Raw genomic sequence first — 57,671 nt, 5'->3', positions numbered from 1 at the left:
ACCGTGTATAATGCAGTGTATTCAGATGATTTACTAATGAAAATTCCAATGCTGGTAGAATCATTAGATGAAGGAGAAATGGGTATAAAAATCGAAAGTAAATCGGGTGTAGTAACAGAAGAAAGACTTCCAATAGGAGTAGCAGCAACTAAAGGGAATATTATAACAAATGACGATATGCAAGTTTTTATTGGTGAAGTTACTTTAGATGAGATTGAGATTAGAGAAATTTTACCAGGATCACTCCCTACTACATCAAATGGAAAAATAAGTATGAAGCTTCCGCAGGGGTTTGAATGGATAAAACGTGGGATTCTAGAAATTAGTGAAGAGCTAGAAGGTGCTACAGAGATTATTAATATAGATGGAGATACACTTGAAATAACTATAGATTATAGTAAAGCAAAATCTAGAGACTTGGCTGGTGACATTATTCTAAGAGAAGCAGCTATAAAGGCAACTCCTAAAGCAAGTCCGGGAGAGGTAATCATCACAGTCAGTGGTGATAATTTAATAGAAACAAAATTATTTGCTGCTTTTTATAATGAAGTTATAAATTTTCCTGATAAAAATTTAGAATCTGCAATTAGAAATATTATAGATAAACTAGAAGGAGAAATTTATAGTTGGGATGTAAGAAATGTAAAGAGGTTATATGCTATAGAATCTAATATTTCAAATTTAAAAGGAATTGAATATCTTGTTAATTTAAAATACTTAAACTTATCTAATAACAAAATTACAGATATAACTCATTTATCAGCATTAAAAGAATTGGAATATTTGGGCTTAGAGGACAACAAAATAAAAAATATAGAGCCACTTAATAAACTTGATAATTTACGTAGTTTGTACTTAGGGAATAATCCAATTGAAGATTACAGCCCTGTGGCAGGATATTATGAAAAACTTGCGAATAAGGATTTTTCTTTAAAGAACAAAGAAGAAACGACTATTGTTACAATAGTGGATACTATTACATTCGCTGATCCTACAAAGATTGAAGAAATCGAAATTACAGAGAAATCTAAAGGAGCTATAAATGTATCCAATTTAGAGTACATTGAATTAGAATTAACAAAAGACTTTGGATTTTATATAAAAGATGGAGTATATGGAAATATTACTGGAGATTTTGTTAAAAATATAGATGGGAAATCAAATGGCACAATTAAAGCAGCTCATATTGTACCAACTTCAAAACCAAATGTAATAAAAATTAGAGTTTCTCATGATCCTACTAAGGTAGATGAGGCCCTTATCGTTGAAAACAACATATATGGAATTGGGAACTTAGAATTAAACAACTTCCATGTAAGTCCAACAAGTCATGCTAAAGAAGGAAAAGTAGAACTTAAGATTAACTCTAACATGGATGAAATCAAAGACATTACATTAGAAGTAGGAGAATATGCAGAGTATAAAGTAACAGTAAAAGCCGATGGAGATGTGGCTCAGGTCCATAATAATGGTGAAACTTATAAATTAACTAAGTTAGTTATTGAAGAAGGAGTAAACAGATCTTGGGAGGATAATAGAAGCGTAATTGTAGAATTGCCTGAATGGGTAAAAATCATTAGATATGATTTTGATGGAGACCCTGTAGACAAAGGTAGTGTCTCTGTAGATGAAAATGAAATTGAATTTTCGGTAAATAAAGATGAAGGACTTAAGAAAGTAGAGTTAACTCTATATGTATCTGTTCAAACTGTAAAAGAAGGTCTTATCGAAGCAGTAGTTTCTGGTAGAGCATTGGACGCAGAAAAATTTAAAGCAGTAATAGGAAAAGTTTTAAACACAGATAAAGAACCAGAAACAGCTATTGTTACAATAGAGGATACTATTACGTTCTCTGAGCCTACAAAGATTGAAGAAATCGAAATTACAGAGAAATCTGAAGGATCTATAAATGTATCAAATTTAGAGTACATTGAATTAGAATTAACAAAAGACTTTAAATTTTATACAAAAGATGGAGTATACGGAAATATTACTGGAAATTTTGTGAAAAATATAGATGGGAAATCAAATGGCACAATTAAAGAAGCTCATATTGTACCAACTTCAAAACCAAATGTAATAAAAATTAGAGTTTCTCATGATCCTCCTAAGGTAGATGAGGCCCTTATAGTTGAAAACAATATATCGGGAATTGGAAACTTTGAATTAAACAATTTCTATGTGAATGCAACACGTTATGCTAAAGAAGGAAAAGTAGAACTTAAGATTAACTCTAACATGGATGAAATCAAAGATATTACATTAGAAGTAGGAGAATATGCAGATTATAAAGTAACAGTAAAAGCCGATGGAGATGTGGCTCAGGTCTATAATAATGGAGAAACTTATAAATTAGCTAAATTAGTTATTGAAGAAGGCGTAGACAGATCTTGGGATAATGTTAAAGAAGTAATTGTAAAATTGCCTGAATGGGTAAAAATCATTAGATATGATTTTACTGGAGACCCTGTAGACGAAGGTAGTGTTTCTATAGATGAAAATGAAATTGAATTCTCGGTAAATAAAGATGAAGGACTTAAGAAAGTAGAGTTAACTCTATACGTATCTGTTCAAACTGTAAAAGAAGGCCTCATCGAAGCAGTAGTTTCTGGTAGAGCATTGGGCAGAGAAGAATTTAAAGCAGTAATAGGAAAAGTTTTAAACACAGTTGAAAGCAAGCCTTCCAATACCGCAAGTTCCAGCGGTGGTGGAGGTGGCGGAGGCGGTGGTCCACAACCCCCTAAAGTTGACGACAAAGCTCATGATAAAGCTATTGAAAAAGCATTAAACGAAGAAAAAGAAATAAAATTATCACTTAAAGATACAAAAGAACCTAAGGCAAAAATATCTTTATCTGTTTTAAAGAAAGTAATAGATGCACATAAACCTTTAAAAATAGAGAATAAGGGTATTACTATAGGATTCTCCAAATCATTTCTACCTATTGAAAAATTAAAAGAATCAGGAAAAGATGCATCTCTACAGATTGCAGCAATAGCAGTAGAGAAAACTAAAAAATATAAGATTTTATCTAAAGTTTTAAAAAATACTGATTTTTCCCAAGTAGGTTCAGAGGTGTTTGAATTATCTTGTGATATAGTAAGTGAAAAAGGTACGACTAAAGTATCTAGTTTTAATGAACCTGTTGCAATAACTATTGATCTATCGAATGAAAAACTTTCAAAAGAAGAAATAGATAATTTAACAGGCATTAGGTATGAAAAGGATGAAAAAGGAGATGTAACGCCTATAAAACTTGGTGGGACTTATGATTCCAATACAAAAACTTTTACGTTCTATACAGATCAATTAAGTTTACATGGTGCATTAGAAGTAGAAGATTTAAGAAAAATCAATCTAACCATTGACGACACATATGTAAATGTAAATAATAAACCTAATGTATTAGATTTACCTCCAACTATTATGAATAACAGAACAATGGTACCATTAAGGTTTGTAGCAGAAGCATTAGGTACAAATGTAGAATGGATAGATGAAACTAAGACAGTAAAATTAGAACTTGACAATAAGGAATTAAGTTTAGTAATTGGAGAAAAACAGCCAGGAATGGATGTACCTGCTGTAATCAAAAATGGTAGAACATTAGTGCCAATTAGATATGTATCTGAAAATTTAGGTGCAAATGTTTTATGGTTCCAATCTAGTCAAAGAATAGAAATTGTAAAATAAAAATGTACAAAGTTCCTAATATTTTTATGCACAACATTGACAAGACAAAAGCACCTGAATATATATATTCAGGTGCTTTTGTATACACTTTATTTCCAATAATAATATTTTTTCCATTCATTTTTATTTTTCCAGTCCTTTTTAGTTTCCATATTCCATGGACAATAGGATATAAAATCATTTATATCCCAGGATTCAAAAAGTTTCTTGTAACTAGAACCCTTGGGAATAATTTTTTCATATCTTCTAACTGCTTTTGACCAGAGTCTTTTACTATTGGACTTTTTTTATGAGATCTACTCATATATTCCCCTTACCCACACCTCAACTAAATTAACAAACTAGTACACGGTAGTTACATTTACAATCTATTTGTACACTTGTGACAATGCTGAGCATAAATTGTACTAGGTGGAATCGAACCACAAACATGCTCCATGTTTACCATCAATTGTCCAAACTTGCCCTGTTGGCGGGTTTATACTCACTTTTGTTAATTAAAGTCTACCAACTTAATTTTTTATCTCAGCTCAGTGGTCCAATTTTGACCTTGTATTTTTGTGTCTATTTCCCTAAAGGTTTTAGACAATCTATCTATTTCCTTTTGGATTTTTCCAATATCTATTGTACTAAAATATTTTACCTCAGAACGGCTATATCGATCTTGTTTTACAACGGCTGAATGGATTAAGTGGCTTAATATCTGTCTTTTGTCCCATATCCTATCCCGCTGTGCTAAAATATCAGCTAATGATCTTTCGTCATCAAATTTTGTTAAACTATTTGTTCTATTTATTCTTTGAATAAGTATAGTTAATTCATTCATAATTGTGTCTAATTCCTTTAAAAGCTCATGTGGATTTTCAGGAGGGTTTTCTCCTTCTTGTACTTTGGCACTATTTTGTAATCTATTTTTCAATTGCTCAATTCTCTTTTGGTAGTCTGCTCTTAAAATCAATGCCTCTGCTAATTTCATACTTGTCATCTCCTTTTTTTTCCAACCACCTATATGATAACATAATATTGAATCTTTGGTTTTACAGCATTGTTACAATTTGGTAACTGTTTCATGTCCTTTTAGGCATATGAAAAAAATAAACTAGTAAATTTCCTGAAGAATTTGGATTATTTTCAAGGCATGGTAAGCGAGCATATTAAACATATGTAAGCGAGTCCATAACGAAGAAAATAATTTAAATAACTAGTGAAATGACCAATTTATTTCTTGAATATGCCTTACTTTATATGTAATTTTAATGTGGTCATATCTAGGGCTAGATTAGAGAATTTGGTAAAAAATAAAAAAATATGTTTTAAATATGTTTTAGGTGGTATATATACTATGGGCAAGAAATTAAGGTGATAAAAAAGAAATCTTTAACACCATAGATAATAAAAAAATCGTATAGATTAAAAGTGAATTAATAGGAGGAAATTAAAAATGGAAAAATTTATTTGTAAAGTATGTGGATATGCACATGAAGGATCAGAAGCACCAGAGGTCTGTCCTCAGTGTAAGGCGCCAAAGGCACAATTTATAGCACAATCTGAGACGGATTTAAGCTGGGCAGATGAACATTTTGTAGGAGTGGCTAAGGATGTAGATCCTGAAATTATAGAAGGATTAAGACAAAACTTCATGGGAGAATGTACAGAAGTAGGAATGTACTTAGCAATGAGCCGTCAAGCAGATAGAGAGGGATACCCAGAGGTGGCAGAAGCCTATAAGAGAATAGCATGGGAAGAAGCAGAGCATGCTGCTAAATTTGCAGAGTTATTAGGAGAGGTAGTAACAGACTCGACTAAGAAAAACCTACAAATGAGAGTAGATGCAGAGCATGGAGCCTGTATGGGTAAAAAGGAATTAGCAACTAAGGCTAAGAAATTAAACTTAGATGCAATCCATGATACAGTACATGAAATGTGTAAAGATGAAGCTAGACACGGTTCAGCTTTCAACGGTTTATTAAAGAGATATTTCGGAAAATAAATAAATTAAAGGCAGATACCAATTTGGTATCTGCCTTTTTAGCTTTTAGAATCTCTTACCATTAGTTTCAAATATTTAATTAATAGGTTAAAGGAACCTTGTGATAATCTTATGACCCTTCCAATACCAAATTTTTTTATCATATAAAAAACATTGTTAGTAAATAAGTTTATACAAAGGAAGATTTGGGAAAGGAGTCAAGGGCTATGGCTTGTTTTATTTTATTTAAAAGAACTCTCATGGAGCACCTCCTAAAAAATATTAGGTGTTATTTTTTTCTTTATTTGGTATCTGTAAAAGACATTTACCATGAAATAAAATAGGTATTTATCCATCCTCTTAAAAAAGTCACTTCTAAATATGGTTCTGTTAAATATTGACTTGTAGGAAAATACTTTATTATACAATTGCCAGTAAGCATCAGTTAACTCTTCAGGGCTCATATGTTTAGGGATATGGACAGCTTGAGAGCCATCATAGGAATAAATATCATCTATATAAATTCGATTTTCATTTTTCATTTCATCATAATATTTAGTTCCAGGTATGGGAGTTAATATATAAAATCTAGGTACTACTATTTTATTATCTTCAATAAATTTTGCCGTATCATATATAGATTCTAATGTATCTCCATCGGCTCCCACAACCATTTCTGTAGATACGTCTATACCTGCATTTTGAATATTTTTAATTAGGCTAGAATAGTCCCAGGGCTTAGCCCAGGATTTATCCATAAACTTTAAACTTTCGTAGTTTATACTTTCAAGGCCAAAGCTTAAGGCTATACATCCACTATCATAAAGTAGTTTTAGAAGGTCCTTGTCTTCTCCCACCTTTATGGAACATTGGGAGAGCCATTTCATATCTAGTTTTTTTATTTCTTTACAAAGTTCTTCTAAATATGATCTATCAGATATGATGTTGTCATCTAGTAATAGGAATTTTTTAAAGCCTAAATCCTTTATTTGTCTTATATCCCTAATAACTTCACCTAAGGGTCTTTTTAAATAGGAATTTTTATAAAGACAATATACAGAACAAAAACTACAAGAATTGGGGCAACCTCGTCCAGCTTGAACAGGTAAAAAATCTCCTATATTTTTATTTATTATTAAATCAAATCGAGGAGGTGGAGTAGATAGATTAGTTAAATTTTTTTGATAGAACTTTTTAAGTTGTCCTTTTTCAAAATCCCTTAGTGCTTGGCTCCAAACTAATTCTCCATCTCCAATGATTACACTATCACAGTATTTGATGGCTTCTTTATTCATTAAGCTTGCCATATATCCACCAAGGATTACGGTCTTACCCCTTTTCCTAAATTCCTTTGCAATATCTATGGACCTTATTATGGCATGTCCCATACTTCCTATGGCTATTAAAGACGCATCCGTATGAAAGGGAATATCTTCTATGGTCTCAAGGCAAATTTCCACATGCCAATCATAAGGAGTTAGGCTGGCTAGAAGGGGCATGGCTAAGCCCACAAAATATAATCTAGACTTTTTAATGGGCTTCCTATTAGAATCATAAGGAGTTGATTGTATTAAAAGGATTTTTTTCTTCATATTTAAACACCCCTTATAACTTTCTTTATATATTGGATCATTACTAGGGAACTTCCAATAAACATTTTAAAATTCTCTTTTAAACCATATTTTTTTAATAGTCTAATAGTATTTTTAGGCCTCATGGTAACCCTATAATAGGTCTTTATTGTTTCCATATAAAATTTCCTTATGGAAAGATGCTTAGGTCTTAATACTAAATGGGCTAGATCCCATTTTTCAAATTCATTTTCATCTATAATAAAGTCCTTTTTGTAGTCATTATAAATGGCTGTACCCTTTAAGGGGGTTAAAGGCTGTAAATTTATGAATGTAATATTAAGTCCTATGAGCCAATTGGCTAAATCCCTAAAGTCGGATTTCGTATAATCTAGGGGCAAAATCAAGGTGGCGTAAGTTTCCACATCATATTTTTGTAGTATTTTTATTGCCTTTTCATTTATATGAATATTAGTTTTCTTATTGTATTTTTCTAGATCCTTTTCCCTAAAGGATTCAATTCCCACAATGACAGCCCTAAGACCTAGAGATGAAAATCTTTTTATTAAATCTTCATTTGAACTTATGAAGTCTGCCCTACCATAGACTAGATAATTCTTTTTTATATTTTCCGACTCTAATCTATTACAAAATTCTTCTATACGTTTTTTATCTGCTAAAAAATCATCATCAACTATATATATTTCATCCTCTGGTATGCCTTTTAATTCCTCTATGACAGAAGAAAGGGGCCTCTTAAAATAGGCACCATCTGTTATTTCTTTGCAAAAACAAAAGCTACAATTGAAGGGACAACCAAAGGAGGTCTTTACTAGGGAACAGGGATTGTGAAACATATAATAATAATGTTTTCTATATTTAGAAACACTTTTTCTGTTTGGAAAGTTGTAGTTAAATTCCGTTTTTTTAACTACGCCTTTGTTAGGACCATAGATTCCATCTATGTGATTAAAACTATTATTATTAACTATGCTTTCAACTATTTCATTGAATGTATCTATTCCATTAGCCCTAATAATAAAATCTATATTATCATCTAAAAAATCCTCTGGTACCACCTCTGCGTGGACTCCACCTACGGCTATATGGATGTCTTTTCTTATTGATTTTATTTCCTTAGCGTGATCTTTTATTATATTCACATGACTAATATAGCCTGTGAAGGCCACTAGGGTAGGATTATACTTTTTTATAAAATAATCTATACTTTTTTTCTCTACTATCATATCTATAATATGAACCTTTACCTTGTCTATTAAATGGGATGGAATATTGGAATATAAATACTCTAACTCTAAGGGTTCACATATCATAACATGTTGTAGTCCTATAGTTTCCTTATGAGGTTTTGGCCTTATGAGTAATATGTTCATAGTGAACCTCCCTAAATTTTTCTTAATACAAATAGCACTATGGATGGCATGAAAGGTTTTTCTCTTATGATTTCTAGTTTTTCTAGTTTAAATAAATCCTTTGATAAATCCCTTATATTATTAATGCTCAAATATTGGGCCCTACCCGTAGTGAATTTTACGAAAAAAAGAGCTATTTTATCGTATAAACTATTTTCACTGGCTTGAGCTAATAATAAAGTTCCATCGTCCTTTAGTACCCTATGAAATTTCTTTAATATTTCCCTTTTATCCCTATAATAGGGAAAGGAATGGCTGCACAATATATAATCCATATTAGAATAATATTCATCCACATGGCATACATCCATATGTTCATAATTAATGGTAGAATCTATCTTTTTTCCTCTTTTTATCATGGAAGAAGAATAGTCTATCCCGTATAGGTTTAAGGTATTAGAATTAAATTTATTTTTCATATCCCTTAAAAGCTCTCCTATACCACATCCAGCATCTAATATATTAAAATTTTCGTCTATTTTTATATTATTAACTATTCTATTCCTAGTGGGAGTCAATGAATATTTTTGAACCCACAACTTATCATAGTAATTGGCCCAAAAATCCCACATGAATTTTAAACTCATATTAATTACCTCTCAATCGATTAAATAAAAACTTTATATATTTACTACTATAAAAGAGTTGAAGTACATAGGTTTTATAAAACTCCCATAAAAACCTAAACTTACATAAATGGGTAGGTTTTATTAATAAATTTAAAAAATCAAATTTCTTAAAGGACACCTTATCCATTAAATCCTTGTACTCTTTATAAATTTCAGTACCCTTCATGGGAGTGAAGATTGATAGGGTATAGGTCTTTAGATTATATTTCCTAATGAAATTTCGTAAAGTTTTAAAATCCTTTATAGTATAATTGTGATTAACTATGAAAAGGGCCGTAAGGTTTATATTATAATTATTTAATATTTCTATAGTACGTATATTTTCATTAATAGTTAGACTTTTATTGTAAGAATCTAGTTCACTAGTACTTACAGCTTCCATTCCCACTATAAAATCTACAAATCCTAGAGAGGATAATCTTTTGATTGTATTAGGATTAGAACTTATGAAATCTGCCCTAGAGTAGGCTATAAACTTCTTGTTAATATTAGATTTTTCCAATCTATCACAAAAGTCCATGACCTTATTTTTATCTACTAAAAAGGTATCATCAACTATCCAGACATAATCACTATGGATACTTTTTATCTCATCTATTATACTATCATTACTACGGGTTACGTAATGGCCCCCATTTAATAATTTACAATAACAAAAATTACAACTAAAGGGGCAGGAATGGGAGGCCTTTAAAAGGGCCATGTTTTCATAATTCAAATATTTTGTTCTATTTTTATATCTATAAAAAAATTCCCTATTAGGCATATAGTCTTCCCAAGACCCTATCTTAAGGGATTTATTTATTATCCACTCATTATTCTTTTTAAAGATTACACCATCCATATTATTAAGCCTTTTATTTTCCCCTATATTTAAAATTAGGCTTTTGAAGGATAATAGACTAGATGAATTAACTATATAATCTATAGGATCACATAAAAAATCTTCATAGTTTATTTGGGCATAAACCCCTCCAACTATTATCTTTATATGGGGAAAGTTTCTTTTTATCCATTTTGCCCTATTAATGATAATTTCAGTAGCCGTAACATATCCTGTTAGATATACTATATGGGGATTAAATTCTTTTATATAATCCTTGTATGACTTTTTAATAAATAGGGAGTCATGGATTAAACTAGGAATGTTTATATCATCTAATACACCTTGTAAATATTCTAATTCTAGGGGTTCTGTTACCACTGGTTCAAAATAAGAAAAAATAGTTTTTTTATGACACTTTAAAAGAATCACTTTCATAGGCTACTCCTTAAATACTTTATGACTTATACTATAGGGTTTGTATGAAAAATAGGGCATAATCTTATATAAAACTTTATTTATAAGTTTATTATGGTGATGAAAATACATGTATTTTTCCTTATAAACACATCCTACCTTAAGCTTAGACTCTTCAGCCGTTTGTCCAAAATCTATACTTTTAAAATTATTTTCTATTCCATGCTTAATCATAAATAAGAGCATATTCAAATAGATATCATATTCTAAATTCATTTTCTTATTAAACCCACCAAATAAAAATATTAATTCATCTTTGTTAGAAACTAATTGAACGAATGCTACTTTTTTTTCCATTAATTTAAATACAAAAATCTTTGAAGGATAGGTTTTAAAAAAATCCATAGAGAGTTTTTCTAATTTTTCCTTAGAATCCATATAAACTTGTAAATAGAGATTATATAGTTCTTGGTTAAAGGCATAGTTTTCAATTTCTTCTATCTGAATGGGAGTACCCTTACATAGGGCCTTTTTTAATCTATATCTATAGGAACTTCTCATGGAATTTAAATAATCATTAAAGGATTTAAAATTAATATCTAATACACAGGAGGGAAGGGTATGTCCCCTTGGTAGATCTAAATTATCATTACTATTTAAAATCAACTTAAATCCCTTTGTGCTTTTAATATATTTCTCCATATTACTAAAACTATAGCCCTTTTTACTAATGGAAAAGGGCATACCTATTATATTTAAAGGAAACTTTAAATTAAATGGCCCTTTAAATGTGAAAACATTAATATTTAATTTATAATCTATAATAAAGGTATTAGTATTAAAATCCACATGATACCTTTGAAAACAGGGATTGTTTTTTTCTAAATTTTTAAGACTTTCAAAGGAACTGATAGAATCTATCTTAAATTTTTCATCCCATACATGTTCTAATTCGTCTATTGTGTCATATGTTTTCATATTAAACCTCTAACAAGTAGGCCTTATATTTTTTATATTCCTCATGAGCCCACTTAATACCAAAGTTTCTAGAGTCCATGTTATCCTTTAAAATCCAACCAGATTCACATACCTCATATCTGTCCTTAGTTAAATCATTACAATAATCAAATAAAGCTAAAATTGCTCCAGTCTTTTGAAATTCAGGCAATATGCCCATTTCTACTATTTTAAATTTCTTTATTTTATTTGAAAATAATTTGTTTTTAAGGACCGTCTTAATGCCTAGATTTTCATTAACATTCATAAGTTCGTGATAATCTGGATACCAAAGCATAAAGCCTACAGGCTTTTTATCATATTCTACAAATAATAGATTTTCTTCCTTTAAAAGATGTTTAAAATCATTAAAAAGTTCCATATCCTCTTCTATTCTACGCTCGTAATAAAAAAGGTGATTCACAAAGGCTTTGTTGTTTATATGGGTATATATATTAGCTTCCCTTTCTAAATCCTTAAAGGATGCCTTCCTAACATTAAAGCGATTTCTAATTCTGCTAAGGATTTTATCATTTAATGGTAAGGTAAAATCCTTCATGTTAGTAGAATAACTAACAAGGTCAATGGTGTTAAATCCAAAGTTTGAAAATAGGTCATTATAATGGGGGGGATTATAGGCCATACCAAAACTTTGATTTTTATCATAGTCACTGGCTAAAAAGCCTAGACCATAATTAACATGTAGATTAAGGCCAGCAGAAATCTTATGGATACCTTTTTCTTGTGCCCGTTTTAAAACATGGTCCATAAAAAAGTTAAAGGAATCCACATTATTATCTACATTTTCAAAATAAGTGATTTGAAGAATGTTATCCATCCTATCTACCACTCCTAAAGTGGCACATAAAACAGGTTTATTTTCTCTGTAAATCATAATAGGTTGGATCCAAGAAGATTTACATATTTCACTTTTTTCCTTTAAAATACTATCCATTACACTCAACATGGAATTCCTATATAGGATATTATCCTTGTAAATGCTTTTTACAAAACTTATATATTCATTTACATTATTTTTCTTTAGAATTTTTAATTCCATAATATCTATTCACCTACAATTTATACGAATTTATTTAATTATATCATATACAAGAAATTTCAATATTTTACAAAAAAATTAGATACATATGGGTATATATACAGGAAAAAGCACTATAAATTACAAATAGTTAAGGTGTTTACATATTATGGTGTTACTTGAAAAAACCGATAATAATTATTTTTCCCAAATGCCACAAAAATGTTTAAATCCCCAATATAATAGATAGTAGCAGAAGAAAAGATCATTTATATGGCCTTAAGTGGAGGTGGAATTTTAAATGGCTGAAGAAAGGGTTTATCTTAAGTTAAAATCTTCTAATGATTATTCTCCCTATCATTATGACATTATATTCCAGATAATGCATGGTAAGAAAACCATTGGTTTTATAAAGGGAGTAGTTTTTAATTGTTTAAAGATGAAACAAGAAAAAAACAAGATATCAATAGAAGACATATTTAGTAGTGCAGGGTATACGGAAAAGGATTTATGGAGGGCCCTGGTAAAAAATGATAAGGAATATGAAAAGAACAAATATACTAGTAAGCAATATGAGGACACTTTTAAACTTTCATTCTTCAATTCTAATCATTTTTTCATAAAGGAATTTTATATGGATAAGTATTATAGGGACAGAGGGTGTTTTTCATTTGCCTTAGAATTATTACCCTATTATCTATGTAAGGATAAGAAAAACTTCATAGAAATAATGATAGTTCATAATCCCGATCATGAGAGTTGGAGAAAAAAGGTTGAAAAATACTTTTCTAATTGTAAAAACTTTGATCCTATGGGAGAAACGGAATTTTTATTTCATAATATTTTATATGATATTAGTGAAGAAGTAGTGACAACTACATAAAAGTGAACTTATTTTTTTATTAATAATATGCTCTTACATGTAAACCTAAAAATTATTAGTTACACTTTTATCTCATTTTGTACCCTAGGGAAATGGAAAAAGGAAAATGAGGAAAAATGTAGAATAATATCTAAAATAAGGAAATACAACAAAGGACCTTTAAGAAGTTTGTTGTATTTATCCTATTGAATATACTTTTAGATCATGGGGGCATATTATATGAGAAAAAAAAGAAAAGATTTTTTGATTCACACCAAAATAACTATTATATTTACTATTTTAATTTTAATTATTGGAATTACGTCTAGTTATTCTATATATTATCATGTGAATTCCCTTGGAGAGAGATTATTAGGAGAAAAGGCACTTTCAATTGTACAATCTGTAGCCCTTACTATAGATTCTAAAGAATTTGAGAGTCTATCAAAAACTAATGATCTATCTAATCCTTATTATGAAGACACAAGAAAGAAGATGTTATCTATAAAGAAGATTACAGGGCTTACATATCTATATTCAATGGTTGAAGAAGATAGTAAAAATTATAAATATATTATTGATGGAAGTGGAGAAACGGGAATTGATAGAAGTGACCAAGGGGGAGAAGATGTATTCTATGAATTAGGGACCCTTGATAGTAAAGAGTATTATCCTAAAGAGATTGAAAATGTTTTAAAGACAGGGGAAAGTATTTATACAAAAATATATGATGCTGGTGGAGTATATGGTCGTGTAATATCTGCTTATACACCTATTAAGAGTTCAAATGGTAATGTTATAGGTATAGTTGGGTGTGATATTAATGTTGAAACATTCAAAAGTTATATTTCATGGTCTTTAATTAAGTTGGTTTTAATTATTGGTATGCTTATGTTATTAAGTTGTACAATAATAGTATTTTTATTGAAAAAAACATTTAAACCTTTAAGTAAAGTTGTTGAAAATATTAAGAAGATCTCAAAGGGCGACTTTACAGTAGAGCTTGATTCTAACTCTAATGATGAAATTGGACAACTATCTAAGGCAATGAATTCTATGATAAGTAATTTGAAAAATATGATTAATGAAGTTTATGGAGCAGCTGGTGAATTAAATAATCAAAGTAAAAGATTTGATAAAGTTGCCAAAGAAGTAACACTTTCTAGTGAACAAATTGCTATAACAATGGAAGAAATGGCTAAGGCATCTGAAGAACAAGCTATTTCTGCTGGCAAAGTTGATAATTCTGGTAAAAACTTGAATAATTTAATTGATAATTTGAATCAAAATGGAATTGAGCTTGAAAAATCTTCAAATGACATATTGAATATGGCAAGGGAAGGTAATGAGCAAATGAAAAATTCAGTTGAACAGATGAATGTTATTTATGATTTAGTTAAAAATTCAGTCCAAAAGGCAAAGGGGCTGAATGAAAAATCTAAAGAGATTTCAATGCTTGTTGAGGTTGTTAAGCAAATATCTGAGCAGACTAATCTTTTAGCACTTAATGCTGCTATTGAAGCTGCAAGGGCTGGAGAGGCTGGAAGAGGTTTTGCTGTAGTAGCAGAAGAAATTAAAAATCTAGCCGAACAGGTGGCATCATCCTTGGCTGAAATAATTAAAATTGTAAGTGGTATTCAGGGTGAAACTAATATTATGACCCAATCACTTGAAGAAGGGTATAAAGAAGTAGAAGATGGAACTAATAAAATTCAAGATACGGGAGTGAATTTTAAGAATATAACTGATAGCGTTGCTAAAACAGTGGATAAGGTTGAAAACATGTCGAGTAACTTAGAGAAATTGTCATCTAATAGTAACGAAATTAGTGGATCAATTGAACTAATAGCAGTTGCAGCAGAAGAAAATTCTGCTAGTATTGAACAGACTGCCGCTTCAGCACAGCAGCAAAACAGTTCTATGGAAGAAGTGAGAAATGATGCTACCTTATTAGTGGATTTATCTGAACAACTAAATAATATAGTTAAAAATTTTAAAATAAAATAAGGCATATTGAAAAAATAAATTAGTCATTTGCCTAAGAAAACCTAAAGCTCCTTAGTATTATTTCAAGGAGCTTTATTGTTTGGAAGTATTAGTTTTTAAGAGAACTTGAGAACTAGATAGTAGGGGTGTAGATATAGTAAGAAAAATATAGATATATTTAGAAATTTAAAATAAATATAAGCTAAAATTCTATAGAAGTGAAATATGAGTAAGATTGACTAATATTCATAGTCTATAGGCCTTTACTATAGAAAAAATCATGGTATTATTATAAGGTAAAATATGCCTTAATAGGTAAACAGGAGGAAAGATAAATGCTTCAAGATAATTATATACCAATGAATAAAAAGTATTGGCAAGGAAGGATAGATAGTGAGACTAACTATGATGCCTTTAGGTGGCACCAATGGGTTAAACCATTAGATTTAAGTAGAGATGATTTAAAACCTTTTGATGGAAAAGTAGGATTTGCATTCATAGGTTTTCCATCTGATGAAGGTGTTAAAAGAAATAAAGGAAGAACAGGTACTGCTAAGGGGCCAGATAGTATTAGAAAAGAGTTATCCCATTTACCATGTGCCTTTAGTGCTGAAGTTAAGTTATTTGATGTGGGAGATATAGTATGTAAAGATAGGACATTAGAAGAAAATCAAAAACATTTAAGTGAAGCTGTGGAAAAAGTACTTAGCCTAAATTTATTTCCAATCGTACTAGGTGGAGGTCATGCAGTGGCCTTTGGTCATTATAATGGCATACTTAGTCATTTAAGAAAAGGAAATGAAAAGCCTAATATAGGAATAATAAACTTTGATGCCCATTTTGACATTAGACCATATCCAAATGGTGGAACATCTGGAACTATGTTTAGACAAATAGCTGATATATGTAAAGAAGAAGACATGAATTATTCTTATATGTGTGTAGGAATTCAAAAACATAGTAATACGGTAGATTTATTTAAGACAGCAGAGGGATTAGGTGCCAAATACATATTAGCTAAGGATATTAGAAATGGAGATAGTTGGAATCTACTTGAAACTATAGATAAATTTATTAGAACTCAGGATCATATTTATATGACCATATGTGCAGATGTATTTTCTACAGCATATGCACCAGGGGTAAGTGCTACTCAACCCTTAGGATTAGAGCCAGAAAAAGTACTTAACTTTATGAAGTATATATTAAAATCTAAAAAGGTAGTAAGCTTTGATATAGCTGAGGTTTCACCTCGATTTGACCAGGATAATACAACGGCCAACTTAGCTGCTGTATTAATATTTTCAGTGGTAAATACTATTTCTAAGATGAATAACCTATCCATTTAATATGGCTAGGTTATTTTTTAAGTAACCATGGATATATAGATTTCTGGTGTATAAACTTTCTTTATGCGGGCCTATTTCAGGAAACGATTGAAAATCTTTTCCACCCAAGTCCTTGTCACAAGCGAAAGGGTGAATCTTCGTATATAGGTTCACGTGTCATGTTTGAGTAGCATAGGATGTTGTGACGTTCCAGGGTTCCAAAGATTTTCAATCGTTTCCCTTATAGGTAAGTTACTGTATAAAGAAAGCTTAGCGTTACGAAATCTATATGTAGGGAATAAACTATAACAAGTAATAATATAAGGATGTGCTTGTTATGAGTAGATTAGACCCAAATAAACTTCATGTGGACTTTTTTAAAGGGGTCACACCAGTATGGCCCATACTAGGTAGACACTATACCTTAACCCATAGTGATGAAACAGGAGAACTATTTTTGGCAGTAGGCAGGAGATATGCTTATGAAAGGATAGGTCCCATGAGGGATGAAGTATTAGGTCATTGGCTTTGTTGTGAAAATGGGTATGTACTAAAATTTTCTGTATACCTTGGAGGAGGAAATCCAGAACTTGTGAAGAAAAGATATGAAATCTTTGTGAGGGAACTACCCCTTGCATTAGAGGCCATAATATATGGAGATAGATTATTATTTGAAAGTATGCCCTGTCTATATGAAACACCTATATTCATACATTTTCAATCACCATATGAGGAATTTGACCATGTGGAGAGGTGGGGTGTAGCTGGAGATTGGAAAATATAATAATATAAATAATTTTGATGATAAGAAAAAATCTTATCATTTTTTTTTGAATATGCCTAAACTTTACTATTCTATTTTTAATGAATAATTAAACTGAGAGGGAATATGAAATCCTATATATAGGGACAATAAAAATAATGAGATTATATTTAGATAAGGGAGTGATGTTATGAATATATCTTACATAGCAATTATAGTTATGGGTATTGTAGCCATTGGAGCCATATATATGGCTACTAATAGAAAGTAAGGCATATGAAAAAAATCTATTAATAATGTTTAAAATGATATCAAGGTGACTGTTAGTTACACTGATATCATTTTTTAGTTCTCATGGTTACCATAAAAACTAAAATTGTTGGGAACACTGCATGATGGATAGTTATTCATAAAACAGAAATGATTGTGGGACAATTTATCCTACAATCATTAGATTAATAGACTTATATGATTTTTATTAATGGAAATATAATATATGTAAACCATATATTATGTTGTGTTGAGAATGGGGAAAATTATAAGGTCATGTGGTTATTGGAGAAAGTAACACAATTAGATAGCCTTCTGTATTAGGATAGTTATCACATGAAAGTGTTTGGCATATATTATAAAAATTAATAGCTACAGAGGAGTAAAAATAATCATTAGGCACGACCAATTGAAATAATGTATAATTGAAATATAGATATGTGGGAATTCTATAAAATTATTAATTTTTTTTATAGAAAAATAGTCTTTTAGAGGGAGAAATTATGAAATATATAAGAACTGATAATCCAAAAGAGGAAGATATTAGTGAAATCCGAAACAAGTTAATAGAATATAACCTTTCTAATATTGAGTTAAAAGAAGTTAAACCTATAGCAATTTTCGTTAATGATGAAAATGATAATAAAATAGGAGGAATTTCAGCAGAAACCCATGGTAATTGGTTAGAGATAACATTTTTATGGGTTGATGAAAAATTAAGAGGCCAAAAAATAGGTTCAAAGCTATTGAAGGATGTGGAAGAAGAAGCAATAAGAAGAGGTTGTAAATATTCATTTCTTGATACTTTTAGTTTTCAAGCTAAGGATTTTTATATAAAGTCAGACTACGAAGAAGTTTTCACATTAGTAGAATACCCGCTAACTAGTAAACGTCATTATTTTGTGAAGGAATTGACGGCAAATAAATAATCTAGTAGAGGGTTAAGATAATTAAATTAGTTAATAGGGGGGAGAACTGTGAAAGAGATAAAACTAAGAAATGGTAAAAATCTTATGATTGAAAATGGAGATAGGTGTCATGCTAAAGAAATGATGGAATACATAGATAAAATCAGTATAGAATCTGATTTCCTAACTTTTGGACAAGGAGAATTCAACATAACTCTAGAGGATGAAGAGAAATTCATTGAAACTACATCAAAGAAAAACAACGCCCTATTCATAATAGGCCAAATAGATGGTAAAATAGTAGGAAATTTGAACTTTTCAGGGGGAGAAAGACCTAGAATAGCCCATAGGGGAGAAATGGGAGTAAGTGTATTAAAGGAGTATTGGGGACAAGGAATAGGTACAGAACTCATAAAATACTTAATCCATTGGGCAAAGGAATCAGATATAATTAAAAAGATAAACTTAAGGGTTAGAACGGATAATGTATCTGGAATAAATTTGTATAAGAAACTTGGATTTGTTGAAGAAGGAATTATAAAAAGAGAGTTCTTAATAGATAATAAATTCTATGACTCCCTATGTATGGGACTGTTGATTGATTAATATGAGGTGAAATAAAATGACATAGACATGCCCTAGTTTAGATGGCTAGAGGACATTTTTCATGATCATAGATGATAGGTGTTTAATAAATTTTTAAAATGGAATATAATTATAATAAGAAAATAAATAAGAGGTAAGGCTATGAATAAATATGGAATATCTAAAAAGGATTTTTATAAGATTATAAATATATTCAAGGAATATTCAAGTATTATAGAAAAAGTTATTATATTTGGGTCAAGGGCAAGAGGTGACTATAGGGATAATTCAGATATTGATTTAACCATAAAGTTTAGGAAGAATAATGGGAAAATAAATTCAATAATAGAAAAGATAGAAGAAAAGATTATATATACTGTAGATATAATAGATTATGATCATATACACAATATGAAATTAAAGGAATACATAGATACAGAAGGTAAAGTAATATTTCTCATAGGTGAGGAGGGAGAACTATTGATGAATAAAAACAAGTTGATAGATAAATTTAATGATTTAAAACGAGCTCATAAAAAATTAGAAGAATGTATTAAAAGAGACTATAAAGAAGATGATATTGTTTTAGACGCTACGATACAAAGGTTTGAATTTACCTATGAATTATCATGGAAATTAATGAAAGGATATCTGGAGTATAATGGTAATGCTGATATAAACGGACCAAGAAAAGCAATTAAGGAATCCTTTAAAATGGGCATTTTGAAAGATGGAAATTCTTGGTTAGATATAATTCAAGATAGAAATAGAACTTCTCACACATATGATGAGGAAAGCGCAGTAGATATATTTGAGAATATAAAAGATAGGTATGTACATGTTATTAAAGATTATTTAAAAACTATGGAAAATGAACTGAAGGATATAATTTAGATGTATTTAAACAAAAATGCTCTAGCGTAAAAGCTAGAGCATTTTTGTTTAAATTTGTTTTAAAATAATACATATTAGATTATAATCAAAAATAAGGAATATTTTTAAGAAAAGGTGGGACTATGGATAAAAGAGTATTTAAGAAAATAATGGAGACATCCTATTTGACGGCAGAAAATGCTTGGAGATATAGGGCTATTGTGAGATTTTTCTATAAGCAATATGAAAAGATGAAATATTGGATGTATAAGGAAGAAGTATTTGAAGAACTAAATAAATATGAAGAATTTAAAGAGTATACCATAGATCAATGTAAATCGGATTTAGAGAGTCTAGCCAATTGGAAAAATCTAATTCCCATACAGGATACGTCAAAGGCTAGTACCATTGAAGAATTTAAAAATAAGCAATTTAGATATAAATTATCTGATTATAGTGTAGAAATAGAAAGAATGACCATAAAATTAGAGAACCTGAAAATCGAAACGGCTTCATTAGAACCAACCCTATTAGAGAGGATTAGGATAGAGTTAGAGAAAATAAATAAAATATATAAGGAAGATAAGGCTGTAGTAAGGACTTGGTGGGATGGATTAAATGAGGATTTTAAGAGACTTAATAATAATTATCAAGATTGTATAAGTGACCTATATGGCATAAAGGCTGAAGAAATGATGAAAACTCAAGAATTTTTACTATTTAAGGATAGGTTTATAGAGTACCTTAGAAATTTCATAAAGGGTCTTCAACATGAATCCCTAGCCATTGAAGCCATATTAAAAGAATTAGACAAGGAAAAGGAAGTAAAAGTATTTAATAAGGTCCTAGAGTATGAAAAGTCCATTCCCCGATTGGATATGGATTTTAACATAAAGGATTTAGAAGAAAATATCTGGGGTTCTTGGAATAATATTAAGAATTGGTTCCTAGGAAGTAATAATAGGGAAAGTGAAGCTGAAAAATTATTTGATATAACTAATGAAATTATAAGGAAGATAACTAGGTATGCCTATCAAATTGTGGAAATGAAAAACAGTAGGGCCAATAGGAAGGAAGAATATAGAAAACTCTGTGAATTATTTTTAGAATGTGAAGATATAAGGGAAGCACACAAATTATCAGCCCTTTCCTTTGGTATATTCAATATGAAACATTTAAGAAGGGATATGATAAGGGAAACGGAGAGTATTAATAGTGGTGTATATGAGGAGAAGGCCCATGAAGTAATAATAAAGCCTAGGGTTAGGACTTATAGGGAGAAAATGGATAAAACTCCCATGATAGATAATAGTGAAAAGAAAGAGAAGATGCTTTTAGATATAATTAAAAAAAGAGAAGAAGAGGAGTCTGTCATGAAAAAATATATAGAAGATAATTCCATATATTTTTCCAAATTGCCAATTATACAGGGACACGTTAGGGCAACCCTATTAAAATGGCTTAGTAAGGGTATAAATTCTCCTAATAAAAGGTCTAAGACAGAGGATGGACGAAGCTTTAGAGTCTATAGGGAAACTAAAGAAAAGGTATGTGTTCTAAATTGTGAAGATGGTAATTTTCAAATGCCAGCATATGTTATAGAGTTTGAGACGGGAGAATAAATATGAAGGGTTTAGATATACTTTTAGAAAATTATTGGATTAGAAGAAATGATGATAAAGAAAAATATTATGGAATAAAGAATTCATTAGATGGGATAAAAGATTTTCTATCAGAAAAATTGTCTTATCAATTAATTATAAATTCTCAAATAATAAAACTTGAAAAGATTCCAGGTAAGGCAGAGAGTTGGATGGGAATAAAGGAACTTGAACATATAATGGAATATGTTTTTTTATGCCAAGTATTAATGTTTCTAGAGGATAAGGACAAGGAAGAACAATTTTTACTATCAGAGCTTACAGATTATATAGAAGGAACCTTTATGGGAGATGAAAAGATTGATTGGACCCTGTATAAGCAAAGGAGATACCTAATAAAGGTTTTAAGATTTGTGGTACATATGGGAATAATAAAGGTAAATGATGGTGAGGATAAAAATTTTGCAAATTCTCAAGATAGTGAGGTTCTCTATGAAAATACGGGCATATCCCATTATTTCATGAGGAATTTCATAGGAAACATAATGGATTATACGTCTATAAAAGATTTGGAAGAAGATGAATTACTAGGAGCAGACAAGGATAAGGGAAGAATGAGAAGAAACAGGGTCTATAGGAGGCTTGTCATGTCTCCAGGAATATATAATGATGGAGCTTATGATCATGATTATAATTATATAAAAAACTATAGGGGTATGATCCAAAAGGATATGGAAAAATATTTAGAATGTGAAGTTCACATACATAAAAATGGAACCTTCCTAATAGCAGGGGAAGATAAATACTATAAGGATGTATTTCCTAGTAATAGGGCTATTAGTGATGTGGTGCTTTTATTTAATCATCACTTAATTTCCATGGTAAAGGAAGGCCAGTTAAAGAGAAATGAAAAGGATATCATATTTATGGATATGAATGAATTTTATAAAAATGTGGTGAAGGTGAAAGAAGTTTATGGTAAGGGATTTAGTAAAGAATATAGGGATATGAAGATTGAAAAATTAAGGGATGAAATATTGAAATATATGGAGAGTTTTCTCATGATCAATATTACTAATAATAATCTAATAATGATAATGCCAATAATAGGTAAAATAACTGGGAAATACCCAAAGGATTTCATGTTAAAGGAGTAGGAAAGATGATAGATAGATGGATGATGAATAAAGCAGGTCTTATAAACTTTTGGTACTATGATGAAGAAGAGTTTGATTTTTCTGATGGTAGGCTATTATTGAGAGGGTCTAATGGTTCAGGAAAATCTGTTACTATGCAAAGTTTTATCCCCTTACTACTAGATGGAAATAAAAGTCCAGATAGGTTAGATCCCTTTGGATCTAAGGCTAGGAGATTAGAAAATTATCTTTTAGGAGAGGACGAATCTTCAAAGACTGAAAATACGGCATATATTTATATGGAGTTTAAGAAGGAAAATACCTCTAAATACATCACTATAGGTATAGGTCTTAAGGCAAAGAGGGGGAGTGCCCTAAGTTTTTGGGGATTTGTAATCAATGATGGAAGACGTATTGGAAAGGATTTTCTATTATATAAAAATCCTTCTCAAAAAATCCCCCTAAGTAAGAAGGAACTAAAAAATAGAATAGGCACAGGGGGAGAAGTAAAAGAGGGACAAAGGGAATATATGGACTTGGTAAATAGACATTTATTCGGATTTGACAAGATAGAAGAATATGATGAACTTATCAAATTATTAATACAATTAAGATCACCTAAACTGTCTAAGGATTTTAGGCCTACTGTAGTGTACGAAATTATGAATAATTCATTACAACCTTTAACAGATGAAGATTTAAGACCCATGTCAGAAGCTATAGAAAATATGGATAGTATAAAGGATAGATTAGACGAATTAAAATACAGTAAAAAAGCTGCCCATAATGTGAAAAAGGCCTATGATAAGTATAATGAGTACATTTTATATGAAAAGGCACGCGATTATGTAGAATCGGAGAAGGAACTAAAGGAATATGCAAGGGAAGAAAAGGGATTAAATGAGACAATTGAAGAATTAAAGGGAAAAATACTCTCTGAAAGGGAAAATATTGAAAGATTAGAGATTGAGAGAAAGGTCACTGAGGAGAAGAAGAGAGAATTAGAAAAGCATGATATATACCTATTGAAGGAAGAAAAGAGTAGATTAGAAGAAGAAATAAATAAATTAAAGGAAGATAAATTAAAGAAAGAGGAAATATGTGAAAAATATAGGTCAAAGGAAATTGATCTATATCATGAAGAAAAGAATATTTCTCATATAAAAGATACCCATGGGAAGAAAATAAGAGAACACTTAGAGGAAATGGAACTTATAGGGGAAGATATTAAATTTGATGAACAAAGTTTTCTTAAGGAAGAAATATTAAAGGATGTGGATAAGGAATACGATTATACCTATATAAAAAATGAAATACATTCTTATAAGGGGAAAATAAAAGATGGTAGAAAAATATTAGAAGAAGAGGAAAAGATAAATTTAAATTATGATAGGGCCCTAGAGGAATTAGAAGATAGCAGACGAAAGGCAGAGGATGAAAAAAACCACTTAGAATCTGCAGAACTACTTTTATCAGAAACTAAGGATGAATTTGTGGAGAAGGTTCATAAATGGGAAGAAAAAAATGAAGAGTTAAAATTAAAAAAAGAATCCTTCATAGAAATGTGCCAATTAGTAAATACCTATAAAATAGAATCTAGTTATGATGAGGTAATGGCTCCTATTAGAAGGGAATACAATTTGTTAGAAAGGAATTTAAACAAGATTCTTTCTAATGAACTAAATAATAAGGATATTATAGATAAAAATATAGGGGATAAGGAAGAAGAAATAAAGGAATGGAAAAATAAAAGGGACCCAGAACCTTCTAGAGAAGAAAAGGTAATAATCAGTAGAAAAAGATTATTAGATAATAATATACCCCATATACCCCTTTATAAGGTAATAGATTTTAAGGATGAAGTAGATTCTAAGGAGAGAAATATTATAGAGGAAGCCCTCCTTGATATGGGCATATTAGATGCACTCATAATACCAGCTAATTATAGGGAGAGGGTCTTGACCTTAGACAATGAAGGGGCCGATAAATATATATTTTCATCACCTAAGTATTTAGCCCACGAGTTATCCCACAAATTAAAAATAGAAAAGACTGGTGATAACATATCAAGAGAAGATATTGAAGATGTATTAAAAAGTATTTTATTAGATGAAGATAATGGACAAACCTATATAAGAGAAAATGGACAATATGGAATGGGTCTAATAAGGGGACGTGTTAGTAAGAACTATGAAGCAAAATTCATAGGTACATTGGCCCGTGAAAAATATAGAAAAGAAATAATAGATTCCTTAGAAGATGAAAGGGAAAGATTAAAAGAAGAATTAGATAAAATTATCCATAATATAGATAGAATAAATGGAAGAATAGATAAAATACAAAGGGAATATAAGAACTTTCCAAATAATCATGACCTAGAAACGGCCATAAACTCCTTAAGGGATGCTGAGTTTAACTACAAAAAGGCCGTGGCTCATGTGGAAGATAAAGAAGAGAAGGAAAGGGCCTTAGCTAATGAGTTAAAGGTTATAAAACAAAAGGTACATGAGTATACTTTCAAAATTGAGATTCCTATTAATCTAAAGGCCTTTGATGATGCCATTGAAGATATGGAAGAATATATAAAATTCCTATCAGAATTAGAAAGGGAACATTTATATCTATGGCAAACTAATAATAATTTAAGAATCCTATTTGAGAGAAAAGAAGAGAATACCTATGCCCTTCAGAATATAAGAGTGGATTTAGAACATATAAGCAAAGAATTAATTAAAAGGGAAAGTAAGTATAAAAGTATATTAGACCAACTAAACATATCAGATTTAGAGCATATTGAAAGGGAAATTGATGAATGTATAAGACTAATAAATGAACTTCCCTCAAAGATAAAGGAGTCCATAGAGGCAAAGGCTAAGGCTGAGAAGGAACAGGACCAAAGTGAAATAAAAATTAATGAATTACAGAGGGATTTAGAATTAAAGAGGGATTTAAATGAAATATATGGTAATGGATTTAAAGAAGAATATGATTTAGCCTATGTTATGAAAGAAGAGGGAGAACTATATGACCTAGGGAAGAAAGTAATAGAAGAATTAAAGGTCTATAAGGGGAGCCAGAAAAATAAAATGGCATATATGTCAGACCTACAGGAAAAATATCATACAAATCGTCAAGGATTAATATCCTACGCCATAAGGATAGAAAGTATTTTTGAAAAGGAAATAGATAGGGAAGATGAAATATTAATTAAGGCATTACAAAATCAAGGAAGAAATCACATAAAGGCTCGTGTACGAGGAAAAGATGTGGATTTTTATAAGCTTATGGATTATATATCAGAATCTGTTGAGGAAAATGAAAATATTTTAAGGGAAAGGGATAGACAATTATTTGAAGATATATTGGCTAAAACCATAACCAAGAAAATAAGAAGTAAGATATACCATAGTGAAGAATGGGTAAAGAAAATGAATAAGCTTATGGAATCTATGAATACATCTAGTGGACTATCCTTTAGTTTAAGCTGGAAAAGTAAAAGTGCAGATACGGAGGAACAATTAGATACGAAGGATTTAGTTAAGCTACTTAGGAAGGATGGAAATTTATTTAGTGAAGAGGAGTTAAATAAATTATCTACCCATTTTAGATCTAAGATAAGGGAAGCTAGGAGAATTGAAGAGGAAACGGGTAAAAATCAAAACTTCCATTTTATAATAAAGGAAGTACTAGATTATAGGAAATGGTTTGAATTTAAATTGTTCTATAAGAAGACTAATGAAAATAAAAGGGAAATGACTAATAATGCCTTTTATAAATTTAGTGGTGGAGAAAAGGCCATGGCCATGTATGTGCCCCTATTTTCAGCCGTATACTCAAAATATTCAGGAGCCAGATCTGATTGCCCAAGGATAATATCTTTAGATGAGGCCTTTGCAGGTGTAGATGAAAAGAACATAAGGGATATGTTTAGGTTACTTGGAGAACTTGAACTTAATTTCATAATAAATTCACAAATCCTTTGGGGAGATTATGATACGGTAAAATCCCTAGGAATATGTGAACTAATAAGACCTAATAATGCAGATTTTGTAACCGTATTAAGGTATAAATGGAATGGACATGTGAAGGAATTAATCTTAGGGGAAGAGGAAGATTATGGACAAAGAGAAGCAGCTATTACAATGTTATAAATATTTTAAAGACAATAAGGGCTTTCACAGGCCCTTATTAAAAATAAGGGGAAAATATAGATCTTTAGGTAAAATAGGTGGAACTATAGTTCTTAGGAAATTAAGGGAAGAGGAGAAGGAAGCCCTAACAGGATTTTTAGGGAAAAATTATTATAAGGAAAACACTAGCATAAAAGTAGATAAGTTTGAAAAGGCCCTATTAAATACTCCCTTTAAGGATATTTCATTAAAGGAATTGTTGGGCAAGTATTTTTATGAAGATATAATTTCTAAAAATGAAGAAAAAAACCTTTATGAGCATGACAGAAAAGAATTTTTCAATAATATTATGGAAAAATTTAAAGATACAAAGGGATCTAATTGGTTAAATTATGTTCTATCTTCAAAGAAAAATGCCTATATGATTTTAGTAAAAGCCTATGATGGAGATAGGGAAAGATTAAAAAAACACTTAAAAACAATTATAGAGGGAATAAATAGTCTACCCTATGAAAATGGCAAAATAGAGAGATTAGCCCTATGGTCTTCACAAATAAGTAAAAATCCCCATACCTTTGATGGAAACAATATATGTGGGAAACTATTGATTCATGGAGTAGTATATATACTAAATAAAACCTACCCTAAAAATGCAGAAGAAAGGGCAGAACTATTGTATGACGTGGGAATCATAAACGATGAAGTATCTAATTTTACCATGGGTTATGGACTAAGGGCCATGACAAAGGGTGAGTATCATTTAGGTTGGGACGGATTTTATAAAAGTGGTGAGCCCCTGATCATATCCTTATTTAATTTGAGTAAGATAGATAGGGTTATAAGTAAGAACAATAAAGTTTTCGTAGTAGAAAATCCTACGGTATTTATTGAATTAATAGATAGGGTAAAAGATAGGGATGTTTCTTTCATTTGTACTTATGGTCAATTAAGATTAGCTTCCATATTAATCCTAGATAAAATTTATAAAGAAAAGGCTACCATATATTATTCTGGAGATTTTGACCCAGAGGGAATCCAAATAGCTGATAGATTGAAAAAAAGGTATAAGGATAATTTGATTTTGTGGAATTTTAATGAGGAGTATTATTTAAAGGCATTATCCAAGAATAGGATAGATCATAAGAGAATGAAGAAGTTAGAGAAGGTAGAAGATGAAAAATTAAGGATGTTAGGGAATATAATAAAAGAATATGGAGTAGGAGCATATCAAGAAGGAATAATAGATGATCTAATAAAATCTATAGAAACTCTTTCATTACTATAGTGTGATGATAGAGTTTTTTTATTTAATTCAAAAACTAACAAATTTCGTACCGTACAAATAATATAATCATAGTATATATTAATTTAAAAGGAGAGTTCCTATGGTTACTATACTTTTTATTGCTTTTAATATAATCCTTATATATTTTTACCTAATTAGAGCAGAGATACGAAGAAGAAGTAGAGGAGAAATTTTGGTTTCAAATGGAAAAGGAATCAATCATAGATTATTCATGGGAATATCCTATATGATTATTTCTATTTTATTATTTTTGAAGACTTCCAACATGGAAGAATTCAGTATAAGAATGGGATTTTTCTTTTGTGGAGTAGTTTGGTTATACAGAGGTGTACTAAAAACTCAATTATGTGAGAATGGTATATATGCTCCTCAATATATTATAAATTGGGAAAAGATAAAAGAATATAGATGGATAAGCCATTATGGAAAAGCTCATGATTTATTAGAGCTTAATGTGGGAATATTAAAAGTAGAGAAGAGAGTGATTATCCATGTGGAAAAGATATATAAGGAATATGTGGAGGAATTTTTAAGTGAAAGAATAAAGAAGGCAGAATGAAAGAAAAAACAGAATTTTCGGAAAAATACCCAAGAATCATTGTTTTAGGTCCAAACAAAAGTTATAATATAGTTGTGTGGTAAAAAAAACCAAATTGAGGAGGAGATTATATGAAAAGAAACATGAGGAGACTTCTTGTGCTTATGTTAGTCCTTACTTTAGGATTCACATCTAGTATTGCCTATGCTGGAGGAACTAAGGACGTTAAAGGACCTAAGTACATATTTTATTTCATTGGTGATGGTTTAGGATTATCACAAAGACAAGTGGGGGAATTATTTTTACAAGAAACTAGCAAGGATAAATCTAAAAGGTTAACTATGAATACTTTACCTGTAACAGGACTTAAAACTACTTATTCAGCTAATACATTAGTTACAGATTCAGCAGCTGCAGGAACTGCCCTAGCTACTGGACATAAAACTAATAATGGAGTTATATCTAAAACTCCAAATGGCAAAGATCTTAAAACTATATTAGAGTTAGCAGAAGAAAAGGGATACGCTACAGGACTAGTAAGTACTACTAGAATAACTCATGCTACACCAGCATCTTTTGCATCTCATAATGTAAATAGAGATAATGAAAATGAAATAGCAGTAGATTACCTAGATAGTAATGTAGAATTTTTTGCAGGTGGTGGATATAGACACTTTGCACCAAAGGCATGGGAATATGGAAAATCTAAGAGAAAAGACGATAGAGACTTATTAAAGGAATTTGCAGACTTAGGATACAATGTATTTGCAGGAGAAAAGGATAGTGATAATTTCTTAAAGTTTGCTCCAAAGGGAAAAGAAAAGGTATTTGCAGCTTTATCTTATTCTCATTTACCATATGATATTGATAGATTAAACACTTTAGATACTCCTAGTTTAGGTCAATTAACCCAAAAGGGTATTGAAGTATTATCTGCATATGAAGACGGATTCTTTATGATGGTAGAAGGTGGAAGAATTGACCATGCCTCCCATGCAAATGACCCTGTGGGAGCTATCCATGATGTTTTAGCCTTTGATGAAGCTATTAAAAAAGCCTGTAAATTCTATGAAGAGAATCCAGAGGATACTTTAATCCTAGTTGCAGCTGACCATGAAACTGGTGGATTAGGATTAGGTATGAGTACCAATTATTTCTTAAAATTAGAAGAGTTATTTGATGTGACAGCTTCTACAGAAGCTATAGGATATGGAGATAAGAAATATGATGGTAACAGGGAAGCATATTTTAAGTATATAGAGAAAGTATATAGCTTAGAAAATTTAACACAAAAGGAAAGAACAGAAATAGAGAAGGCCATGGACCTAGAAGATAAAGGTATTGAAGGTGAAAAGAGGGAATATGGTTACTTAACTAAGGAACCTACGGCTATTGCTGTAGCTCATATTGTTTCTAATAGAGCTAATATTCATTGGACTACCTTTGCTCACTCTGGAGCACCAATTCCACTTACAGCTGTAGGTGTTAATGCACAAGATTTCAGTGGATATAATGATAATACTATGATAGCTAAAAAATTAGCTAATATTATAGGTGGAGAATTATAAAAATATTAAAAGCTGGGGAAACCCAGCTTTTAAATTATCTATAACTTTTCTTTATTATTAGATGGGAGCATGAAAATATGAAAAATTATAAAAGTAGCTTAGTTATGATAATAATAATGGTATTAGTGGTGGGAATTTTAGTAATTGATAGGCATAGTGATTCTAAGATAGAAGATGTATTTGAAGTGAAGGCTAAAGTTTTAAAGGTGGATAATGATAATTTAATACAATCTAATATTGCAAATATGGGAGTACAAAATTTAGAAGTTAATATACTAGAGGGAGAATTTAAGGGACAAAGTACGGATTCACTAAACACTTTAGTAGGAAATTTATCAGTGGAAAATACCTATAAAAGGGGAGACACTATAATAGTGGCCATTAGGGTTGAAGATGGAAAGATAATAGATAGTAAGGCTATTGATTTGTATAGGCAAAATTATCATCTATTATTGTTTGGAACCTTTGTAATATGTTTAATTATATTTGCAAAACAAATAGGGATTAAGGCCTTATTTTCATTTATAATGAGTTTGTTTATTATATGGAAAATTCTAATTCCAGGATTACTTTATGGAAAGGACCCCTTACTATTATCTATGGGGGTATTAGTGTTACTTACGGCAATAATATTATTTTCCATATGTGGAATTAGCAAAAAGGGAGTGGCAGCATTTATAGGAACCATAACGGGATTATCCATAACCATAGGTCTTACCTTATTCTTTGGAAGTAGGATGGAGTTATATGGAATGACAGCACCCTTTGCAGAGACTCTCATGTTTAATGGACACCTTAATTTAGATATGAGAAAAATATTTTATGCGGCCATAGTAATAGGAGCTTCAGGAGCAGCCATGGATATAGCCACGGATGTGGCATCGTCCATGTATGAAATCAAAAATCATAAACCTAATATTCCTATTAATGATCTTATAAAATCAGGTTTTAATGTGGGGCGAGATGTGGTAGGAACTATGACTACTACCCTTTTATTGGCCTATTCTGGAGGATATCTTACACTTCTTATGCTTTTTATGGATAAAAATGCAAGCTTTAGCAGGATAATAAATTTTAAAATAGTATCGGCTGAAATAATGAGGACTGTAATAGGCAGTATAGGATTAGTATTAGTAGCTCCTATTACGGCCATAGTGGCAGGTATCATATATAGTAAAGTTAAAAAAAATGTAACTAATTAGATAATGATAGGTATAATCAAATGAAAAAGAATATCTATTGACAGTGTGTTTATGAAATTATTATAATTTAGATAAACATATAATAGACAGACACATTGGAGGGAAGGACAAATGTTAAAGAAGAAAGCCCTATTAATGGGTATGACATTAGTAGTAGCAGCGGGATTATTTGTAGGTTGTACAGAGAAGCCACAGGAGACATCTAAGGAAAATGCCCAAGTAGAACAAAAGGCTGATGAAGTTTCATATAAAGATGGCATATATAAGGCAGAAGCTGATGAATTTAACAATGGATGGAAGGGAACCGTTTCTATAGAAGTTAAAGAGGGAAAGATAGTTTCAGCTAATTGGGATGGAGTGAATGAAGAGGGAGCAACAAAGAAAGAGGCTTCTAAGGATGGTAAGTATCCAATGGTAGAAAAAGCAGGAGCTAAAGCACCTTGGCATGAACAAGCGCAATTAGTAGAAGGATATATAATAGAAACTCAAAATCCAAATAATATTAAGTATACGGATGAAGAGGGACGTACAGATGCCATTTCTGGAGCATCTATTAAAGTTTCAGAATTCTTTACTTTAGCCCAAAAGGCCCTAGAGAAAGCCAAATAGATTGAAATAAAAAATAGTGATTAAGTATATAATATATACCTAGTCACTATTTTTATTTATAAAGAATATATCAAAAAAGTATTAACAATTTATTAAATCTATTACAAGGGAGTAGATTTTAACATATAATGGGAGGTGCAGGAGGAGAAAATATGAATGAAAGAAGTTATATGTTAGAAAATGACAAAATAAGCAAAGTTTTGATGAAGTTATCACTACCTGCCACGGTGGGAATGGTAGTTAATGCCCTATATAATATAGTGGATACTATATTTATAGGAAGGGGAGTAGGAACCATAGCCATAGGAGCTTTGGCAATAGCCTTTCCCGTACAAATGATCATAATGGCCATAGCTCAGACTGTGGGCATTGGAGGAGCGTCTGCCGTATCTAGAAGCCTTGGAGCAAAGGATGTAGAAAGGGCAGATAAGGTTGCTGGAAATTCCTTTTCATCTGTATTTATAGTAAGTATAATTACTGCATTTCTTAGTTTCATATTTATAGAACCCATACTTAAAATATTTGGAGCTACAGATAATTTACTTCCCTATGGAGTGGAATATTTAAGAATAATTCTCATAGGAAGTATATATTTTCCCTTTGTAGTCTGTGCTAATAACTTAATAAGGGCAGAAGGTAATGCTAAAGTATCTATGGTGATAATGGTAATAGGTACGGGTTTAAATATTATATTAGACCCTTTATTCATATTTGTATTTAATATGGGCATTGGAGGAGCTGCATGGGCTACTATTATTTCTCAATTTGCATCCCTAATCTATGTTATACTCTACATGTATGGAGGAAAAAGTTCATTAAAAGTTAGGTTTAGGCATTTAAAATTAGAATGGGCAATTATAAAAGAAATATTTACAGTTGGGTTTTCATCCTTTGCAAGGCAAGGGGCAGGAAGTATTGTTGCCATTGTGGTAAACAATTCTTTAAAGTTTTATGGTGGAGATGTGGCCATATCCATATTTGGAACTGTAAATAAGGTAATAATGTTTTTATTCATGCCTTTGTTTGGAGTAGTTCAAGGTATGCAGCCCATAGTTGGATATAATTATGGAGCCAAAAAGTTTGAAAGAGTTAAGGAAACGGTAAAACTATCTATTATAGTCACTACAATTTTAGCTACCACTAGTGTATTAATAGGAGAATTATTTCCCAACTTAATTATGAGAGTATTTACAAAGGATATGTATTTTATAGAAAATAGTGCAAGTGTACTTAGAATCATAATAGCAGGAATACCTGTTATAGGTATACAAGTGGTAGGAGCCACATTATTTCAATCTATAGGAAAGGCTATACCTTCTTTAACAATGTCTTTACTAAGACAGGTATTGTTTTTGATTCCACTAGTTTTAATATTACCAAGGATAGGAAATCTAGGCCTATTGGGTATTTGGATAGCATATCCCATAGCAGATATATTGGCAACTTTTGTCACTGGATTTCTATTAAAAAAAGAAATGAAAAGTATGTATTCTTTAGAGTAAGGCATATAAAAGAAATAACCAGTGAAATGACTAATTTATTATTTGAATATGCCTAAATAAGGATTGTTTTATGATTTAAAAAATTATGGGACAATCCCTTTATTTTTTAGTAAAAAATTTCTTGAATATGAACAATGTGGATTAAATATTGTAATGTATTAAAGGGCTAGTACATATACATGTAATATGGAATTTTAGTAAATAGGAGAATGTTGATGAATTAATAATAAAAAATTTCTAAAAATAAAAAATCCATTGACAGTTTACTAAAATTTTACTAAAATTTAAGTAGGAAAAGGATTCCATGAAATTATGGAAAAAAATTGAATGGGGGATTAATTATGAAAAAAGTGTTATCAGTGTTAATGATATTAACACTAATGTTCTCACTAGCAGCATGTGGATCGTCTGAGCAATCAAGTACAGAAGCTCAACCAGAAGCAGAAGCAAGTGCTCCAAAGATAGGTGTAACTATCTATAAGTTTGATGATAACTTCATGTCTTTCGTACGTAGATCTATCGAAAAGAGTGCAGGAGATCAAGCAGATCTTATATTAAATGACTCTCAAAATGATCAAGCTAAGCAAAATGAGCAAGTAGAAATGATGATTTCAAAGGGTGTAAAATCATTAGCTATCAACTTAGTTGACCCTCAAGCGGCAGCTACTATTATTTCTAAGGCTAAAGAAGCTGAGTTACCAGTAGTGTTCTTTAACAAAGAGCCAAGTCCAGAGGATATGGCTTCTTATGATAAGGCTTGGTACGTAGGAACTACTTCATCTGAATCTGGAGTTATCCAAGGTGAATTAATTGTTGATTCTTGGAAAGCAAATCCAGCATGGGATAAAAATGGCGATGGCAAAATCCAATATGTATTATTAAAGGGTGAGCCAGGACATCCAGATGCAGAAGCACGTACTAAATATGCAGTAGAAACTATTGTTGAAAAAGGTATTGAAGTTGAAGAATTAGAACTTCAAACTGGAATGTGGGACTCTGTAAAGGGTAAAGAATTAATGGATGCTTGGATTGCTAAGCATGGAGATAAGATTGAATTTGTTATAGCTAACAACGATGCTATGGCACTTGGAGCTGTTAACTCATTAAAGGCTGAAGGATACTTTGAAGGAGATAAGTTCATGCCAGTAGTTGGTGTAGATGCTATCCCTGATGCTTTAACTCAAATTGAAGCTGGAACTTTAGTAGGTAGTGTACTTAACGATGCTGCAAACCAAGGTAAAGCAACTGTAGATTTAGCTATTAACGTTGCTAATGGCAAGGACGTATTAGAAGGAACTGAGTGGAAACTTGATGACAAAAAAGCAGTTCGTGTACCTTACTTAGCTATAACTAAGGAAAATATCCAAGTAGCTAAAGATTGCTACTCTGAATAATAAAAGTTATGGGGTCGGTTATTTTAAAATAACCATTACCTATTAATATTAATAAAAGATGCATGTTGCATTTATAATGCATATGCATCTTTATTAATATAATCATGGTTGCAATAATGTGAAAGGAGGCTTGAATATGGCAGAAGTTGCTAGAAACAACGAAGATTATCTACTAGAAATGCTGGGAATATCTAAGGAGTTTCCAGGGGTTAAAGCATTAGACAAAGTAAACTTGAGAGTAAGAAAAGGAACAGTACATGCCTTAATGGGAGAAAATGGTGCAGGAAAATCAACTTTAATGAAGTGTTTATTTGGTATATATAATAGGGATGAAGGGGAAATTTTACTAGAAGGAAAGAGTGTAAAGTTCAGTTCATCAAGACAAGCCCTAGATAATGGTGTATCCATGGTACATCAAGAACTTAATCAAGTACAAAGTACTAATATAATGGACAATATTTGGCTAGGTCGTTTTCCTAGAAGGGGAATGTTTATAGATGAACAAAAAATGTATAATGACACATTAAAAATATTTAAAGAACTAGATATTAACTTAGATCCTCGTACAAAGGTAGATAGTTTACCCGTATCTGAGAGTCAAATGGTGGAAATAGCAAAGGCCGTTTCTTATAATTCAAAAATAATAGTAATGGATGAACCTACATCATCTTTAACGGAAAAGGAAGTTGGCCATTTATTTAAAATAATAAGGTCATTAAAGGACAGAGGCGTAGGAATAATATACATATCTCATAAGATGGAAGAAATTAAGCAAATTGCAGATGACGTAACTATAATGCGTGATGGCCAATGGATTGCCACTAAAGACGCTAAGACAATTACTACAGATGAAATAATAAATTTAATGGTTGGACGTGATTTGACTAATCGTTTCCCACCTATGACAAACACTCCAGGGGAAGTAATAATGGAGGTTAAAAACTTAACTGCCACTTATCAACCCTCAATTAAGGATATATCCTTTGAACTTAGAAAAGGTGAAATATTAGGTGTGGCAGGCCTTGTGGGAGCTAAAAGGACTGAACTTATAGAGTCCATATTCGGAGCAAGACATGTGAGTGAGGGTTCCATTTATTTACATGGAAAGAAATTAAATAATGAAAATCCCCATGTGGCTATAAAAAATGGTTTTGCTTTAGTAACAGAAGAGCGTAGAACAACGGGAATATTCTCTATGCTAGATATTACCTTTAACTCTTTTATAGCTAACATAGATAATTATATAAACAAATTAGGACTCCTAGACTTTGATAAGATAGGTAAAGATACTAAGTGGGTTATAGATAGTATGAGGGTTAAAACTCCATCCCATAAAACCCATATAAGTAGCTTATCAGGAGGAAATCAACAAAAGGTTATTGTTGGGCGTTGGTTACTTACAGAGCCTGAGATTTTATTATTAGATGAGCCTACTCGTGGTATAGACGTAGGGGCCAAATATGAAATATATCAACTAATGATTGATCTTGCCAATAAGGGAAAGGGTGTCATGATGGTATCCTCTGAAATGGCAGAATTATTAGGCGTTACAGATAGAATATTAGTAATGAGTAATGGAAGATTAGCTGGAATAGTAAATACTAAAGACACTTGTCAAGAGGAAATATTAAAGCTATCAGCTAAGTATTTATAGAATAGGAGGGATATTTGTGTCAGTGGTTAATGAGAAAAAAAGCACCTTTGATAAAGAAAATGTGCTAAATTGGATGATGAATAATGCCATATTCTTAGTTCTTATTGGTCTTTTAATAATTATAGTATCAGTTTCACCGGATTTTATATCCTTAAGGAATTTTAGAAATATATTATCACAAGCTTCTACTCGTATTATAATGGCCCTTGGGGTTGGTGGTATTATAGTAGCAAAGGGAACGGATTTATCCCTTGGTCGTCAAGTAGGTCTTGCGGCAGTTGTTTCTGCATCCCTACTGCAAGCATCAGATTATGCATATAAAATGTATCCTAATTTGCCAAAATTAAATATATTTATGATGGCTATGATAATATTCCTTGTTATGGCTATAACTGGACTTATCGGATTAACAAATGGATTTATAGTGGCTAAATTAAAGGTAGACCCTTTTATTGCAACTTTGGGAATGATGGTAATAGTATATGGTGTAAACTCCATTTACTTTGATAGACCACCTTATGGAGCTCAACCTATTGGAGGGTTAGATCCTAGATTCACAAAGTTTGCTCAAGGGGCATTTAATATTGGTGGATTTAAGATCCCATTCCTTGTAATATATGCAGCACTAGTTACTTTTGCCATTTGGGTATTATGGAATAAAACTAAGTTTGGTAAAAATATATTTGCCATTGGTGGAAATCAAGAAGCAGCCATAGTATCTGGTGTAAATGTGGTTAAGTACTTATTATTAGTTTATATGTTAGGTGGAATACTATATGGATTAGGTGGAACCCTAGAGGCAGCACGTATAGGTACTGCTACTAATAACACGGGTAATATGTATGAACTAGATGCCATCTCTGCATGTATCGTAGGAGGACTATCCTTCTCAGGTGGTATAGGTACTGTAGGTGGAATTGTAACAGGGGTATTAATATTCCAAGTAATTGCATATGGCCTATCATTTATAGGGGTAAACCCATACTTACAATTTATAATTAAAGGTTTAATAATTATTACAGCTGTAGCAATAGATTCTAGAAAATATATTAAGAAAAAATAATTTTACAAAAAGGGGTAGTTTAATAATAATTAACTACCTCTTTTTTAAAAGAAAATAAACATTAATTATCTGGGAGGCATAATATGTACTTAGGAGTAGACTATTATCCAGAGCATTGGGATGATAGTATGATAGATGAAGATTTGGCACGTATAAGGGAAATGGGTTCTAATATTATTAGGATTGGAGAGTTTGCGTGGCATTTGATGGAGAAGAGGGAAGGGGAATATGATTTTTCATATTTTGATATGGTAATAAAAAAGGCAAAGAAATATGGTTTAAAAGTCATGTTTGGAACTCCCACGGCTACCTTTCCTGCCTGGCTTGTAAAAAAGCATCCATCTATATTGTCAAAGGATGAATTAGGCCATACTAGGGCCTTTGGAGGAAGAAGACAATATTGTTTTAATTCTAAGGAGTATATAGAGTATACAAAGATAATAGTGGAAAAATTAGTTAGTCACTATAAAGATGAAGAAGGCATAATAAGTTGGCAGGTAGATAATGAATTTGGCCATGAAGGCAGTGATATGTGTTATTGTGATCAATGTGAAGAAGATTTTAGATTATATTTAAAGGATAAATATGATACTATAGATAAATTTAATGAATTGTGTGGAACCATATTTTGGGGTCAAACCTATAATGACTTTAGTGAAATTCCATTACCCAAACCTACTATTACTACTCACAATCCTACTTTAAAGTTAGAATATGCTAGATTCAGATCCTATTGTATAAATAAATTTGGAAAGATACAAATAGAGCAAATAAGAAAATACAAGGGAGAGAAACAAGAAATTACCCATAATTTTTTTGGAGGATTCTTTGATAGGGCCTATGACCAAAATCTATTGTCAGAAGATTTGGATTTTGTATCCTATGACAATTATCCCGTATGGGGAGGACTGAAAAAGCCTATAGAAAGTCATCATATAGCCATGACCCTAGATTATATAAGGGGACTTAAAAATAAAAACTATTGGATAGTAGAAGAGATAATGGGAGCTCAAGGCCATGATTTCATAGGATATTTACCAAGGCCTAATCAGGCTAAAATGTGGGCTTATCAAGCCATGGCCCATGGTTGTAAAAATATGCTATTTTTCAGATGGCGTGGTATGACCAGGGGGGCTGAGCAGTATTGTCTAGGTATAATAGATCAGCATAATGAAAAGGGAAGAAAATACGAGGAAGTAAAATCCTTTATGAGTCATATTAAAGAATATGAAGATCTGGTTAATAGTGAGATAAAATCTCAAGTGGCCCTATTATATGACTTTGATAATATATGGTCATGGAATTATCAAAGGCAGTCTAGTGAATTTGATTTTACTAAGGAAGTATTAAGACTGTATAAACCCTTTTATGATTTAAATACTAATATGGATGTAATAAGTATTAAAAAATCTTTTAAAGGATATAAAGTATTATTAATACCAGTTATGTCCATAATAGATGGAGAATTGGCGAAAAAACTTGAAGATTTTGTGAAAAATGAAGGAATCATAGTATTCTCCTTTAGGGCAGGGATCAAAGATAGGAATAATAATATTAATTTTAAAAGTCCATTTCCTAGTCATATAAGAAAGATGGCAGGGATTAAAATTGAAGAATCAGAATCATTGACTAAAGACCAAAGAGTTGAAATAGTAGGAATGGATGAATATAATGATAAATTGGGAAATTGTGAAGTATGGAGAGATTTAATAAGTCTTGAAGGAGCTAAAGGTTTATATAGATACAATGACAAATTTTATAACACTAAATATTGTATCACTGAAAATGAATATGAATCGGGAAAAGTATACTATATTGGAGCAGGGGTAGATAATAGTATTATAAGTAATATTGCAGAAAAAATAGTAGTTGAAAATAATATTGAGCATATTAAATCTCAAGATGGATTAGAAGTATATATTAGGTATTTAAATGGTGAAAGATGGCTATTTATAACTAACCATAGGGATGAGGAATTAGTCTATGATAATACTACTATAGGCCCTTACGAAAGCATTATTATAAAGGGATAGATAAACATGAAAATGGAGATTTAGGTGTGAAAGGAAGAGTTTAATGGCTACAATAAAAGATATAGCAAAATTGGCAGATGTTTCACTTTCTACAGTATCACGAGTGTTAAATTATGACAAAACCCTTTCTGTGACAAATGAAACTAAAAAAAGAATTTTTGAAGCGGCTGAAGAATTAAACTACAAAACTCCTAAACAGAGGAATAATAAAAGTACTAAAAGAATTAGAATAGGAGTTATGCATTGGTATTCTCAGCAAGAAGAGTTGGGTGATCCTTACTATTTGTCCATAAGAAAGGGTATTGAGAAAGAGTGTTTTAATAAGGAAGTTGAAATAACAACCATATTTAAAAATAAGGATAAATATCCAGCAAAGGCCCTTAGAAATTTAGATGGAGTAATAGGAATAGGAAAGTTTAGCAAGGATGACATTAAAAAGTTTTCTAGATATTCAAATAATATTGCCTTTGTAGATTATTCCCCAAATGAAAAAATATATGACTCAGTCATAATAGATTTTAGGAGTGCAGTCTTTGAAGTAATGGAATATTTATTTAACCTAGGCCATGAGCATATTGGATACATAGGTGGAAGGGAATATGTGGGAGAAGACAAAATACATATAGGGGATGAGCGTGAACTCACCTATTGTGAGTTTATGAAAAGGCACAACTTATTTAATGAAGAACAAGTCTATTTTGGAAATTTCACAGCAGAAGATGGATACAATCTCATGAAGGAAGCTATTAGAAAAGATAAACTCCCTACGGCTTTTTTTATAGGTAGTGATGCTATGGCTATTGGAGCTATGAAGGCATTACATGAGGCTAATATAAAAGTTCCTGAACATGTGAGTTTAATAGGATTTGATGATATTCCCACATCAAATTATTTAGTTCCTCCCCTTACCACTGTAAAGGTCCATACGGAATTTATGGGAACTACTGTGGTAAATTTATTACTTGAAAGAATAAAGGATAATAGGGAAATACCTAAAAAGGTTGTAATTCCTTGTGAATTAATAATTAGAGAAAGCTGCAAATAAGTTATATGAGTATTAGGAGATAAAATGAGTATTAATTTTATTTCCTAATACTTATTTTTTTAGATTTTAAGATGTATATGCCTTATAGATTTCTGGTGTATAAACTTGCTTTATGTGGGCCTATTTCAGGAAAATATATTGAAAATTTTTTCCATTGAAGTCCTTGTCACAAGCGAAAGTGTGAATCTTCGTAGATAGGTTCATGTCTCATGTTGGAGTAACATAAGATGTTGTGACGTTCCTCAATTCCAAAAATTTTCAATATATTTTCCTTTATAGGCAAGTTACGGTATAAAGAAATCTTAGTGTTACGAAATCTATATATATTTGTAAACATGAGTAACTGTTCCTGTGGTATGATATATTCAAAGGAGGAGATTAAGTGTATAAGGTTAAAAAAATTCATATATTTTATCTAGTAACTACTATAATAATGTTAATAGTATCAGGGATTAACCCCTATGAAAGAAGTACTTGGTTTTTAGAAATAGCTCCTGTGTTAATAGCTATTCCCATATTAATTTATACATATAATAAATTTAGGCTCACAGATCTTGCATATACATTAATATGGATTCATTGTATTATATTAATGGTGGGAGGTCATTATACCTATGCGAAAGTCCCACTATTTGATTATATAAGGGATTATTTTGGACTTATGAGAAATTATTATGATAGATTAGGCCACATAGCCCAGGGATTCATACCAGCCATTGTAATTAGGGAGTTGTTAATAAGAAAGACCCCATTAAGGACAGGTGGATGGTTATTTACTATAGTTGTATTTATGTGCTTGGGATTTAGTGCACTATATGAATTAATAGAGTTTTTAGCAGCAAAAGTACTAGGTGAAGGTGCAGAAGCATTTTTAGGAACTCAAGGTGATATTTGGGATACTCAATGGGATATGACCTGTGCATTAATTGGAAGTATAACTTCATTATTAATTTTTACAAAATATCATGATAGATTAATTAAAAATTTAGGCTTTCGCCCTTAGGGGTGAAAGTTTTTTACTTTTTTGTAAAAGAATAAAAAACTTGACAAATGATGACTACAGGTGTAGTCTTAATGTATAAATAAAAGACTACAAATGTAGACAAAGGAGGAAAAAATATGAATATCCCCGCCATATCTGACTCAGAATGGAAGATTATGAAGGTACTTTGGAATGAAAATCCAAAGACTGCTACGGAAATTATGGAAGAACTAGAGAAAGAAACTAATTGGAAACCAACTACAGTGAAGACACTTCTTAGTAGGCTGGTAAAGAAGGAAGCTATAACATATGAAAATAAAAATAGAAAGTACTATTATACTCCATTAATAGGAGAAGAACAGTGTGTTATAGAGGAAAGTAAGTCATTTTTGCAAAGGGTATATAATGGAGGGGTAAAGTCTTTAGTTGCTAACTTTCTTCATATGGAGAAATTGTCTAAAGAGGATGTGGAGGAGTTAAAGAAAATATTAGAAGATAAATAGGGTGAGAGGAATTATGGGATATGTAGATGTATTAAACTTTATTATGAAATCTTCTCTAAAGGGGAGTGCACTAATAATAGTTATATTATTAGTAAAGATGATTTTTAGAAATAAATTGGGCAGTAAGGGAGATTATTATTTATGGATTATATTAATTACCAATTTAATATATCCCTATGGATTAACAGTTAATGTTAATATATCTAAAAATGAAACATTAGAGAAGATCTATACAAACATGGGAAATCTAATGATGGAAGAAAACTATATTAATAATATACTAATGAAAAATAGGGGATTATTTAATTTAAACTATGGGAATATGGATGAGAAAATATATATGTACTTCTTTGGTGTATGGGCTATAGGGGCTATAATATTAGCTCTTGGTATGATTACTATAAACTACAAATTTAAGAGGGAACTATATGAAAATTCCATGGGGGTAGATAATTATATATTAAATATATTCAATAGATATAAAGGTAAGATGAATATAAAAAGAAATATGAAAATTATATACACAAATGTGGTTACTAGCCCATGCTTATATGGAATAATAAGGCCCCAAATTTTAATTCCCATGGATATAGACAAGAAAATAGATCATGAAGAAATTAGGTATATTATATGTCATGAATTAGCCCATGAAAAAAGAAAAGACATGATTGTATTAGGCCTTGTGAATCTATTTAAAATAATACATTGGTTTAATCCAATCATTTGGTTTGGATTTTATAAAATGAGACAAGATTGTGAAATAGCCTGTGATAGTTTAGCCCTTTCCTATATAAGTCCAAAGGAGAATATAGACTATGGACATACTATAATAAATCTTCTCAGTAACAATGAAAAAGAATTTGTACATATGGGGGTAATGGGAATGTTAGGAAACAAAAGTAATTTAAAGAAACGTATGAAGTTAATTAAATCCTTTAATAGGAATACATATAGATTATCTATCTTATCAATTCTAATTATGGTACTAATGGGATGTGCTTTTTTAGGTAATGGTGACCATATACCTAAAATAAGCCCAAAACAAGAGTCTAAGGAATTAGATATGATATGGCCCGTACCAAATTCTCATAAAATAGGAAACACATTTGGAAAGAAAACACATCCCATACTTAAAGTAGAAAAATTACACACGGGAATAGATGTGGAAGGGGAAATTGGTTACGGTGTAATAGCGGCAGAAAAGGGAGTAGTAATTGAAAGTAAGGTACTAGGGGGATACGGAAATACCATAATAATAATGCATAATGATAAGATAGTCACATTATATAGTCATTTAACGGATATGTTAGTTAAAGAGGGAGAACAGGTTGAAAAGGGACAGATAATAGGGACCCTTGGAAAGACAGGAATGGCTACAAGACCTAATTTACATCTAGAAGTAAGAAATGATGGAAAAGCAGAAGATCCATTAAAATGGATAAGGTATAAAGAAAATTTATGAAGAATAGATGAAAAATAGGAAATAGTTCTAGAACTATTTCCTATTTTTCGTTTTTATTACAAATTTCAACAATATTTTATAAAAACATCTATTATAATTTATAATGATAGTAGGGAAATAAATGATTTTGCACTTATAAAATTAAGGGGGAATGAGAATGAGAAGAATAGTGTATGTATTCATATTAGTACTTGTAGTTGCCCTCAGTGGTTGTGGAGATAAGAAGAAAGAGGTTAGTACAAATGATTCACAAACTACTAAAGAGGTTAAAAAGGCTGAAAGCAAAGTTTTAGGGCAATTAGAAAATATGATAGAGGAAGAAAAAAATTATGATGAAATATTTCAATTTGTAGATGAAAAGATAGGGTCTATTTCAAAGGAAGAAGGAGATGAAATAATAGAAAAATTAATAGAATATAGACAAAAATACATTGAAATAACTTTTGAGAATGAATATAATTCAAAGGAATTTCAAGAAAGGCTATTTAAGTTAAATGGAGATGGAGAATCTGCCATATTAAGTAGTATCTATGAGAAAACAGGAGATGTGATAATAGATAAATACATAGTGAAATTACAAGATAGACATTGTAAGGCCATTAGTGATGAAGGCGAAATATATTTTGTAGATGAGCTCTATTGGGTAGATAAATATAATGAGTACATAAGTAAAGCAATGAAAGACTACATATTTATTCAAAAGGAATTAGCAAATAAAAAGGACGTATCCGATGGAGCATTACTAATATCATTTAATGAATTATACGATAGAATAGGATTAATTGAGAAGTTTATAAAAAATTACCCAAATAGTAAACACAAAGACACAATGGTAAGGCAATATGAATTTTATTTAAGAATATATTTCTATGGACTGGATAATACACCTATCTTTGAATACAATGATGGAAAAATCAATAGGGAAGTATTAAAAAGTTATAAGGAAAAGTATTCAAATGGAGAAGATAGCATAACTAAGAGAATATTATTAGTTTACATACCACTACTTGAAAAAAATGAATATGACTTTTCCGGGGAAATAGAACACTTTTTAGATGGTTTATTCACTTCTAAAGAAGGTCAGTATTTATTTGAAGATACGGATTTTAAAGGTGGATATGGACTATTTAGAAAGGGACAATTCTATGGCCATAAGGACCTAATTAATATGGGTAATAGTGAAAGAAAAAAATTAGGAATTTCAAAGGAAGAAATAAATCATATTAAAGATATTACTAAGTATGGAGAAAATAAGGTACTATATGAAAGACTTGAAGATGGCATATTAAAAGTTACTACTATTAATATGTTAGAAAACAGGGAAGAGATGAAAAATGAAATAGAAGTGAAAAAACACCAAGATATAACTTCACTTGGTGATCATATATACTTTATAAAGACAGTGGGAAATGGAGAAGATTCTAAAGAAGTACTAGTAAAATATGATTATAATGGAAACAAGAAAGAAATATATTCAGACAATTATTTTACTTATACCATATCACCTAGTGAGGAGTATATAGCTGTAAACTCTATTGAGACTATAGTACTTATGAAAGGTGATGGAAGAATAGTTGAAAGATATAAGGATGTATTTAAATTTAAATATGAGAATGAATTTGTTAATTTTGTTGGATGGAAAGATAATATTTTATGGTTAGAAAAGGGTTCCCCAGGAGTTATTGGAGATGCCTTTTATAAAATAGATGGACATAACTTAAATATAAAGGAATATGATACCTCATCTTTAAGTCTGAACTCTGAATACGATTTAAATATGAATAGGGAAAAGTTAGTTTATAGTGACTATCCCCTTATGTTTGCTGTGGATCAATCAAAAGATTTTGCTAAAGATAATAGACCAGTAAATATATACTTATATGATTTAAATAAAAAGGAAAATAAGCTAATAAATACCATAAGAGGAAGAGAAGCTAAACCTGTTTGGCTAGACGATGAGACTATAGAATATAATGACCCTAATGGATATAGATCCACCTATCATGTGGAAAATGAAGATAATGTACTAGATTTAGATAAATCAGGGAAAAATGCCATAAATGAATTTCACCCCATAGTATTTGCATTTAAAGATAAGGATGGAGTTTTTTCTAAGGCCCATGTTCTTGGTGGTTCTAAAGATGGAAATTGGTATAGTATATACGATTTTAAAATGCCTACAGATTTTATAGAAGAAGATTATGTCCATACTCAATTAGTAAGGGGAGGAGAAAAATATAGGTTCTATTTTAAGGGGGAAGAAATAGGAAAAGTAACGGGAGATAACCCTACCTTATATATATCCCAGGCTAGTGGAGAATCTATCCTCAGTGTAAAGATACCTACCATAATAGAAAATAGGGGAGATTTTATAATAGGTATAAATGGAGATTGGAATGGTGTACCAAGAAAAATAGAAGAACTACATGTGGATAAATCCTATTTAGTTGATCTAGACAATGATGGCAAGAATGAAAAAGTATATATGGAAGAAATTCAGTCACCTGATAAAGAGAAGGCTAAAAAGTTTCAACTTTATATGGAAAAGGAAGGAAATTCAATATTTGTAGAGGATATATCCTCAGACATGATCTATTCTAATGAATATAGAGTTTATTTTGCAGACTTAAATGGAGACTCTAAAATGGAAGTTATAACAGTGTCTATTGGACACTATATGAATGTGACTATATATGAATTAGATAACTTGAGAATAAAATCTGTACTTAATTTTTATGAGGGAGATTAATCATTCAGAATAGTTATGAGTTTTAAATTAGAATAGGAAATTTCTATTAGACACTATTAATACAATTATTTACAATTGAGACGAAGAAGAGTTTAGGAGGGGTATTATGAACAATACTAGAAAAATCACTTTTGTCTCATTGGGAATAGCTATCAATGTGGTATTAGGAACAATTACACATATGCTAAAGTTTTCAAGTCTATACTTGGACACGGTGGGAACCATATTTACAGCATGTATTTTAGGACCAGTTTATGGAGCCATATCAGGGGGACTTACTAATATAATTCAAGGAATCATAACAAATCCTAAGACCATGCCCTTTGCATTAGTAAATATTGTGGTGGGTCTTGTGGTGGGATATATAGCTAAAAGATACGAATTTAATTTTAAAACGGCCCTAATTACAGGAATCATATTGGCCATAGTTGCACCATTAATAGGAACTCCAATAGCCGTATATGTATTTGGTGGAATAACTGGGGATGGTAATGATGTTATATTTACTTGGCTAGTTAAATCAGGGCAAAAGCTCATGCCAGCAGCATTTATTCCAAGGGTAGTATCTAATATTATAGATAAAATAGCTAGTTGTATATTTGTGTCATTTTTACTTGTAAGATTAAAGCCTATAATACCTAGGGCAAAGGCATAAGGTCTTTTTATGGAAAGAGAAAAAAATCTCATATTTTTATCCCATTGTATATTAAATCAAAATGCTGTAGTATATCCCCTAGCAAGAGGAAAAGGCACTTATAACCATGTAGTAATGGAGATTATGAAAAGGAACATAGGTATAGTACAAATACCCTGTGCAGAAATGATTCACAAGGGAATAGAAAGAAATCCCATGAGTAAGAAGGAATATGATACTAATGAATATAGAATTTTATGTAAAGGCCTTGCTAAGGATTTAGTATATACTATAAAAAATTATATGGAAAATGGATACAATATTATTGGGATTATAGGAATAAATAAAAGTCCAACTTGTGGAATAAGGGGAGACATGGGAATATTTTTTGAAGAGCTATTTGATATTTTAAATAAATATGAAATTGAAATGAATTACATGGATGTACCAACGAGTTATATGGAACATGAAGAGAATAGAGAATTCATGAAAGAATTGAGGGATTTTTTAGACCTAGCTATTAGATAGCTAGGTCTAAATTGTGTGAAGCATAGGTTTATAGATTTCGTAACACTAAGCTTTCTTTATACAGTAACTTGCCTATAAGGGAAAACATATATTTATTTGAAATAAAGAACTTACAATATCTTCAATTTAGTATATAATAGTCTTAGGCATATTCAAAAAATAAATTAGTCATTTCACTGGTTATTTGAATTATTTTCTTCGTTATGGAGTCGTTTACATATGTTTAATATGCTCACTCACCATGCCTTGAAAATAATTCAAATCCCTCAGGGACCTGACTAGTTTATTTTTTTCATATGCCTTACATGCAAAATATAAGGGCATAAATATAGGGAGTGAAATGGGTGTTTAAGAAAGTAAGAAGTATATTTTTAGGAGCAGCTATAACAATTATACTAAGTACTAATATTACTAATGCCATATCTGATCTAATGTATGAGTACAACAAAACTGGATTAGAATTAATGGATGAAGAAAAGTATGAAGAAGCAATAGGATATTTTGAAAAATCATTGAAAGAATCACCAAAATATAAGGATGATTTTTTAAAGCACCCTAAGAAAATATATGAAAAAGATGATGAATTATGGGATACACCTCTTAATAATTTAAGTTGGGCATATTATGAATTAGGGGATTATGAAAAAAGTATTAAATATATAAAAGAATCCCTAAGGATCTTACCTAATGATCATGTAGAATATTTTAATGGGGCAAAGGCCTATTTTGAATTAGGTCATGTTGATAGGGCACTAGATTATTATAAAAAAGCAGCAGAGACTACAACAGAATATTACGAATCCTATTTTGGAATGGGAAGATGTTATTATGAAAAGGGAGAATATAAAAAAGCCCTAGAAGCCTTTAATAAATATTTAGAATACAATAAGGATAGTATAAATACCCATTTATTTAAAGTATATTGTTATCTTTATGATAGCAAAGAAGGGGAAGCTCTTACATATATAGATAATTTAATGAAAACCTATCCTGACAATGAAAATATATATTATGACAAGGCCGAAGTTTTAAAGACCATAGGAGATTATGATAAAATTAAAGAATTCTATCATGATTATATTGAAAAATTTTCTGAAAAAGGAAATTTAGAGTGTGAAATGGGAAGAATGGCTTATGGGGAAGGACGATTTGAGGATGCACTAAATTACTTTAAAAGGGCCATTGAAAAGGATAGGAAAAATGAATATTATCATGTTGCCATAGGTTATACCTATAGGGAGTTAGGAGAATTGGAAAAGGCCTATGAATATGGAAAAAAAGCTATAGACCTAAATAATGATAGTTATACTGCATATACCCTATTAGGCGATGTGGAAATAACTAAGGGAGATTATAAAAGGGCTATAGAAAATTTTAATAAATCCATAGATTTGGAACCTGATTTTGAAAGTGCCTACGAAGGAAAATTAGCATCCCTTTATTTGAATAAAAGATATGAAAAGGTAATAGAAATTGGATTAGAGTATGAAAAAATCTTTGAAAAGAATTATGGAATTTCCTTGTATCTAGGAAATAGTTATTTTCAATTATTAAAGTATAAAGAGGCCATAGATGAATACAAAAACATATATAGTATAGATCCTGAAAATAGTATGGTTTTAAGTTCCATAAGTATGTGTTATTTGTATTTAGATGACTTTAACAATGCTGGGGATTTTGCAGATAAGTCATTAAATATAGATCCTATAGATACTAATGCTTTATTTGTAAAAGAGTATATACAGCAGATGGATAAACCTATAATAGGTTTAATAGATGAGTTATTTAAAGAAGAATATTTATATTATGGACAATTAAAAGATTATGATAAGGAAATAAAAGGTTACTTAAATAAAAAGGATTTGTCTAATGAAAAGGTGGACAAATTACTAAGTGAATTAAAAAAGGAAGACGATATTTTCACATATAGTATTTATGGTAAGGACTATGATTCTATGTCAAAGGAAGAAGAAGAAAGTAAACTCTATACTTGGGTAGATAAGGAACTATCCTATGTGAAGATAGATAATTTTTATTTAAATACGGATGAACAATTTATAAAGTTTATAGACTCTATAGATAATTCAGAAAAGAAAAAGTTAATAATAGATCTACGTTATAATCCAGGAGGTACTACGGAAAGTGCCAATGTCATATTAGATGTATTATTGCCAGAGTGTGTTGTGAGTAGTACCATAGATAAGAATAATAAAAAATATGAGTACATATCAGATGAAGCTCATACTAAATTTGAAAAAATATATATATTTGTAGACAAAAACACGGCAAGTGCAGCAGAGTTATTAACCTTAGGATTAAAGGACAAATTAGAAAATGTAACTATAATAGGTGAAAAGACCTTTGGTAAGGGTGTAGGTCAAGTTGTTTATGATCATAAAAAGAAGCATATATTATTAGCCATAGTAAATCACAAGTGGTATGTGGGAGATAAAAATGTATTAGGAGTAGGAATAGAACCAGATATGAAAGTATCAGGTCCCACAAAGGAAGACTATTTTAAATATGTGAAATAAATAAAAACTCCTCTGATTAAAGGGAACCCTTTAATCAGAGGAGTTTTTTCTTTAAATGTTCAATTAAAGCACACAAAATCCTCACATTTAATTTCTATAATATAGTTACAGACAAGGAAAAGAAAATAAAGAAATTATTAAAGAGGAGAGATTAAAATGAAAAAATTAATAGGATTAGCTCTAATAGGAACTATGTTACTTTCAACAGGAGCTTCATTTGCAGATAATACAGAGGTAATAAAAAGAGAAGGATTCAAAAAAAGACCAGGAATAGTTAAGAAATTTAACAAGGAAAGGGCAATAGAGAGAATCGAAAAATTACAAGAAGAAGGAAAGATAACAGAAGATAAGGCTAAAGAGATGATGGAAAGGGTAGATGAAAGACAACATCTTGGAGAAGATTTCAGAGATTTATCTAAGGAAGAAAAGATTGAGAAAGTTAAAGAACTAGTGGATGAAGGAAAGATAGATGAAGATAGATATGATGACATAGTAAAGAGAATAGAGCAAATGGAAATATTAAAAGGTTTAAAGGATCTATCTAAGGAAGAAAGAAAAGAAAAAATTCAAGAACTAATTGATGAAGGTAAATTAGATGAAGATTTTGTTAAGAGATTCAAAGGTGGTCATAGAGGCCATGGTGGACATGGAAAAAGACCTGCACCACTTGGAGAAGATTTCAGAGATTTATCTAAAGAAGATAAAATAGAGAGAATAAATGATTTAGTAGAAGATGGTAAGTTAGAGACGGAAAAAGCAGAAAGAATCATAAAGGCCATAGAAGAAGGAAAAGTCTTTGAAAGAAGAGCAAGAGGAGAAATAGGACAAAGAAGAGCTCAATAATTAAACTAAAAAATCCCCACTGGGGATTTTTTTATTTGATAATATCTATAATAAAACGGGAGAACCAGGGCCTAAAGGAAGACCTATTAGGAACCAAAGAACTATTTGGATAGACCATAATATGAAAAAGGCTATAGTATAAGGAAGCATGTTTGCTATGAGGGTTCCCATTCCTAGATTTTTATCATATTTCTTAGCAAAGGCAACTAATATGGCAAAGTAAGGAAGAAGTGGAGTTATTACATTAGTAATAGAGTCTCCTATCCTATAGGCCATTTGAGTTAGGGCAGGACTAAATCCTAATAACATGAACATGGGTACGAATATGGGGCTCAAAATGGCCCACTTAGCAGAACAACTACCCACAAATAGATTGATTAGGGCAGATATGATTATAAATGAAACTAAAAGAATTGGAGCTGGAGCACCTAAGTTCTTTAAAAAATCTGCCCCCTTAATAGCCATTATGATACCTAAATTAGACCAATTAAAATAGTTTATGAACTGGGCTATTACAAAGGACAATACTATATAAGGTCCCATTTCAGCCATGGCCTGACCAAGGATAGCCACAATATCCTTATCACTTTTTATCTTTCCAGATACCTTACCAAAAACATAACCTGGAATAAAGAACAATAAAGTAATAAGGGGAACTAGACCCTTCATAAGGGGAGAACTAAAGGATAATAATGAACCTGTCTCTGGATCTCTTAACAATCCACCTTGGGGCATAGCCAAAATTATACATAGGATTAAGTAAGCCAAAGTGGCAATACCAGCATATTTAAGACCTTTTACCTCAGATTCTGTAACCTCTTCTACCCTTTCAACTAGAAAATTTCCCTTTCCCATTCTAGGGGCTACAACCTTTGTAGTAACTAAAGTGGCAGTGGCAGTTAGTAATATAGTAGATACTATTAGGAAATACCAGTTACAGGCAGGATTTACTACTGCACTAGGGTCTAGCAGTTCTGCTGCTGATTGGGTAAAACCTACTACTAAAACATCCAATGAATTTACTAATAAATTTGCACTAAACCCTCCAGCAACAGAAGCATAGGACACCATCATTCCAACTAACGGATTCATACCTGCAGAGGCAAATAACATGGCAGCCAATGGAGGCATAACTATAAAACCCGTATCTGCAGCAGCATTTGCCATAATAGATGTGAACACTACTAACATAACTATCCTAGATTTTTTCACATTAGATAAACTTTTCCTAAGAAGGGCAGAAAAAAGTCCAGTTTTCTCAGCCAACCCAACCCCCAATATACAAGTTAAAACTAACCCTAAAGGTGGGAAGTTAGCAAAGTTACTAACGGCATTCATAAGCATTTTTTGGATACCTTCTTTAGATAAAAGGTTAATAACAGTGATAGTTTTATTCGTTAGGGGATGAACAGCAGATACACCCATTAAGGATCCAATAAATGATATTAAAATAGCTATAAATGCAAGCCATACAAATAAAGTAAGTGGTTCAGGTAATTTATTTCCTGCCCGTTCAAGCCAATCTAAGAAGGTATTGAATTTACTTTTTTTCCTTTTCACACTTTCCATATCATATCCTCCCTATAAAAATATATTAATTAATCTTATTGTTAATAGGAATAGAATATTCTATATTTTACTTATTTTCAAAACTATGAATAAATAAAAATAAAGAGGATATGATAAAAGGATTCATAAGGCTTTTTAAAGGAGATAAAGGGCATATTGTCGAAATATATTGAAATGGAACAGGAAAAGAAAATGATTGAGAGGTGTTACTTATGACAAAGGAACAATTTGAAAAATTTTTAGCTAAGGTATATGAAGAATTGGAAAATAAACAGGAAAGTTTGTTTAGTGATTATAATATAGGAACATATGAAAGCTATTGGTTTAATCAAAATTCTAAGACTTTACAGTTTAAGAATAATGAAAAAGTAGAACTAGAATTTAAAATTGTATGTATTGGAACATGGGCTCATGAAAAAGGTACTTGGATGTGGAGTTGGGCAAACGAAAGCTTTACTGAAGATATAAGGAAAGATTCTGAAGAACTGAAAAAATTAAAAGAAATTACTAGATATGATGCATTTGAAATGGAAGCCTTCCAATGTGATGAAAATACAGCCTATGAAATAACGGCCATAAGTGTAAAACATCTAGATGCCTTAGGCATGTATAAAATGCCAGGAGAAAAAAGTCATCTGTTTGTGGCATTAATGAAAGAATAAGAATCAATCAAAATAGACTATAAAAATAATTATTATATTGTGTAATAAGAAAATATCGTATATAATCAGCTTTTAATATACGGAAAAACATAGATTTCTGGTGTATAAACTTGCTTTATGTGTGCCTATTTCAGGAAACTATTGAAAATCTTTTCCACCCAAGTCCTTGTCACAAGCGAAAGTGTGAATCTTCGTAGATAGGTTCATGTGTCATGTCGGAGTAGCATAGGATGTTGTGACGTTCCAGGGTTCCAAAGATTTTCAATATTTTCCCTTATAGGCAAGTTACTGTATAAAACAAATTTTAAACTAATAAATCTATAAATAAATATTAAGATATAAAGAAACTTATATATTTGGGAGGAAAAAATGAAAAATAGCATAAATATTATAATAGGAATAGCATTATTTTTTATCCTTGTAGGTTGTAATAATATTAGTAAAAATAACAACAATCCAGTAGTAGCCAAGATTGAAAAAATAACCAAGGAGAATACTGCAAAAGATATTTCTTTTTTTATACCAGATGGGTGGCATATTTTAGAATCTCGCTTAGGAGAACCTGTTAAAGTTGAAGGTGATTTAAATAAAGATGAAATTACTGATGTGGTAGTAGTAATTGAGAAGGATGGAGAAGGGGATTTACTTGCACCTCGCTCTTTGTTAATAGCTTTTGGTAATTCTGATGAGACCTTTTCTCTATCAATTATGGCAGATAATGCGATTATGAGAGCCGGCGAAGGGGGAGGCTGGGGAGACCCCTTTGAAAGTATTTCCATTGATAGGGGTTCAGTGTTAATAAAATTCTTTGGTGGAAGTAATGTGAAATGGTATTACTCATATAGATTTAGATATGAAAACGGTGGCTGGTATATGATTGGAGCTACACTTGGTTCTACTGTTATAATTGGTGATTCAGTAGATTTTGAAGAAGAGGATTATAACCTTCTAACTGGAGATTACATATTTAAGAAATATGATGAACAAGGTAAACAATGCATAACTAAAGGAAATAGAGGAAAAAAGAAACTTGTAAATCTAAAAGATTTTCATGTTAATTCTGAGAGTACTTTTTAAGAATAGAATAAATGGCATAACAATGGATATGAGCAAAGGTTGTCAGATGATTCTTTTAGGGCTAGCCTAAGGAGGATTTCTAATAGGTCAGGCTTTGACCGCGCCGGATTTGCCATATAGATTACATAAATGATAATGACAAAAAGGGGACTAATATATGAAGACAAAGGAATTTTATGTGGTTAATAGTTTTGGAAAGAAGTCATTTGAAGGTAATCCAGCGGCTATATTTGTGGATGGTAATGAAATAAACGAAAAGAATATGCAGGCAATTGCTCGTCAAATGAATTTAGTAGAAACCGTATTTATTATGGAATCAGATAATGAAAAAGAATATGATTTTCAACTAAGATACTTTACTCCTATTAAGGAAGTACCCATAGCAGGTCATCCTACTGTGGCTGCATTCATTGCCCTTGAAGATTCAGGGAAGATAGATATTTCTAATAGGGATAAATATATAATAAAAACAAAGGCAGGTTTAAAAGCGATAAAATTACATAAAGATAATGGGAAAACTATAGTTATGATGGAATCTTCAAAACCAGTTTTTTATCAAGAGATTATAGATAGCCATAAGGTTGCAAAGGTCCTTGGTTTAGATGTGGATGATTTAATTGAAGATTTACCCGTTGAGCCAGTTCATACAGGATTGGGACATGTAATAGTTCCTGTAAAGTCAATGGATGCCTTAATGAAGGTAAAAAGAAATATTAAGGAGCTAAAAGAACTTTGCAGTGGGGTAAATATGAGTGAAGCACAAGTATTTACCTTTGAAACCTATGATAAAATATCCCATATACATACAAGAAATATATGCCCACGAAATGGAATCGAAGACCCAGGCTGTGGAATTGGTAATGCAGCAGTAAGTGCATATTTATTAAAAAACAAATATCCTAATGAAGGACAAATAAGATTAAAAGCTGAGCAGGGGACAATTGTAAATATGCCTTGTGTAATTGAAACCTATACTATTAGGGATGAAAGCAATCATATAAGAGTTTTGGTTGGTGGAACTGGAATAGTTATGATAAAAGGAGAATGTAATATTGAATAAGTAAAGATTGTATGCTACTAGGAATCCTAGTAGTATTTTTTTTATCTAAAAACATAAAATAAATACGAACATATGTTTGCGGAGAGGAGTGATGATTTCCATTAAAATACAAATGTAGTATAATTAGGAGGAAGCATTATGATAAATGTGGAAGAGAGAAATGGAAAAGAAATTGCAGTGTACTTTGACTATAATAAGGAATTTGTAAAGAAAATAAGAAGAGTAAAGGACAGACAATGGAATTCAGATGAAAAGTGCTGGGTAATACCCAATGATGATAAAAGCAAGTTAAAGCTATTCAATCTTTTTAAAGATGAAAAAATGAATTGTAATTATTCAATGGAACACATCCTTAAAGAATTAGAAGAATCATATAACTTTGATTTAGAAGGGCTGGTATATAAATTACGTGAGCAACTAGTTTTAAGGGGATTTAGCCCAAAAACTATAAAAGCATACATGGGGCACTCGCAAAGATTTTTGAAATTTTGTAATAAAGTAGTAGATCAATTGACAAAAGAAGATGTGGAAAAATATATGTATGTCTTGTTAAATGAGAGTAATAATAGTCATTCATATGTAAATCAAGCATTAAGCTCCATAAAATGTTTATATAAATATATACTTAGAAAAGGAAACATTTTATATGAAATCCCAAGACCTAAGAAGGAAAAGAAATTACCTAATGTATTAAGTGAAAAAGAAGTGATAGATATTTTAAATTCAGTAGAAAATAAGAAACATAAAGCCATATTATTTGTCATATATTCAGCAGGTCTTAGACTAGGAGAAGTTATTAGATTAAAAGTTGATGATATAGATAGCAATAGGATTATGATTCATATAAAGCAAGGAAAGGGAAGAAAGGATAGGTATACCCTATTATCAGATAAAACACTTAAAATTCTTAGGGAATATGCAAAAGAATATAGACCAAAGGACTGGCTTTTTCCAGGTGGAAATGAAGGTGAACATCTACATGAGCGGTCAGTTCAGAAGGTATTTAAAAGAGCATGTGAGAAGGCAAAGATAAAGAAGAATGCAACGGTTCATACTTTACGGCATTCATTTGCTACCCATCTGCTAGAAGGAGGTACAGATCTTAGATATATACAAGAATTACTGGGCCATAGTAGCTCAAAAACTACAGAAATCTATACTCATGTAAGTAAGAAAAGCATAAGAAAAATCGAAAGTCCATTAGATAGAATATTTAAAGGAATGGATTAGAGAAGTAACAGAAATAAGTAAATATTCACGAACCAGTTTCGCTAATCCATCCATGGATAAATAGCGAAACTGGTTCGTGAAATGAGTAGTTAGGCGAAAGTGATTTTGCTTAGAATTAATGGATAACTATAAATTATATGTATTGTATTAAACTTGTTACATTTAATAATGAAATCTTTTAATAGAAATCTATTTTACTTTTAGAAATAATAAAATGAAATATGCTAATTGCAACTATATAATAAAATATATTTGAGATGGAAACATAAATCATCATTCCATCTATTATTTTAAACCATGATAACTTACGTTTATATTAAGTGAGTGAATTCATAATTGTATTGATTGATAATGGAATGTTGAAGTTAGTTGATTGGAGGGGTTTAGGTGAGTATTTTTAGGTTTGGAGAGATGAATAATAAGAACTTATGCAAACTAATTTGGATATTTACTACCATGTTAGTATTAAGGAATTTATATATTAGGATAAGTATTTTTGAAGGAGCATCATCACTAACAAAATTTAAGTTTCACTTAGGAGTTTTTTATACATCTTATATAGAGCCTTTAGTCTTTATATTTCTTTTTAAGTTTATATGTGAGTTGATTTATAAGTTTTTAGAAAAAAAGAATTGAGAAGCATATTAGATATAAAAGAACCAACTTCGCCTAACATACTATTTTCAGACATTCCACTAAAATCATGTGGAACATCGCAATATAGCAAGGACGTTAGTACGCCAAGCAAAGCTTGGCGCTTCTGATAGGGTAAGAGTCCCTATAGGGTAAGGTCTAACCAACCACCCTTATCGAGTGTTGCGCCGAAGCTGGCGACAGCCAAGGTGAAGTGTACACAGGGCATCATGTAGACCACAGGGGAGACCGTAATCCCTGAAGCATATTCAGCTCCGT

44 protein-coding genes (1 of these 44 running past the window's edge) are annotated in these 57,671 nt (G+C 30.8%); 35 read left to right on the top strand and 9 right to left on the bottom strand.

Going from position 1 to position 57,671, the window contains the following annotated elements:
- Positions 1 to 3,693, top strand: partial view of a stalk domain-containing protein gene (locus N4A57_RS08315; protein ID WP_293657483.1) — the 3' portion only. 375 nt of this gene lie to the left of the window's left edge; only the last 3,693 of its 4,068 coding nucleotides appear in the window; its start codon lies beyond the left edge, outside the window; its stop codon occupies positions 3,691 to 3,693.
- Positions 3,694 to 3,874: 181 nt separating this feature from the next.
- Here N4A57_RS08315 and N4A57_RS08310 read toward each other — a convergent pair whose 3' ends face one another.
- Together N4A57_RS08310 and N4A57_RS08305 are read right to left on the bottom strand one after the other, a co-directional pair.
- Positions 3,875 to 3,997, bottom strand: a complete 123-nt coding sequence (locus N4A57_RS08310) for a hypothetical protein (protein ID WP_293657481.1) — start codon at positions 3,995 to 3,997, stop codon at positions 3,875 to 3,877.
- Between the two features lie 216 nt (positions 3,998 to 4,213).
- Complete coding sequence (locus N4A57_RS08305; protein ID WP_293657480.1) at positions 4,214 to 4,669, bottom strand: DIP1984 family protein; 456 nt, start codon at positions 4,667 to 4,669, stop codon at positions 4,214 to 4,216.
- A gap of 465 nt (positions 4,670 to 5,134) precedes the next feature.
- On the opposite strand from N4A57_RS08305, the gene N4A57_RS08300 reads away from it, so the two are divergent.
- Positions 5,135 to 5,683, top strand: coding sequence for an NADH peroxidase (locus N4A57_RS08300; RefSeq protein WP_293657479.1), 549 nt, complete (start codon positions 5,135 to 5,137; stop codon positions 5,681 to 5,683).
- A gap of 251 nt (positions 5,684 to 5,934) precedes the next feature.
- Here the strand turns inward: N4A57_RS08300 and N4A57_RS08295 are convergent, their stop codons facing one another.
- Genes N4A57_RS08295 through N4A57_RS08270 form a run of 6 tightly spaced genes read right to left on the bottom strand, consistent with a single transcriptional unit; the run spans position 5,935 to position 12,591 of the window.
- Complete coding sequence (locus tag N4A57_RS08295; protein WP_293657478.1) at positions 5,935 to 7,254, bottom strand: B12-binding domain-containing radical SAM protein; 1,320 nt, start codon at positions 7,252 to 7,254, stop codon at positions 5,935 to 5,937.
- A gap of 2 nt (positions 7,255 to 7,256) precedes the next feature.
- Positions 7,257 to 8,627, bottom strand: coding sequence for a B12-binding domain-containing radical SAM protein (locus tag N4A57_RS08290; protein ID WP_293657477.1), 1,371 nt, complete (start codon positions 8,625 to 8,627; stop codon positions 7,257 to 7,259).
- A gap of 11 nt (positions 8,628 to 8,638) precedes the next feature.
- Positions 8,639 to 9,253 carry a class I SAM-dependent methyltransferase gene (locus N4A57_RS08285; protein ID WP_293657476.1) on the bottom strand — a complete coding sequence of 205 codons (615 nt, stop codon included), beginning with the start codon at positions 9,251 to 9,253 and terminating at the stop codon, positions 8,639 to 8,641.
- 1 nt (position 9,254) lies between these two features.
- Entirely contained in the window at positions 9,255 to 10,556 is a 1,302-nt protein-coding gene (locus tag N4A57_RS08280) for a B12-binding domain-containing radical SAM protein (protein ID WP_293657475.1), read from the bottom strand.
- A gap of 3 nt (positions 10,557 to 10,559) precedes the next feature.
- Positions 10,560 to 11,513: a GNAT family N-acetyltransferase gene (locus N4A57_RS08275; RefSeq protein WP_293657474.1), complete on the bottom strand. Its 954-nt coding sequence runs from the start codon at positions 11,511 to 11,513 to the stop codon at positions 10,560 to 10,562.
- A 1-nt stretch (position 11,514) separates the two neighbouring features.
- A complete protein-coding gene (locus N4A57_RS08270) occupies positions 11,515 to 12,591 on the bottom strand; it encodes a hypothetical protein (RefSeq protein ID WP_293657473.1) in 1,077 nt (358 codons plus the stop codon).
- A 280-nt stretch (positions 12,592 to 12,871) separates the two neighbouring features.
- Here N4A57_RS08270 and N4A57_RS08265 point away from each other — a divergent pair, with 280 nt between their 5' ends.
- From N4A57_RS08265 to N4A57_RS08125, 29 genes are all read left to right on the top strand, one after another.
- Positions 12,872 to 13,453, top strand: a complete 582-nt coding sequence (locus tag N4A57_RS08265; protein ID WP_293657472.1) for a hypothetical protein — start codon at positions 12,872 to 12,874, stop codon at positions 13,451 to 13,453.
- Positions 13,454 to 13,672: 219 nt separating this feature from the next.
- Positions 13,673 to 15,439, top strand: coding sequence for a methyl-accepting chemotaxis protein (locus N4A57_RS08260; RefSeq protein ID WP_293657470.1), 1,767 nt, complete (start codon positions 13,673 to 13,675; stop codon positions 15,437 to 15,439).
- 314 nt (positions 15,440 to 15,753) lie between these two features.
- On the top strand, positions 15,754 to 16,767 hold the full coding sequence (gene hutG, locus N4A57_RS08255; RefSeq protein WP_293657469.1) for a formimidoylglutamase: 1,014 nt from the start codon (positions 15,754 to 15,756) through the stop codon (positions 16,765 to 16,767).
- 316 nt (positions 16,768 to 17,083) lie between these two features.
- Positions 17,084 to 17,530, top strand: a complete 447-nt coding sequence (locus N4A57_RS08250; protein ID WP_293657467.1) for a staygreen family protein — start codon at positions 17,084 to 17,086, stop codon at positions 17,528 to 17,530.
- 752 nt (positions 17,531 to 18,282) lie between these two features.
- Complete coding sequence (locus tag N4A57_RS08245) at positions 18,283 to 18,708, top strand: GNAT family N-acetyltransferase (protein WP_293657465.1); 426 nt, start codon at positions 18,283 to 18,285, stop codon at positions 18,706 to 18,708.
- Positions 18,709 to 18,756: 48 nt separating this feature from the next.
- Positions 18,757 to 19,293 (top strand): GNAT family N-acetyltransferase, encoded by a 537-nt coding sequence (locus tag N4A57_RS08240; protein ID WP_293657464.1) that lies wholly within the window; start codon positions 18,757 to 18,759, stop codon positions 19,291 to 19,293.
- Between the two features lie 141 nt (positions 19,294 to 19,434).
- Entirely contained in the window at positions 19,435 to 20,166 is a 732-nt protein-coding gene (locus N4A57_RS08235) for an HI0074 family nucleotidyltransferase substrate-binding subunit (protein WP_293657463.1), read from the top strand.
- 122 nt (positions 20,167 to 20,288) lie between these two features.
- Positions 20,289 to 21,767 (top strand): TIGR02677 family protein, encoded by a 1,479-nt coding sequence (locus N4A57_RS08230; protein WP_293657462.1) that lies wholly within the window; start codon positions 20,289 to 20,291, stop codon positions 21,765 to 21,767.
- Between the two features lie 2 nt (positions 21,768 to 21,769).
- Complete coding sequence (locus tag N4A57_RS08225) at positions 21,770 to 22,903, top strand: TIGR02678 family protein (RefSeq protein ID WP_293657461.1); 1,134 nt, start codon at positions 21,770 to 21,772, stop codon at positions 22,901 to 22,903.
- A 5-nt stretch (positions 22,904 to 22,908) separates the two neighbouring features.
- Complete coding sequence (locus N4A57_RS08220; protein ID WP_293657460.1) at positions 22,909 to 27,033, top strand: TIGR02680 family protein; 4,125 nt, start codon at positions 22,909 to 22,911, stop codon at positions 27,031 to 27,033.
- The gene (locus N4A57_RS08215; protein WP_293657459.1) at positions 26,999 to 28,297 is read left to right on the top strand and encodes a TIGR02679 family protein; all 1,299 of its coding nucleotides are present in this window, start codon (positions 26,999 to 27,001) and stop codon (positions 28,295 to 28,297) included. The genes N4A57_RS08220 and N4A57_RS08215 overlap by 35 nt, the downstream gene beginning before the upstream one ends.
- Before the next feature lie 100 nt (positions 28,298 to 28,397).
- Entirely contained in the window at positions 28,398 to 28,877 is a 480-nt protein-coding gene (locus N4A57_RS08210) for a hypothetical protein (RefSeq protein ID WP_293657458.1), read from the top strand.
- A 110-nt stretch (positions 28,878 to 28,987) separates the two neighbouring features.
- The gene (locus tag N4A57_RS08205; RefSeq protein WP_293657457.1) at positions 28,988 to 30,424 is read left to right on the top strand and encodes an alkaline phosphatase; all 1,437 of its coding nucleotides are present in this window, start codon (positions 28,988 to 28,990) and stop codon (positions 30,422 to 30,424) included.
- A 77-nt stretch (positions 30,425 to 30,501) separates the two neighbouring features.
- Positions 30,502 to 31,626, top strand: a complete 1,125-nt coding sequence (locus N4A57_RS08200) for a YibE/F family protein (RefSeq protein ID WP_293657455.1) — start codon at positions 30,502 to 30,504, stop codon at positions 31,624 to 31,626.
- Positions 31,627 to 31,737: 111 nt separating this feature from the next.
- Entirely contained in the window at positions 31,738 to 32,235 is a 498-nt protein-coding gene (locus N4A57_RS08195) for an FMN-binding protein (RefSeq protein WP_293657453.1), read from the top strand.
- 152 nt (positions 32,236 to 32,387) lie between these two features.
- Complete coding sequence (locus N4A57_RS08190) at positions 32,388 to 33,737, top strand: MATE family efflux transporter (protein WP_293657451.1); 1,350 nt, start codon at positions 32,388 to 32,390, stop codon at positions 33,735 to 33,737.
- 341 nt (positions 33,738 to 34,078) lie between these two features.
- A complete protein-coding gene (mglB, locus tag N4A57_RS08185) occupies positions 34,079 to 35,131 on the top strand; it encodes a galactose/glucose ABC transporter substrate-binding protein MglB (protein WP_293657449.1) in 1,053 nt (350 codons plus the stop codon).
- 136 nt (positions 35,132 to 35,267) lie between these two features.
- Complete coding sequence (gene mglA, locus N4A57_RS08180) at positions 35,268 to 36,785, top strand: galactose/methyl galactoside ABC transporter ATP-binding protein MglA (protein ID WP_293657447.1); 1,518 nt, start codon at positions 35,268 to 35,270, stop codon at positions 36,783 to 36,785.
- Positions 36,786 to 36,801: 16 nt separating this feature from the next.
- Entirely contained in the window at positions 36,802 to 37,848 is a 1,047-nt protein-coding gene (gene mglC / locus N4A57_RS08175; protein WP_330671485.1) for a galactose/methyl galactoside ABC transporter permease MglC, read from the top strand.
- 83 nt (positions 37,849 to 37,931) lie between these two features.
- Complete coding sequence (locus tag N4A57_RS08170) at positions 37,932 to 39,881, top strand: beta-galactosidase (protein WP_293657445.1); 1,950 nt, start codon at positions 37,932 to 37,934, stop codon at positions 39,879 to 39,881.
- A gap of 43 nt (positions 39,882 to 39,924) precedes the next feature.
- A complete protein-coding gene (locus tag N4A57_RS08165; protein ID WP_293657443.1) occupies positions 39,925 to 40,926 on the top strand; it encodes a LacI family DNA-binding transcriptional regulator in 1,002 nt (333 codons plus the stop codon).
- A 382-nt stretch (positions 40,927 to 41,308) separates the two neighbouring features.
- Complete coding sequence (locus N4A57_RS08160) at positions 41,309 to 41,929, top strand: DUF2238 domain-containing protein (protein ID WP_293657442.1); 621 nt, start codon at positions 41,309 to 41,311, stop codon at positions 41,927 to 41,929.
- Positions 41,930 to 42,045: 116 nt separating this feature from the next.
- A complete protein-coding gene (locus tag N4A57_RS08155; protein ID WP_293657441.1) occupies positions 42,046 to 42,411 on the top strand; it encodes a BlaI/MecI/CopY family transcriptional regulator in 366 nt (121 codons plus the stop codon).
- A gap of 13 nt (positions 42,412 to 42,424) precedes the next feature.
- On the top strand, positions 42,425 to 43,873 hold the full coding sequence (locus tag N4A57_RS08150; protein ID WP_293657439.1) for a M56 family metallopeptidase: 1,449 nt from the start codon (positions 42,425 to 42,427) through the stop codon (positions 43,871 to 43,873).
- 157 nt (positions 43,874 to 44,030) lie between these two features.
- Positions 44,031 to 46,622 (top strand): hypothetical protein, encoded by a 2,592-nt coding sequence (locus N4A57_RS08145; protein ID WP_293657438.1) that lies wholly within the window; start codon positions 44,031 to 44,033, stop codon positions 46,620 to 46,622.
- Positions 46,623 to 46,728: 106 nt separating this feature from the next.
- Positions 46,729 to 47,277 carry a CD3073 family putative ECF transporter S component gene (locus N4A57_RS08140; protein ID WP_293657436.1) on the top strand — a complete coding sequence of 183 codons (549 nt, stop codon included), beginning with the start codon at positions 46,729 to 46,731 and terminating at the stop codon, positions 47,275 to 47,277.
- A 9-nt stretch (positions 47,278 to 47,286) separates the two neighbouring features.
- Positions 47,287 to 47,784: a CD3072 family TudS-related putative desulfidase gene (locus N4A57_RS08135; protein WP_293657434.1), complete on the top strand. Its 498-nt coding sequence runs from the start codon at positions 47,287 to 47,289 to the stop codon at positions 47,782 to 47,784.
- A gap of 344 nt (positions 47,785 to 48,128) precedes the next feature.
- Positions 48,129 to 50,318, top strand: a complete 2,190-nt coding sequence (locus N4A57_RS08130; RefSeq protein WP_293657433.1) for a tetratricopeptide repeat protein — start codon at positions 48,129 to 48,131, stop codon at positions 50,316 to 50,318.
- 156 nt (positions 50,319 to 50,474) lie between these two features.
- Positions 50,475 to 51,161, top strand: coding sequence for a hypothetical protein (locus tag N4A57_RS08125; protein WP_293657431.1), 687 nt, complete (start codon positions 50,475 to 50,477; stop codon positions 51,159 to 51,161).
- Positions 51,162 to 51,206: 45 nt separating this feature from the next.
- Here N4A57_RS08125 and N4A57_RS08120 read toward each other — a convergent pair whose 3' ends face one another.
- Entirely contained in the window at positions 51,207 to 52,730 is a 1,524-nt protein-coding gene (locus N4A57_RS08120; protein ID WP_293657429.1) for an AbgT family transporter, read from the bottom strand.
- Between the two features lie 212 nt (positions 52,731 to 52,942).
- On the opposite strand from N4A57_RS08120, the gene N4A57_RS08115 reads away from it, so the two are divergent.
- The 4 genes from N4A57_RS08115 (at position 52,943) to xerA (ending at position 56,759) form a co-directional block, all read left to right on the top strand.
- Complete coding sequence (locus N4A57_RS08115) at positions 52,943 to 53,392, top strand: DUF6882 domain-containing protein (RefSeq protein ID WP_293657427.1); 450 nt, start codon at positions 52,943 to 52,945, stop codon at positions 53,390 to 53,392.
- A gap of 369 nt (positions 53,393 to 53,761) precedes the next feature.
- Positions 53,762 to 54,469, top strand: a complete 708-nt coding sequence (locus tag N4A57_RS08110) for a hypothetical protein (protein ID WP_293657425.1) — start codon at positions 53,762 to 53,764, stop codon at positions 54,467 to 54,469.
- A gap of 157 nt (positions 54,470 to 54,626) precedes the next feature.
- Positions 54,627 to 55,529 carry a PhzF family phenazine biosynthesis protein gene (locus N4A57_RS08105; protein WP_293657423.1) on the top strand — a complete coding sequence of 301 codons (903 nt, stop codon included), beginning with the start codon at positions 54,627 to 54,629 and terminating at the stop codon, positions 55,527 to 55,529.
- A 138-nt stretch (positions 55,530 to 55,667) separates the two neighbouring features.
- Positions 55,668 to 56,759, top strand: coding sequence for a site-specific tyrosine recombinase/integron integrase (gene xerA / locus N4A57_RS08100; RefSeq protein WP_293657421.1), 1,092 nt, complete (start codon positions 55,668 to 55,670; stop codon positions 56,757 to 56,759).
- Positions 56,760 to 57,671: the final 912 nt, after the last annotated feature.

Origin of the sequence: Anaeromicrobium sp. (assembly GCF_025210435.1) — a bacterium.
GTDB lineage: Bacteria > Bacillota > Clostridia > Peptostreptococcales > Thermotaleaceae > Anaeromicrobium.
The sequence above is the reverse complement of the archived record's forward strand: the minus strand, read 5'-3'. Positions and strand labels throughout refer to the sequence as shown.

Excerpts from the sequence above, each read along its gene's own strand:
- N4A57_RS08275 (WP_293657474.1), bottom strand. The coding sequence starts at position 11,513 with ATGAAAACATATGACACAATAGACGAATTAGAACATGTATGGGATGAA.
- N4A57_RS08295 (WP_293657478.1), bottom strand. The coding sequence starts at position 7,254 with ATGAAGAAAAAAATCCTTTTAATACAATCAACTCCTTATGATTCTAAT.
- N4A57_RS08165 (WP_293657443.1), top strand. The coding sequence starts at position 39,925 with ATGGCTACAATAAAAGATATAGCAAAATTGGCAGATGTTTCACTTTCT.
- N4A57_RS08150 (WP_293657439.1), top strand. The coding sequence starts at position 42,425 with ATGGGATATGTAGATGTATTAAACTTTATTATGAAATCTTCTCTAAAG.
- N4A57_RS08200 (WP_293657455.1), top strand. The coding sequence starts at position 30,502 with ATGAAAAATTATAAAAGTAGCTTAGTTATGATAATAATAATGGTATTA.
- N4A57_RS08110 (WP_293657425.1), top strand. The coding sequence starts at position 53,762 with ATGAAAAATAGCATAAATATTATAATAGGAATAGCATTATTTTTTATC.
- N4A57_RS08300 (WP_293657479.1), top strand. The coding sequence starts at position 5,135 with ATGGAAAAATTTATTTGTAAAGTATGTGGATATGCACATGAAGGATCA.
- N4A57_RS08230 (WP_293657462.1), top strand. The coding sequence starts at position 20,289 with ATGGATAAAAGAGTATTTAAGAAAATAATGGAGACATCCTATTTGACG.
- N4A57_RS08225 (WP_293657461.1), top strand. The coding sequence starts at position 21,770 with ATGAAGGGTTTAGATATACTTTTAGAAAATTATTGGATTAGAAGAAAT.
- N4A57_RS08170 (WP_293657445.1), top strand. The coding sequence starts at position 37,932 with ATGTACTTAGGAGTAGACTATTATCCAGAGCATTGGGATGATAGTATG.
- N4A57_RS08195 (WP_293657453.1), top strand. The coding sequence starts at position 31,738 with ATGTTAAAGAAGAAAGCCCTATTAATGGGTATGACATTAGTAGTAGCA.
- N4A57_RS08210 (WP_293657458.1), top strand. The coding sequence starts at position 28,398 with ATGGTTACTATACTTTTTATTGCTTTTAATATAATCCTTATATATTTT.
- N4A57_RS08250 (WP_293657467.1), top strand. The coding sequence starts at position 17,084 with ATGAGTAGATTAGACCCAAATAAACTTCATGTGGACTTTTTTAAAGGG.
- N4A57_RS08265 (WP_293657472.1), top strand. The coding sequence starts at position 12,872 with ATGGCTGAAGAAAGGGTTTATCTTAAGTTAAAATCTTCTAATGATTAT.
- N4A57_RS08270 (WP_293657473.1), bottom strand. The coding sequence starts at position 12,591 with ATGGAATTAAAAATTCTAAAGAAAAATAATGTAAATGAATATATAAGT.
- N4A57_RS08125 (WP_293657431.1), top strand. The coding sequence starts at position 50,475 with ATGAAAAAATTAATAGGATTAGCTCTAATAGGAACTATGTTACTTTCA.
- N4A57_RS08305 (WP_293657480.1), bottom strand. The coding sequence starts at position 4,669 with ATGAAATTAGCAGAGGCATTGATTTTAAGAGCAGACTACCAAAAGAGA.
- N4A57_RS08220 (WP_293657460.1), top strand. The coding sequence starts at position 22,909 with ATGATAGATAGATGGATGATGAATAAAGCAGGTCTTATAAACTTTTGG.
- N4A57_RS08245 (WP_293657465.1), top strand. The coding sequence starts at position 18,283 with ATGAAATATATAAGAACTGATAATCCAAAAGAGGAAGATATTAGTGAA.
- mglA (WP_293657447.1), top strand. The coding sequence starts at position 35,268 with ATGGCAGAAGTTGCTAGAAACAACGAAGATTATCTACTAGAAATGCTG.
- N4A57_RS08280 (WP_293657475.1), bottom strand. The coding sequence starts at position 10,556 with ATGAAAGTGATTCTTTTAAAGTGTCATAAAAAAACTATTTTTTCTTAT.
- mglB (WP_293657449.1), top strand. The coding sequence starts at position 34,079 with ATGAAAAAAGTGTTATCAGTGTTAATGATATTAACACTAATGTTCTCA.
- N4A57_RS08140 (WP_293657436.1), top strand. The coding sequence starts at position 46,729 with ATGAACAATACTAGAAAAATCACTTTTGTCTCATTGGGAATAGCTATC.
- N4A57_RS08155 (WP_293657441.1), top strand. The coding sequence starts at position 42,046 with ATGAATATCCCCGCCATATCTGACTCAGAATGGAAGATTATGAAGGTA.
- N4A57_RS08120 (WP_293657429.1), bottom strand. The coding sequence starts at position 52,730 with ATGGAAAGTGTGAAAAGGAAAAAAAGTAAATTCAATACCTTCTTAGAT.
- N4A57_RS08205 (WP_293657457.1), top strand. The coding sequence starts at position 28,988 with ATGAAAAGAAACATGAGGAGACTTCTTGTGCTTATGTTAGTCCTTACT.
- N4A57_RS08105 (WP_293657423.1), top strand. The coding sequence starts at position 54,627 with ATGAAGACAAAGGAATTTTATGTGGTTAATAGTTTTGGAAAGAAGTCA.
- xerA (WP_293657421.1), top strand. The coding sequence starts at position 55,668 with ATGATAAATGTGGAAGAGAGAAATGGAAAAGAAATTGCAGTGTACTTT.
- N4A57_RS08135 (WP_293657434.1), top strand. The coding sequence starts at position 47,287 with ATGGAAAGAGAAAAAAATCTCATATTTTTATCCCATTGTATATTAAAT.
- hutG (WP_293657469.1), top strand. The coding sequence starts at position 15,754 with ATGCTTCAAGATAATTATATACCAATGAATAAAAAGTATTGGCAAGGA.
- N4A57_RS08190 (WP_293657451.1), top strand. The coding sequence starts at position 32,388 with ATGAATGAAAGAAGTTATATGTTAGAAAATGACAAAATAAGCAAAGTT.
- N4A57_RS08290 (WP_293657477.1), bottom strand. The coding sequence starts at position 8,627 with ATGAACATATTACTCATAAGGCCAAAACCTCATAAGGAAACTATAGGA.
- N4A57_RS08115 (WP_293657427.1), top strand. The coding sequence starts at position 52,943 with ATGACAAAGGAACAATTTGAAAAATTTTTAGCTAAGGTATATGAAGAA.
- N4A57_RS08215 (WP_293657459.1), top strand. The coding sequence starts at position 26,999 with ATGGACAAAGAGAAGCAGCTATTACAATGTTATAAATATTTTAAAGAC.
- N4A57_RS08285 (WP_293657476.1), bottom strand. The coding sequence starts at position 9,253 with ATGAGTTTAAAATTCATGTGGGATTTTTGGGCCAATTACTATGATAAG.
- N4A57_RS08260 (WP_293657470.1), top strand. The coding sequence starts at position 13,673 with ATGAGAAAAAAAAGAAAAGATTTTTTGATTCACACCAAAATAACTATT.
- N4A57_RS08235 (WP_293657463.1), top strand. The coding sequence starts at position 19,435 with ATGAATAAATATGGAATATCTAAAAAGGATTTTTATAAGATTATAAAT.
- N4A57_RS08310 (WP_293657481.1), bottom strand. The coding sequence starts at position 3,997 with ATGAGTAGATCTCATAAAAAAAGTCCAATAGTAAAAGACTCTGGTCAA.
- N4A57_RS08145 (WP_293657438.1), top strand. The coding sequence starts at position 44,031 with ATGAGAAGAATAGTGTATGTATTCATATTAGTACTTGTAGTTGCCCTC.